The 57,097-nt window shown below is 73.5% G+C and carries 48 protein-coding genes and 1 riboswitch (1 of these 49 cut by a window edge); of the genes, 26 read left to right on the top strand and 22 right to left on the bottom strand.

Going from position 1 to position 57,097, the window contains the following annotated elements; genetic code table 11:
- On the top strand, positions 1-418 hold the 3' end of the coding sequence (gene thpD, locus ABD976_RS28670) for an ectoine hydroxylase (protein WP_345368203.1). It extends 485 nt beyond the left edge of the window; 418 of the gene's 903 nt are visible here — the last part of the coding sequence; its start codon lies beyond the left edge, outside the window; the stop codon is at positions 416-418.
- Between the two features lie 160 nt (positions 419-578).
- Here thpD and ABD976_RS28665 read toward each other — a convergent pair whose 3' ends face one another.
- The 4 genes from ABD976_RS28665 to ABD976_RS28650 all read right to left on the bottom strand — a co-directional run bounded on the left by ABD976_RS28665 (position 579) and on the right by ABD976_RS28650 (position 3,993).
- The gene (locus tag ABD976_RS28665; protein ID WP_345368202.1) at positions 579-1,043 is read right to left on the bottom strand and encodes a hypothetical protein; all 465 of its coding nucleotides are present in this window, start codon (positions 1,041-1,043) and stop codon (positions 579-581) included.
- Positions 1,040-3,349, bottom strand: a complete 2,310-nt coding sequence (locus ABD976_RS28660) for a molybdopterin oxidoreductase family protein (protein ID WP_345368201.1) — start codon at positions 3,347-3,349, stop codon at positions 1,040-1,042. The genes ABD976_RS28665 and ABD976_RS28660 overlap by 4 nt, the downstream gene beginning before the upstream one ends.
- Before the next feature lie 66 nt (positions 3,350-3,415).
- Positions 3,416-3,745, bottom strand: coding sequence for a hypothetical protein (locus ABD976_RS28655; RefSeq protein ID WP_345368200.1), 330 nt, complete (start codon positions 3,743-3,745; stop codon positions 3,416-3,418).
- Complete coding sequence (locus tag ABD976_RS28650) at positions 3,742-3,993, bottom strand: HC3 family zinc finger protein (protein ID WP_345368199.1); 252 nt, start codon at positions 3,991-3,993, stop codon at positions 3,742-3,744. The genes ABD976_RS28655 and ABD976_RS28650 overlap by 4 nt, the downstream gene beginning before the upstream one ends.
- 150 nt (positions 3,994-4,143) lie before the next feature.
- Here ABD976_RS28650 and ABD976_RS28645 point away from each other — a divergent pair, with 150 nt between their 5' ends.
- Together ABD976_RS28645 and ABD976_RS28640 are read left to right on the top strand one after the other, a co-directional pair.
- Positions 4,144-4,986: a helix-turn-helix domain-containing protein gene (locus ABD976_RS28645; RefSeq protein ID WP_345368198.1), complete on the top strand. Its 843-nt coding sequence runs from the start codon at positions 4,144-4,146 to the stop codon at positions 4,984-4,986.
- A 13-nt stretch (positions 4,987-4,999) separates the two neighbouring features.
- Entirely contained in the window at positions 5,000-5,203 is a 204-nt protein-coding gene (locus ABD976_RS28640; protein WP_345368197.1) for a DUF397 domain-containing protein, read from the top strand.
- Between the two features lie 131 nt (positions 5,204-5,334).
- Here the strand turns inward: ABD976_RS28640 and ABD976_RS28635 are convergent, their stop codons facing one another.
- On the bottom strand, positions 5,335-6,840 hold the full coding sequence (locus ABD976_RS28635; protein WP_345368196.1) for an alpha/beta hydrolase: 1,506 nt from the start codon (positions 6,838-6,840) through the stop codon (positions 5,335-5,337).
- Positions 6,841-7,162: 322 nt separating this feature from the next.
- Here ABD976_RS28635 and ABD976_RS28630 point away from each other — a divergent pair, with 322 nt between their 5' ends.
- The gene (locus tag ABD976_RS28630; protein WP_345368195.1) at positions 7,163-7,609 is read left to right on the top strand and encodes a DUF1801 domain-containing protein; all 447 of its coding nucleotides are present in this window, start codon (positions 7,163-7,165) and stop codon (positions 7,607-7,609) included.
- Between the two features lie 58 nt (positions 7,610-7,667).
- Here ABD976_RS28630 and ABD976_RS28625 read toward each other — a convergent pair whose 3' ends face one another.
- Positions 7,668-8,711 (bottom strand): ADP-ribosylglycohydrolase family protein, encoded by a 1,044-nt coding sequence (locus tag ABD976_RS28625; protein WP_345368193.1) that lies wholly within the window; start codon positions 8,709-8,711, stop codon positions 7,668-7,670.
- A 307-nt stretch (positions 8,712-9,018) separates the two neighbouring features.
- Here ABD976_RS28625 and ABD976_RS28620 point away from each other — a divergent pair, with 307 nt between their 5' ends.
- Positions 9,019-11,871 carry an AfsR/SARP family transcriptional regulator gene (locus ABD976_RS28620; RefSeq protein WP_345368192.1) on the top strand — a complete coding sequence of 951 codons (2,853 nt, stop codon included), beginning with the start codon at positions 9,019-9,021 and terminating at the stop codon, positions 11,869-11,871.
- Positions 11,872-12,169: 298 nt separating this feature from the next.
- Here ABD976_RS28620 and ABD976_RS28615 read toward each other — a convergent pair whose 3' ends face one another.
- Positions 12,170-12,946 carry an SGNH/GDSL hydrolase family protein gene (locus ABD976_RS28615; RefSeq protein ID WP_345368191.1) on the bottom strand — a complete coding sequence of 259 codons (777 nt, stop codon included), beginning with the start codon at positions 12,944-12,946 and terminating at the stop codon, positions 12,170-12,172.
- 719 nt (positions 12,947-13,665) lie between these two features.
- On the opposite strand from ABD976_RS28615, the gene ABD976_RS28610 reads away from it, so the two are divergent.
- From ABD976_RS28610 to dapA, 6 genes are all read left to right on the top strand, one after another.
- Positions 13,666-15,954, top strand: coding sequence for a hypothetical protein (locus ABD976_RS28610; RefSeq protein ID WP_345368190.1), 2,289 nt, complete (start codon positions 13,666-13,668; stop codon positions 15,952-15,954).
- A gap of 71 nt (positions 15,955-16,025) precedes the next feature.
- Positions 16,026-16,751, top strand: a complete 726-nt coding sequence (locus ABD976_RS28605) for an ESX secretion-associated protein EspG (RefSeq protein WP_345368189.1) — start codon at positions 16,026-16,028, stop codon at positions 16,749-16,751.
- Positions 16,752-16,831: 80 nt separating this feature from the next.
- On the top strand, positions 16,832-17,518 hold the full coding sequence (locus ABD976_RS28600) for a DUF3159 domain-containing protein (RefSeq protein ID WP_345368188.1): 687 nt from the start codon (positions 16,832-16,834) through the stop codon (positions 17,516-17,518).
- A gap of 239 nt (positions 17,519-17,757) precedes the next feature.
- Entirely contained in the window at positions 17,758-18,993 is a 1,236-nt protein-coding gene (locus ABD976_RS28595; protein WP_345368187.1) for an MFS transporter, read from the top strand.
- Between the two features lie 29 nt (positions 18,994-19,022).
- The gene (locus ABD976_RS28590) at positions 19,023-19,865 is read left to right on the top strand and encodes a helix-turn-helix domain-containing protein (RefSeq protein ID WP_345368186.1); all 843 of its coding nucleotides are present in this window, start codon (positions 19,023-19,025) and stop codon (positions 19,863-19,865) included.
- Positions 19,866-19,902: 37 nt separating this feature from the next.
- Positions 19,903-20,745, top strand: a complete 843-nt coding sequence (gene dapA, locus ABD976_RS28585; protein ID WP_345368185.1) for a 4-hydroxy-tetrahydrodipicolinate synthase — start codon at positions 19,903-19,905, stop codon at positions 20,743-20,745.
- A 171-nt stretch (positions 20,746-20,916) separates the two neighbouring features.
- Here the strand turns inward: dapA and ABD976_RS28580 are convergent, their stop codons facing one another.
- Positions 20,917-21,849, bottom strand: coding sequence for an N-acetylglucosamine kinase (locus ABD976_RS28580; RefSeq protein WP_345368184.1), 933 nt, complete (start codon positions 21,847-21,849; stop codon positions 20,917-20,919).
- 107 nt (positions 21,850-21,956) lie between these two features.
- Here ABD976_RS28580 and ABD976_RS28575 point away from each other — a divergent pair, with 107 nt between their 5' ends.
- Both ABD976_RS28575 and ABD976_RS28570 read left to right on the top strand, forming a co-directional pair.
- Positions 21,957-22,703 (top strand): SDR family NAD(P)-dependent oxidoreductase, encoded by a 747-nt coding sequence (locus tag ABD976_RS28575; protein WP_345368183.1) that lies wholly within the window; start codon positions 21,957-21,959, stop codon positions 22,701-22,703.
- 69 nt (positions 22,704-22,772) lie between these two features.
- Positions 22,773-23,612, top strand: coding sequence for an amidohydrolase family protein (locus tag ABD976_RS28570; RefSeq protein ID WP_345368182.1), 840 nt, complete (start codon positions 22,773-22,775; stop codon positions 23,610-23,612).
- A 319-nt stretch (positions 23,613-23,931) separates the two neighbouring features.
- Here ABD976_RS28570 and ABD976_RS28565 read toward each other — a convergent pair whose 3' ends face one another.
- The 4 genes from ABD976_RS28565 to ABD976_RS28550 are packed head-to-tail and all read right to left on the bottom strand — an operon-like array spanning position 23,932 to position 27,944.
- On the bottom strand, positions 23,932-24,972 hold the full coding sequence (locus ABD976_RS28565) for an SIS domain-containing protein (RefSeq protein WP_345368181.1): 1,041 nt from the start codon (positions 24,970-24,972) through the stop codon (positions 23,932-23,934).
- A 43-nt stretch (positions 24,973-25,015) separates the two neighbouring features.
- Positions 25,016-25,831 carry a carbohydrate ABC transporter permease gene (locus ABD976_RS28560; protein WP_345368180.1) on the bottom strand — a complete coding sequence of 272 codons (816 nt, stop codon included), beginning with the start codon at positions 25,829-25,831 and terminating at the stop codon, positions 25,016-25,018.
- Positions 25,828-26,781 (bottom strand): carbohydrate ABC transporter permease, encoded by a 954-nt coding sequence (locus tag ABD976_RS28555; RefSeq protein ID WP_345368178.1) that lies wholly within the window; start codon positions 26,779-26,781, stop codon positions 25,828-25,830. The genes ABD976_RS28560 and ABD976_RS28555 overlap by 4 nt, the downstream gene beginning before the upstream one ends.
- Before the next feature lie 2 nt (positions 26,782-26,783).
- Positions 26,784-27,944: an extracellular solute-binding protein gene (locus ABD976_RS28550; protein WP_345368177.1), complete on the bottom strand. Its 1,161-nt coding sequence runs from the start codon at positions 27,942-27,944 to the stop codon at positions 26,784-26,786.
- A 446-nt stretch (positions 27,945-28,390) separates the two neighbouring features.
- Between ABD976_RS28550 and ABD976_RS28545 the strand changes: the two genes are divergently transcribed.
- The 4 genes from ABD976_RS28545 to ABD976_RS28530 all read left to right on the top strand — a co-directional run bounded on the left by ABD976_RS28545 (position 28,391) and on the right by ABD976_RS28530 (position 33,585).
- Positions 28,391-29,146, top strand: coding sequence for a GntR family transcriptional regulator (locus tag ABD976_RS28545; protein WP_345368176.1), 756 nt, complete (start codon positions 28,391-28,393; stop codon positions 29,144-29,146).
- A 321-nt stretch (positions 29,147-29,467) separates the two neighbouring features.
- Positions 29,468-30,631, top strand: coding sequence for a GDSL-type esterase/lipase family protein (locus ABD976_RS28540; RefSeq protein ID WP_345368175.1), 1,164 nt, complete (start codon positions 29,468-29,470; stop codon positions 30,629-30,631).
- A 275-nt stretch (positions 30,632-30,906) separates the two neighbouring features.
- Complete coding sequence (locus tag ABD976_RS28535) at positions 30,907-32,085, top strand: hypothetical protein (protein WP_345368174.1); 1,179 nt, start codon at positions 30,907-30,909, stop codon at positions 32,083-32,085.
- Positions 32,086-32,442: 357 nt separating this feature from the next.
- On the top strand, positions 32,443-33,585 hold the full coding sequence (locus tag ABD976_RS28530; protein WP_345368173.1) for a S1 family peptidase: 1,143 nt from the start codon (positions 32,443-32,445) through the stop codon (positions 33,583-33,585).
- A 157-nt stretch (positions 33,586-33,742) separates the two neighbouring features.
- Here ABD976_RS28530 and thiE read toward each other — a convergent pair whose 3' ends face one another.
- Positions 33,743-34,411 (bottom strand): thiamine phosphate synthase, encoded by a 669-nt coding sequence (thiE, locus tag ABD976_RS28525; RefSeq protein WP_345368172.1) that lies wholly within the window; start codon positions 34,409-34,411, stop codon positions 33,743-33,745.
- A gap of 87 nt (positions 34,412-34,498) precedes the next feature.
- Positions 34,499-34,600, top strand: a riboswitch (TPP riboswitch).
- Here thiE and thiO point away from each other — a divergent pair.
- From thiO to thiG, 3 genes are all read left to right on the top strand, one after another.
- Complete coding sequence (thiO, locus tag ABD976_RS28520; RefSeq protein ID WP_345368171.1) at positions 34,591-35,715, top strand: glycine oxidase ThiO; 1,125 nt, start codon at positions 34,591-34,593, stop codon at positions 35,713-35,715. (Overlaps the previous riboswitch by 10 nt.)
- Positions 35,703-35,903: a sulfur carrier protein ThiS gene (gene thiS / locus ABD976_RS28515; RefSeq protein WP_345368170.1), complete on the top strand. Its 201-nt coding sequence runs from the start codon at positions 35,703-35,705 to the stop codon at positions 35,901-35,903. The genes thiO and thiS overlap by 13 nt, the downstream gene beginning before the upstream one ends.
- 1 nt (position 35,904) lies before the next feature.
- Entirely contained in the window at positions 35,905-36,663 is a 759-nt protein-coding gene (gene thiG, locus ABD976_RS28510; RefSeq protein WP_345368169.1) for a thiazole synthase, read from the top strand.
- A gap of 361 nt (positions 36,664-37,024) precedes the next feature.
- On the opposite strand, the gene ABD976_RS28505 is transcribed toward thiG, so the two are convergent.
- The 4 genes from ABD976_RS28505 to ABD976_RS28490 all read right to left on the bottom strand — a co-directional run bounded on the left by ABD976_RS28505 (position 37,025) and on the right by ABD976_RS28490 (position 42,660).
- The gene (locus tag ABD976_RS28505) at positions 37,025-39,010 is read right to left on the bottom strand and encodes an FUSC family protein (protein ID WP_345368168.1); all 1,986 of its coding nucleotides are present in this window, start codon (positions 39,008-39,010) and stop codon (positions 37,025-37,027) included.
- A 196-nt stretch (positions 39,011-39,206) separates the two neighbouring features.
- Positions 39,207-40,055, bottom strand: a complete 849-nt coding sequence (gene thiD / locus ABD976_RS28500; RefSeq protein ID WP_345368167.1) for a bifunctional hydroxymethylpyrimidine kinase/phosphomethylpyrimidine kinase — start codon at positions 40,053-40,055, stop codon at positions 39,207-39,209.
- A 79-nt stretch (positions 40,056-40,134) separates the two neighbouring features.
- The gene (gene thiC, locus ABD976_RS28495; protein ID WP_369774967.1) at positions 40,135-41,658 is read right to left on the bottom strand and encodes a phosphomethylpyrimidine synthase ThiC; all 1,524 of its coding nucleotides are present in this window, start codon (positions 41,656-41,658) and stop codon (positions 40,135-40,137) included.
- A 423-nt stretch (positions 41,659-42,081) separates the two neighbouring features.
- Positions 42,082-42,660 (bottom strand): peptide deformylase, encoded by a 579-nt coding sequence (locus ABD976_RS28490; protein WP_345368165.1) that lies wholly within the window; start codon positions 42,658-42,660, stop codon positions 42,082-42,084.
- A gap of 339 nt (positions 42,661-42,999) precedes the next feature.
- On the opposite strand from ABD976_RS28490, the gene ABD976_RS28485 reads away from it, so the two are divergent.
- Both ABD976_RS28485 and ABD976_RS28480 read left to right on the top strand, forming a co-directional pair.
- Positions 43,000-43,275 carry a DUF3263 domain-containing protein gene (locus ABD976_RS28485; RefSeq protein WP_345368223.1) on the top strand — a complete coding sequence of 92 codons (276 nt, stop codon included), beginning with the start codon at positions 43,000-43,002 and terminating at the stop codon, positions 43,273-43,275.
- Entirely contained in the window at positions 43,275-43,895 is a 621-nt protein-coding gene (locus ABD976_RS28480; RefSeq protein ID WP_345368164.1) for a LytR C-terminal domain-containing protein, read from the top strand. Before ABD976_RS28485 ends, ABD976_RS28480 begins: the two co-directional genes overlap by 1 nt.
- A 510-nt stretch (positions 43,896-44,405) precedes the next feature.
- On the opposite strand, the gene ABD976_RS28475 is transcribed toward ABD976_RS28480, so the two are convergent.
- From ABD976_RS28475 to moeA, 5 genes are all read right to left on the bottom strand, one after another.
- Positions 44,406-46,613 (bottom strand): AAA family ATPase, encoded by a 2,208-nt coding sequence (locus ABD976_RS28475; protein ID WP_345368163.1) that lies wholly within the window; start codon positions 46,611-46,613, stop codon positions 44,406-44,408.
- Between the two features lie 32 nt (positions 46,614-46,645).
- Positions 46,646-47,584, bottom strand: coding sequence for a CDP-diacylglycerol--serine O-phosphatidyltransferase (gene pssA, locus ABD976_RS28470; RefSeq protein WP_345368162.1), 939 nt, complete (start codon positions 47,582-47,584; stop codon positions 46,646-46,648).
- Positions 47,581-48,300, bottom strand: coding sequence for a phosphatidylserine decarboxylase (locus ABD976_RS28465; RefSeq protein ID WP_345368161.1), 720 nt, complete (start codon positions 48,298-48,300; stop codon positions 47,581-47,583). The genes pssA and ABD976_RS28465 overlap by 4 nt, the downstream gene beginning before the upstream one ends.
- Positions 48,301-49,043: 743 nt before the next feature.
- On the bottom strand, positions 49,044-51,011 hold the full coding sequence (locus ABD976_RS28460; RefSeq protein WP_345368160.1) for a M48 family metallopeptidase: 1,968 nt from the start codon (positions 51,009-51,011) through the stop codon (positions 49,044-49,046).
- Between the two features lie 62 nt (positions 51,012-51,073).
- Positions 51,074-52,318 (bottom strand): molybdopterin molybdotransferase MoeA, encoded by a 1,245-nt coding sequence (moeA, locus tag ABD976_RS28455; RefSeq protein WP_345368159.1) that lies wholly within the window; start codon positions 52,316-52,318, stop codon positions 51,074-51,076.
- Positions 52,319-52,407: 89 nt separating this feature from the next.
- Between moeA and ABD976_RS28450 the strand changes: the two genes are divergently transcribed.
- The 4 genes from ABD976_RS28450 to groL all read left to right on the top strand — a co-directional run bounded on the left by ABD976_RS28450 (position 52,408) and on the right by groL (position 56,787).
- The gene (locus ABD976_RS28450) at positions 52,408-53,091 is read left to right on the top strand and encodes a TIGR00266 family protein (RefSeq protein WP_345368158.1); all 684 of its coding nucleotides are present in this window, start codon (positions 52,408-52,410) and stop codon (positions 53,089-53,091) included.
- Positions 53,092-53,287: 196 nt separating this feature from the next.
- Positions 53,288-53,491 carry a cold-shock protein gene (locus tag ABD976_RS28445; protein WP_345368157.1) on the top strand — a complete coding sequence of 68 codons (204 nt, stop codon included), beginning with the start codon at positions 53,288-53,290 and terminating at the stop codon, positions 53,489-53,491.
- Between the two features lie 125 nt (positions 53,492-53,616).
- Positions 53,617-54,933, top strand: a complete 1,317-nt coding sequence (locus ABD976_RS28440; RefSeq protein ID WP_345368156.1) for a serine/threonine protein kinase — start codon at positions 53,617-53,619, stop codon at positions 54,931-54,933.
- A 222-nt stretch (positions 54,934-55,155) separates the two neighbouring features.
- Positions 55,156-56,787: a chaperonin GroEL gene (gene groL / locus ABD976_RS28435; protein ID WP_345368155.1), complete on the top strand. Its 1,632-nt coding sequence runs from the start codon at positions 55,156-55,158 to the stop codon at positions 56,785-56,787.
- Positions 56,788-57,097: the final 310 nt, after the last annotated feature.

Below are 57,097 nucleotides of genomic sequence, written 5' to 3'. Positions count from 1 at the left end.
GCCGGGCCCGCGCGCGGTGAGCCTGTCGGTCGCGCTGACCGACAACTACCCGTTCAACGGCGGCCTGATGCTGATGCCGGGCGCGCACCGGACGTTCGTCTCCTGCATCGGTGAGACGCCCGACGACAACTACAAGTCGTCGCTGAAGGAGCAGAAGATCGGCGTCCCGACCGAGGACGACATCACCAAGCTCGCCTACGAGCACGGGATCGAGCAGTTCACCGGGCCCGCCGGTTCGGCGCTGTGGTTCGACTCGAACTCGATGCACGGTTCGGGCAACAACATCACGCCGTACCCGCGGTCGAACATCTTCATCGTGTTCAACAGCGTGGACAACGCCCCGGTGGAGCCGTTCGCCGCGAGCGGCCGACGCCCGGGCTTCGTCGCGGCCCGCACGGCAGACCCGGTGCGCCGCTGACCGGACCCAGGTGAGGGGCACCCTTGTCCAAGTTACTGGGGCAAGGGTGCCCCTCACTCACGTCCCGAACGGGTGCGGGGAATGGAGTGAGGGGCACCCTGTACCACGTCACTTGGTACAGGGTGCCCCTCACTCAGTTCAGCTGGTGGGAAGGGGCGGGTCAGTCGCGGGCGAGGACCTGGGGCGCGGCCTGCTTGAGGCGGGTCGTGATCCACCGGGCCTGGGTGCGGGTCTCGGCGTGCGCGGCCGACACCAGCCCGAGCAACTCCTGGTCGCCGATCGCTTGGGCCGCCTGCCCGGCGAGCACCCAGTGCAGGCTGACGTCCTGCGCCCGCAGGTGCAGCTCGCGCAGGTCGGCCAGCAGCTCCGCACCGGGCCCGCCCCACCGGGGCGCCCCCGCGCCGGGGAGCACCCGGTCCGGGTGCGCGGGCGGTGGCTCGCCGAGCCGGGTGGCCTGGTCGCGCAGGTGCCGGGCGTGCTCGTCGCACTGCCCCGCCAGCGTCCGGCACGGGTGGTGGGTGCCCGCGTCGTCGGCGTGGCGCCCGGCGACCTCGCGCAACGCCGCGGCCAGCTCGGCCTCGGCGTCGTGCAACTGGCCGAGCAGCGCGGCGACCTGGCCCCTCACGGCTGCTCCACCTTGCTGACGCGGACGGCGGCGACCTTGTAGAGCGGCTGCTTGGACACCGGGTCCCACTCGGTGCGGGTGAGTTCGTTGGCGGCCCGCTCGTGCCCGCCGTCCTGGTCGAAGTAGCCGTAGTGGAACGGGGCGAACACCACTCCCGGCCGGTGGCCGCGCAGCCGGGCCGGTGCCTCGATGCAGCCCCGCCGCGACGCCACCCGGACCCGGTCGCCCTCGGCGATGGCGAGCCGGGCGGCGTCGTCGGGGTGCAGCTCCACCCACATCGTCGGGGCGGCGTCCTGGAGCGGGGCGACCCGGGCGGTCTTGGTGCGGGTGTGCCAGTGGTGGACGTGGCGGCCGGTGGTCAACCGGAGCGGGTAGTCCTCGTCCACCTGCTCGTGCGGCGGGTGGTGGTGCGCCGCCTTGAGCACCGCGCGCCCCGCCGGGTCGTGCGCGGCGTACTCGTCCCGTTCGTGCTGGGCGCCGGTGAGCAGGTCGTGCCCGTAGTCCTCGCACTCGTCGACGCCGGTGGGGAAGCGGTGGTCGGCGTAGAGGCGGGTGGTGCCCTCGGGCGCGTCGTCGGTGCACGGCCACTGGATGCCGCGATGCTCCCGCAACGCCCGGTAGTCCAGGGCGGACTGGTCGCAGGGCCGGCCCCGGGTGAGCTCGGTGAACTCGCGCCAGGCGTCCTCGGGACCTCCCCAGTCGATCAGCGCGGCGCCGTCCCGGTCGGTGAGCCCCATCCGGTCGGCGTAGTCCAGCAGCGCGGCGAAGTCGCTGCGCGCCTGCCCGGGGGGTTCGATCGCCTGCTCGGACAGGTGGACGGTGCGGTCGGCGTTGGTGAAGCAGCCGGTCTTCTCACCCCAGAGCGCGGCGGGCAGCACCACGTCGGCCAGTTCGGTGGTCTCGGTGGGGAAGGCGTCGGAGACCACCAGGAACAGGCCGTCCCGAGCGCAGATCGACCGGATGCGCCGCAGTTCGGGCAGGGACACCGCCGGGTTGGTCCCGGTGATCCAGAGGAACCGGATCGTGCCCTGCTCGCAGTGCCGGAAGATCTCCAGGGCGTGCGTCGGCGGGCCCCAGTGCGGGATCCGCGGCACCTCGACGTTCCAGACCTCGGCCAACCGCCGCACGTGCGCGTCGTTCTGCCAGTTGAGGTAGGCGGGCAGCGTCCCGTCCGCCCCGGTTTCGCGGGTGTTCTCGGCGGTGGGCTGGCCGTTCATCTGGAACACCGACGCGCCCGGCCGGCCGATCATGCCGCGCACCAGGTTGATGTTGTTCACCTGCACGGCCGCCGCGGTGGCCTGGTGCGATTGGTAGACGCCCTGCAGCACCGTGGACACCAGCCGCTCGCAGTCCCCGATGATCCGGGCGGCCCGCCGGATCGACTCGGCGGGCACGTCGCACAGTTCGGCGGCCCGTTCCGGCGGGTAGTCGGCGACGACCTCGGCCAGCGCGTCGAACCCGGTGGTGTGCGCGGCGAGGAAGTCGCGGTCGATCCGGTCGTGGGCGATGAGTTCGTGCAGCAGCGCGTTGAGCACCGCCACGTTGGTGCCGGGCCGCACCGCGAGGTGCACGTCGGCTTCGCGGGCGGTGGGCGTGCGGCGGGGGTCGATGACCACCAGCCCCGGCCGGTCGGGGCCGTGCAGCCGGTCGAGCATCCTGCTCCACAGCACCGTCTGGGTCTCGGCGACGTTGTGCCCGACCAGCAGCAGCGCGTCGCACTCGTCGATGTCGGTGTAGGAGCCGGGATCGCCGTCGCTGCCGAAGCTCTCCACCAGCGCCCACTCGGCGGTCGCCGTGCACAACCGGGTGTTGCCGTCGAGGTGCGGCGTGCCGATCCCGCCGCGGACGATCTTGGCCTGCGCGTAGTACTCCTCGGCGAAGAGCTGGCCGCTGGTGTAGAACCCCATCGCCAGCGGTCCGTGCTCGGCCAGCACCTGCTGGGAGCGCCGCACCACGGCGTCCATCGCGGTGTCCCAGTCGGTCGGCCGCAACTCCCCGTCGACGCGGACCAGCGGGCGGGTCAGCCGGTCCGCGGAGTGGGTGGCCTGCCAGCCGAACAGGCCCTTGGGACCGAGCCGCCCCCGGTTGACCCGGTCCTCGGCGCGCCCGCGGACGCCCACCATGCGGCCGTCGGCCACGGCGATGTCCACGCCGCACCCGTTGGAGCACAGCACGCAGGCCGACGGCACCCACCGCTGCACGTCCTCGCAGGGCACGGTGAGGTGCTCGTCGACGCGCTCGGGCCAACTGCCGCCCGGGCCGAACGGGGTGCGCGACCCCCACACGTCAGCGATTCGATCGGCCACCGCACAGCTCCTCTCCGCTCCGCCGCCGGGGTACCGACGTGGTAGTCGGTTCAAACGTGCGTGCGGTCAGAGGGCGCGGAGCCCGGCGAGGACCCGGCGCAGGAGTTCGGGATCGCGGGCCGGTTCCGGCTCGACGCGGGGGAGCAGGCGGGTGGGTTCGTCGGCCAAGGCGTCGGCGAGGTCGCCCCGGATCGTGACCCGGCGCGGCGGTCGGGGCGCCGGAGGTGCGGGGCGGCACCGGTCGAGGAGCTGGCCGACGGTGGTGGCGCCCGGTCCCGCGCGGCCGTGCCGCCCGCAGCGGGCGTGGCGGGCGAGGCACCTGCCGAGGGCGACCAGTTCGACGACGGCCAGGTCGACGGCGGCCAGGGCGGCGAGGACCCAGCCGAGGGCGGTCACCGCGCGGTCCGCGTCGCGAGCCGGTGCGCCTCGGCGTCGCAGGCCGGGCAGGTCCGCCACAACCACGCCAGGACCGAGTCGTCGGCCCGGATCTCGTTGCCGCACAACGACGTCACCACCTCGCCGTGCCGTCGCGCCGCGATGGCGCTCGCATGCCGCTCGCCCGCCCCCGGCACCCACAGGAACGGATGCGGCCGGAACGGCGGCGGAGGCGCGGGTGGAAAACCCGCGTTCTCGCAAGAACTCATGGAACCTCCTCGGTGAGATCACTTGATCTGCGAGTAAAGGTATAAGTTGCATTGCGACTTAAATAGTCGCCTGAACGGGTCAACTGCGAGAGCGCGCCCAGCGGTGAGGAGACTGACCGGGCTGCGATGAGCGGAAGGACGGTGTGGCGGATGACCAGACCAGCGCGGAGCCCGAAGGTCGTTCGGGTCCAGCTCGGACGTGAACTGCGAGCGCTGCGGGAGGTGGCGGGCCTGTCGCGCGAAGAACTCGCCGAGCGGTTCGGGTGGCACGCGAGCAAGGTCAGCCGCATCGAGCAGGGCCACGCGACCGTCGCAGCGGACGAACTCACCAACCTGCTGGCGCTGTTCGGGCCGCCCGAGGACGCGGTCGAGCGGATTCGCCGACTCGGCCAGGAAGCCCGCAAGCGCGGCACCTACGGCAAGGTGCCGGACTGGGCGCGGGGATACATCGGCATGGAAGCCGACGCCGACCGGCTGCGGATCTACGAAGCAGAGCTCGTGCACGGCCTGCTGCAAACCGAGAGCTACGCGAAAGCCGTGCTCTCCACCTCGGTCGTTGTGGCGCCTGCGGACATCGATCGTTCCGTGCAGAACCGGATGCAGCGCGCTGAGCTTCTGACGCGAGAGAACGCCTTGGAGGCGCATTTCGTACTCGGCGAGGCCGCGCTGCATCGGGAAGTCGGTGGCAGGGCGGTCCTGTTGGACCAGCTCCACCACCTCAGAAAGATCGCGGCCCTTCCGAACGTGACCTTCCAGGTGCTCACTTTCGCTGCTGGTGAGCATGCTTCGCTCGGGACCGGCTTCACGTTGCTCGACCTTTTCGACATCGGAGCGACGTACGTGTACCTCGAAGACCTGACCAGCTCGGACTTCTGGGACAAGCGCTCCCACACAGATGTGTACGAAATGGTTTTCTCGCGGTTGTGCGCTTCGGCTCTGGGAGAGCGTGAGACACTCGCCGTGCTGGACAAGGCGATTGCTCGACTGTCGTGAGTGGTGAGGAATGATGAGCCAAGGCTTGGCAGGCGCGTCGTGGCGGAAGAGCAGCCGCAGCAGTGGTGGCGCGAGCAACTGCGTCGAGGTCGGCTTCTCCGGTGAGGTCGTCGGGGTCCGCGACACCAAGGACCGCGCGGCCGGGTACTTCACCACGACGGGAGCGCAGTGGTCGCGGTTCCTCGCGGCGATCAAGACCGGCCGCTACGAGAGCTGAGCTCCCGTTCCGGCCCGCTCACCCGTTCGGGATGTAGGTGAGGGGCACCCTTGTCCAAGTTACTTGGGCAAGGGTGCCCCTCACTCAGTTCAGATCGTGGGACGGCGCCGCAGGGCTCGGCTTCGTGGGGCTCAGCCTGAGGTCGGGGCTTCGCAGGTCATGTCGTGTTCGGGCAGCGTGCCGTCGACCAGGTACTTCGTGGTGACGTTCAGCGCGCAGGGGTTGTCGCCCAGGACGTAGGCCCCGTGCCCGCTCGCGTCGACGCTGACCAGCCGGGACCGGTCGCCGAACTTCTCGTCGATCAGCTCCCCGCCGCGCAGCGGGGTGACCGGGTCGCGCTGGTTCTGCACGACCAGGACGTTGGTCGGCCCGTCGTCGTTCACCGCCACCGGAGGCTCGCTCGGCCCCTGCTGCCAGTAGGCGCAGGGCATGATGTTGGCGGCGGCGGCGCCGTAGAGCGGGTGCTTCTCGCGGTCCTCGGCGACGGCGCGCTGGTAGGTCCCGACGTCCTCGGGCCATTCGACGTCGTTGCAGGTCACCGCGAGGAAGACTGACCAGGCGTTGTCGTTCGGCGAGGGCGCCGCGGGGGCCGGGGGGATCTCCGCGGGGGCCGTTGCGCCGTCGAGCAGCGACTGCCAGGTCTGCGCCATCTGCCCGTAGGAGTTCTCGTTGTAGAGCGAGGCGAAGGTGGCCAGCCGGAACAGCCCGCCGTTGATCCCGTCCACCGGCGTCTCGTCGAGCCGCTCGGCGAGGGTGAAGTAGGTCGCGCGCACGGCCTCCGGCGTGCGGCCGAGGCCGTAGCTGCCGTGCCGGGCGGCGGCCCACCGCGCGAAGTCCGGGAACGTCTCCTCCATGCCCCGGCCGTACCTGCGCATCCCCTCGTGGGTCAGGTGGGTGTCGCCGATGTTGCTGTCCAGCACGATCCGGTCGGCGCGCTCGGGGAACATCGAGGCGAACGCGGCACCGAGCGCGGTCCCGTAGGAGTACCCGAGGAAGCTGGCCTTCTCCTCGCCGAGCGCGGCCCGGATCTCGTCGAGGTCGCGGGCCATGTTCGCCGTCGAGAGGTGCGGCAGCCGCTCGTCGTTCGCCGCGCACTGCTCGGCGACCCCCTGGGCGATCGTCGCCTGCTCGGCGACCGCCGCCTCGTCGACCGCGTACGGCGGGATGTTGCCGAAGTACGCCTGATCGGTGGTGAATCCGCAGCTCACCGGTGTCGAATGCCCGACCCCGCGGGTGTCCATGCCGATCAGGTCGTAGCTGTCCAGGACGCTGTTCGGCATGCCTTGGGAGGCCAGGAATTCGGGCTGGTCCAGCCCGGTTCCGCCCGGACCTCCCGGGTTCAGCAGCAGCACGCCGCGCCGCTGGTCCGGGTCGGTGCTGGCCAGCCGGGAGATCGTGAGCTCGATCTTCGCGCCGCCGGGATCGCCGTAGTCGAGCGGCACCGGCACGGTGGCGCATTGCAACCGCGCGGGGAGGGCGGGGTCGTCAACGCCCTCGGGGCACGCGCCCCACCGCACCTGCGCCGCGGGTTCCCCGCCCGGCTCGGCGGCCACGGCGGGCACCCCGACCGCGGTCCCGGTGAGGCCGAGCACGGCCAGCACGGCCGCACTCCGGCCGGCACCCCATCGTCGTTCCATCTGTCCACGCTCCCCAGTCGGTCTCGTCGCGGAGCACTCCACACCGTGCCCTCGGGGCAGGGTCAAGGCCGAAGAGCGAGCCTCTCCGCCATGACGACGAGCAGGCGCGTGAACGGGTATGGCGTGACGTCGCGGAGGCTCGGCTCCGCCGAGATGGCGTTGACGGCGAACCCGGCGTGAGCGCCATGGCTTCCGTCGAATCCGTACCCTCGATGCGGCCGGTCCCGCGGCTGCCGACCGCTGGTCGTGCCCGGCCAAGACCCCGGCTCGACGCCCTCGAGCGGCTCCTCGGCCGGCTACGAGCACAGATGACGGAGCACCGATGCCGAACAGCGCGAAGAACGCCGACGACGACAACCCCGACTCCGGGCCGAAGCTGCTCTCCGGTGGGAACCCCCAGGTCCCGAAGGGGGAGGGGCACGAGCCGGTGCGGACCTACATCGCAGCCATGCCCGGTTGGAAGCGCTCGTTGGGTGAGCGGCTCGACCGCCTGATCGTTCGCACCGTCCCCGACGTGCACAAGGCCGTGAAGTGGAACCAGCCGTTCTACGGCCACGAAGGCGAGGGCTGGTTTCTGGCCTTCCGCTGCTACACGAAGTACGTCCAGCTCCAGTTCTTCCGCGGGGCCTCGCTCGACCCTGTTCCGCCCAAGGCGTCCAAGCACGACGAGGTGCGCTACTGCGACATCCGCGAAGACGACGACCTCGACGAGGACCAGCTCGTCTCCTGGATCGAACAGGCGAGCAACCTTCCCGGCGAGAAGATGTAGAGCCGCCGGCCACACCCGTGAAATACCGGTTGCGTCCCGATCCGGCCCCTCACCCAGGTCACGCGGTGGGGTCGGTGAGGCCGAGGTAGCGGCGCTGGTTGAACTGGGCGCCGCAGCAGGAGGCGCCGAGGTCGTGCCCGATGCGCTCGACGACGTCGGCCAGTTCGAGCCGGGCCAGCCAGGAGCGCGGCAGCACCGCGGTGCCGTGCCGGGCGCCGAGCAGGCTGCCGGTGATCGCCGCCGTCGAGTCGCTGTGCCCGGAGTGGTTCGCGGCCAGCCGCAGCGCGTCGGTGAACTGCTCGGGCTTGGGCAGCGCCAGCGCGCAGTAGACCCCGATGGCCAGCGCTTCCGGCCCGATCCAGCCCTTGCCGAGCCGTTCGACGTGGCCGAGGTCGGCGCCCAGCCGGGCCAGGGTGGCCGCCTCGGCCAGCGCGATCGCCGTCTCGGTGTCCTCCCGCAACGCGCGCCCGGCGGCCTGGTCCACCGCGGCGGGCAGCCTGCGGTCCTGCACGGCGAGCAGGTGCACCAGCACCGCCATCGCCCCGGCCGAGGTCCACCCGCCGGTGCCGCCGTGGGTGAGCGCGCCGAACTGGCAGGCCAGCTGGTAGGCCATCTCGGCGGTCGGGGCGAAACCGGCCGGGGCCGCCCGGTTCACCGCGCCGCAGCCCTTGGAGGTGTTGCGCGGACGTTCCGGCGTGCCGAGGTCGGGTTCCTGGAGCGCGCGCAGGCTGGTCAGCCCGGGCGTCCGGTTGGCGTAGAGCTCCGCCTCGGCGAGCAGCCCGGTGACCCCGGGGGCCGGCTTGTGCTCCTGCTGGGTGAGCAGCCACCGGCGGTAGGCGGCGGCGGTGGACTCGACCGGTCGCCACGGCCCGCCGCTGTTGCCGGTGGTCCAGGCGTGCAGGTAGCCCTCGCCGGTGAACAGCGTGAGCTGCGTCGAGTCGCCGAGCAGCGCCTGCGGCGGCGGTTCGGTGATCCCGGTGTCGCCGTGCTCGGTGCGGATGTCGGGCAGCGCGGTGAACTCCACCGGCAGTCCGAGCGCGTCGCCGAGGGCTCCGCCGAGCAGGCACGCGACGGCGCGGTCGACCACTGACGGCTCGGGCACGGTGTCTGGAGCTCCTTCTGCGGTGGCCTCGGGCGGCTGCACGGTCGCGGGTGACTCTACTTGGCCCCTCCGGAAGCCGGGAGACGTTCGGCCGAACGCCGGTTACGTGACGCTCGCCGCGTGCGACCGGATGGTCGGGTTCGTACCGTCCGGACGTACCGCCATCAGGGTGAACCGAGCCGGGTGTGCCGTCCTCCGCCGAGTGAGCGATCACTACGGTGAGTCGGTCCCGGCGGTATGGACGCCGGGCACCGCCGTGGACGAGACTTGACGTCTCAACAATCCGCTCACGAGGTCGAAGTCGGTGATGATGGCGCGCCAGGCTCCGGGTGCGGGCTTCGAGTTCCGCCTGCTCGGGCCGCTGGAAGTGCGGCTCGACGGTGGGGCGCGCCCGCTGGGCAGCAGCAGGGTGCGGGCGCTGCTGGCGTGCCTGCTGCTGGAATCGAACCAGGTCGTGTCGATGGACCGCCTGATCGACACCCTGTGGGACCGCGAGCCGCCCGCCACCGCGCGGACCATCGTGCACGGCGACATCTCCGGGCTGCGCAAGCTGTTCGCCGCCGCCCGCGACGGCGACCCCGAGCTGATCACCCGCCCGCCGGGCTACGAGCTGCGGATCTCCGGCGAGCGCATCGACGTCCGCCGCGCCCAGGCGCTGATCGCCGACGCCCGCGAGCTCGACGCCGAGCAGCGGTCGGCGGTGCTCGCCGAGGCGCTGGAGCTGTGGCGCGGCCCGGTCCTCGCCGACCTGGAAACCACCCGCCTGCACCGGATGCACGCACCCGCGCTGGAGGAGATGCGGCTGCTCACCCTGGAGGAGCGGGTGGCCGCCGACCTCGAACTCGGCAGGCACCACCACCTGGTGCTGGAGCTGTCCGCGCTGGCCGACCGGTACCCGCTGCGGGAACGGCTCACCGGGCAGCTCATGCTCGCCCACTACCGCGCCGGGCACCGCGCCGAGGCGCAGGCCCGGTACCACGCGCTGCGCCACCGGTTGTCCGGCGAACTCGGCATCGACCCCGGGCCGGAGCTGCGGGACCTCTACGAACGGCTGCTCCGCGACGACGACGCGCTGCTCAACCCGCAGCAGCGGCAGGACGCCGCGATCGGGATGCGCCGCCCGGTGCCCGCCGAACTGCCGCCCGCGCCGGCCGGTTTCGTCGGCCGCGGTCGCGAACTCGCCGCGCTGGACCGGATGCTGGCCGAGCGGGAACGCGGTTCGGCGAACCTGCTCGCCGTGGTCACCGGCACCGCGGGCGTCGGCAAGAGCGCGCTGGCGGTGACCTGGGCGCACCGGGTCGCGGCGGAGTTCCCGGACGGCCAGCTCTACGCCTCGCTGCGCGGGTTCGAGTCCGAACGCGCGCCGCTGGCCCCCGGCGAGGCGCTGACCAGCATGTTGAAGACCCTCGGGGTGGCCGCCGACGCGATCCCGCCGGACCTCGACGACCGCACCGCGCTCTACCGCTCGCTGCTGGCCGACCGCCGGGTGCTGGTGCTGCTCGACGACGCCCGCGACTCCGAGCAGGTGCGCCCGCTGCTGCCCGGCAGCTCCGAATCGGTGGTGCTGGTGACCAGCAGGCGGCGGCTGGACGGGCTGGTGGTGCGCAGCGGCGCCCGGGTGCTGCCGGTGGAGACGCTGTCCACCGACAGCGCCATCGCGCTGCTGGACCGCTCGGGCGTGCCCGGCAAGCTCGCCACGGAACCCGGCGCGGCGGCCGAGCTGGCCCGGTTGTGCGGCGGGCTGCCGCTGGCGCTGCGGATCGCCGCCGCCCGGCTGGCCGCCACCCCGGCGCGCGAGGTGTCCGACCTGGTCGCCGAGCTCACCGACGAGGACAACCGGCTGCACGCGCTGGACATCGACGACGCCGACACCAGCGTCCGCCGCGCCTTCGACATCTCCTACCGCAGCCTGCCGCCGGTGCACGCCGACGCGTTCCGGCTGGTGGGCCTGGTCCCCGGCCTGACCTTCACGGCGCACGCGGTGGCCGCGCTGTGCGCCACCGACGTGCCCAGCGCGCACCGCAGGCTCCGCGCCCTGGCGCTGGCGCACCTGGTCACCGAGCCGGAACCGGACCGCTTCGGGATGCACGACCTGCTGCGCGTCTACTCCCGGGAGCTGTTCGCCGAGCGCGCGCCGGAAGGCCGCACCGAGCCGCTGCGCCGGTTGCTGCAGCACTACCTCGTCGTCGCCGACCACGCCCGCCGGTTCCTGCGCCCGGCCCGCGACGAGCTCGACTACACCGCCGAACGCGGCTCGGTGCCGCTGTGCGCGTCGATCACCGGCCGGGCCGAGGCGCTGGAGTGGTTCGACGCCGAGTGGCCGAACCTGGTCGCGGCGATCCGCGCCGCCGGTGTCGAGGGGCTGCACGACCTGGTCTGGCCGCTGGTGCGGTTGCAGTTCAACTACCTGATGGTGCGCTGCCCGTGGGAGGACTGGATCCGGATCTACTCCGAGGGCCTGGCCTCGGCGCGGGCGGTGTCCGACCCGGTGGGCAACCTGCTCATGATGGCCGGGCTCGGCGTGGTCTACTCCCGCTCCGGCGAGCCGGAGGTGGCGCTGGCGCACTACGCCGAGTCGCACCGGGTCGCGGTGGGCACCGGAGATCCGTCCTGGCAGGCGTTGTCGCAGGTGAACATGGGCGCGGTGCTGATCAGGCTGGAGCGCTTCGACGAGGCCCGGGTGCACTGCGAGGACGCGCTGCGGCTCTACCGCTCGATCGGCGACAGCTACTTCGAGGCCGGGGCGCTGAACAACCTCGCCCAGGTCGAGCAGGTCAGCGGCAAGCTGGACGCCGCGCTGGCGCACCTGCGCGAGGCCGAGGCGATCTACCGGGAGGTCGACGACCTCGAAACGCTGGCGATGGTGCTGAACAACTGCGGCGAGGTCAGCATCGAGCTCGGCCGCACCGAGCAGGGCGAGCGCTACCACCACGAGGCGCTGGACGTCGCGCTGCGCTGCGGTTCGGCCACCCGCCAGGCCGCCGCGCACCGCGGGCTCGGCAACGCCGCCCGGCTGCGCGGCGACCTCGCCGTGGCCCGCACCCGCTGGGAGACCGCGCTGGCCATCTTCGAGACCAGCGGACTGCCCGACGCCACCGAGGTGCGGGCCCGGCTCGACGAGCTCACCGACCCGCCGCCACCCCGGGCGCACAGCGTTTAGCGAGCGTTTAGCGCTGGCTTAGCGCCGCCTGGGAACGTGGTCATCGTGCGGGTCAACCGTGCACGATCCGCACACCTAGGGCGGCTGCTGGGGGAGTCCACAGGGGGGATCGGGTCGCCCGGCCGTCCCGGTCGGGTCATCCGGCCGGGACGGCCGCAAGGGGGAGGGGCATCCGGGATGCGTGTCCGTCCCGGGTGGACGTGTGGGGGTGAGTGCGGGCCTTCGGGTTCGGGGTGGGGATGTGAGAAGCCCCGAAGGTCCGCACTTTCGTTCTTCGCGGGTGGCGGGACCGCCGCGTTCAGAGCCGTTCCAGCTCGGGGCGCTTCGGGCCGCGGCCGTCGCCGCTGGAGCGACCGCGCAGCCGCCTGCTGATCCACGGCGCCAGGTGTTCCCGCGCCCACCGGATGTCCTGGGCGCGCTGGGCCCGCCACGGCGCCTGCGGCAGCGACGGCAGCGGATCCCGCCAGTCCTCGGCGGTCGCCACGCCGAGCGCCTCGCAGGCCCGCAGCGCGACGCGCCGGTGCCCGTCGGCGGACAGGTGCAGCCGGTCCGCGCTCCACGACCGGGAATCCCGCAGCACGCCCATCGACCACAGGTCCAGCACGTAGCAGCCGTGCTTGTCGGCGATGGCGCGCAGGTGCGCGTTGTAGGTGCCGACCTTGCCGCGCAACCGGCGCAGCACCGGGGTGTCCCGGGTGTCGAAGCCGGTGCCGATCAGCACGTCCGCGCCGGTGGCCCGCAGCCGGCCGACCGCCTCCTCGAACAGCGCCGCGAGCTCGTCGGGATCACCGCCGGGCCGGATGATGTCGTTGCCGCCCGCGGTGAACGACACCAGGCCGGGGCGCAGCGCCACGGCCTGCGGCACCTGGGATTCGACGATCTGCCGGAGCAGCTTGCCGCGCACCGCGAGGTTCGCGTAGCGCAGGCCGGGTTCGTGCTCGCCCAGGTGCTCGGCCAGCCGGTCGGCCCAGCCCCGGAAGCCGCCGTCGGGCCGCAGGTCGGCGAGCCCTTCGGTGAAGCTGTCACCCAGCGCGACCAGGCTGTCCCACCGCGTCGACTTCGCTCCCGCACCCATTGCCAGTCCTTTCCGCCCTCTCCAGTTCGGTTCGGTCCGCCGCCGTCGGAGCGCCTGCTCCGGCGCTGGGCGGCGGCGCCCGGACCACAGTGGTCCGCCGACCTCTACCTACGCCACCGTCGGTACGGGACTTCGTGATTAACGGCACGCGGATGTCTAGGAAAACGGGGCCGTCCGGCTCGCGCCGATGCGCCGCCCGGGTGATCCCGGCCGCCTCGGAGCGGGACGTCACCGAGCGTGCGCGCCGACCCGCGAGTGCCCCTCGCCCAGGAGGGCGCGCCCGGGGGTGGCCGGTTCGGGTGCCCGCCCTCGCCCGGGTTCGCGGAGGGTGGCCGGGTGATCGGCGCGGGGTGATCGCCCGCCGGGTCGCGGAGGTGCTGCCCGATCGGGGCTGGTGAGGCCGGAAGTCGTGGCACCGCACCGTCCCGCGCCCGTTCTTCCCGGGAGTGGTCCTTCGTGGAAACACCGGTACGGGTGAACCTCAACTGCTAGTGTCCTTCGGCGGTAGCAAAAGCAACGAGGGGGCTCGTGATGTCGCGATCGACGCAGGTGGCAGCACGTACCGCGGCCTCGCGGGCGCGGCGCTACCGCCCCGTCGGCGCACTCGCGATCTACTGAGTGGGGAACGACGGCATGTCCTGCTGCGTCGGTGTGAGTGCGTTCGCCCGGAACCGTCCGGAGCCGACGCGCCCCGAACGCTTCGAGTACCTGGGGGAATCGTGACGTCACCGCAGAACCCGGCGTCCGCGCCGGGGCCCGCGGGTCCACGACGGGCACCCGGACCGGGTGGCCCGCCGCCCGCCGGTCCGCCGCTGCGCGGCTCGCTCGGCGCCGAACCCGGCCCGCCGCCCGGCGGTCCGCCACCGGCCGGTCCGCCGCGCGCCCCGGCCCCGGGACCGCGCCGCTTCGACCTGCGCGGCGAGTTCGCCGCGCTGGCCGCCGAACCGCACCCCTTCGCGCTGTGGGAGCGCATCGAGCAGCTCCCGGACCGCTTCGAGCACGAGCAGCGGCGACAGGGCCCGCAGCAGCCGCGCAGGCACTCCGCCACGCCCACGCCGGGCGGTGGCGTGCCCGTGCTCTCCGGTGACCTCGGTGGCGCGGAACCGCCGCAGCCCCCCACCGGGATGTCCGGCTCGCTGGACGCCGACCCCGTGCGCCCCACCGGTTTCGGCGGTGCGCTCGACGCTCCCGGCGAGTCCGAGCTGATCACGCCGCCCGCTCCGCCCGCCGCGACCAGCGGCGGACTGCTCGCCCCCGGCGGCGCGCCCCGCGACGAGCCGCGCCACGGCGCTCCGGCGCCGCCCGGCCGACCGCCGATGCCGCCGGCCGGTCAGCGACCCGAGGTGCGCACGCCCACGTCCGATCCGGCCGCCGCGCCGCCGATGGACGCGCCGCTGAGCTTCCCGCCGCGCCCCGAGGCCCCGACGAGCGGACCGCTGCCGGTGCAGCAGGTCGACGGCGTGTTCACCGCGGACACCGCCGAGCCCGCGCCGCGCCCGCAGGACAGCCCGCCGCCGGAGCCCGCGACCGGTGAGCCCCGACCGCACGGCGGTCCGGCGGCTCCTCGTGGAGGCGGTGCGCCCGACGCGCCGCGACCGGAGGGACCGGCGAGCGGCCCGCCGCCCGCGGGCGCCCCGCGGCCGGAGACCGGTCCGCGCCCCGCGGTGCCCGGTCCACCGCACGCCGAGGGCCCCGCCGGCCCGCCGCCCCCGGAACCGCCGCGCCCCGAGGGGATGCCGCGGCGGCCCGACCTGGCCGGACCACCGCCGCCGGTGCCATCGCGACCGGAGGACGGTCCGCGCCGGGAGGGCCCGCCGAGCGGTCCGCAACCGGCGGTGGGTCCGCGTCCGGACGAGGGCGCGTCGCCGGTGCCGCCGGACGAGCCGCCGTCGGGGGCGCCGTCGCCCCAGGTGGGGCCGCCGAGCGGTCCGCAGCCCGCGATGGGTCAGCGTCCCGATGGACCGCCCCCGACTCCCGGGGACGGCGCGCGTCGGGAAGGTCCGCCGAGCGGTCCGCAGCCCCAGGTGGGCCACGGCCCGGAGGGAGGCGCCTCGCCGGTGCCGCCGGGCGCTGCGCAGCCGACTCCGGGGGACGATCCACGCCGCCAGGGCCCGCCGAGTGGTCCGCCGCCCCACGGGGGGCCGGGCCCGGAGGAGGGCGTCTCGCCGGGCGGCCCGCAGGGTCCGCGTCCCGGCGGCCCGCCGCCGCGTCCGGAGGACGGTCCGCGCCGGGAGGGTCCGTCGAGCGGTCCGCAGCCCCAGGTGGGTCCGCCGTCGCCCCAGGTGGGGCCGCCGAGCGGTCCGCAACCCGCGATGGGTTCGCGTCCCGATGGTCCGCCCCCGACTGCGGGGGACGATCCGCGCCGCCAGGGCCCGCCGAGTGGTCCGCAGCCCCAGGCGGGGGCGCCGTCGCCGCAGGTGGGGCCGCCGAGCGGTCCGCAACCGGCGATGAGTCCGCGTCCCGATGGCCCGCCGCGTCCGGAGGACGGTCCGCGTCGGGACGGTCCGCAGCCGGTGCAGTCGGGTCCGCCGTCGCCGCCCGGGGGGATGCCCGCGCCGCACGGGGCACCGCCGCGACCGGGCGGGCCCGCCGGCCCGCCACCTCCCGCGCCGCCGCGCCCCGAGGCGCAGCAGCCGCCCCAGCAGCAGCGGCCGGAGTCGGCGCCGGAACCACCGCGTCCGGCGGCGTCCCCGCCCGTGCGGGCCGCGAAGTTCGTGCCCCGCGCGGACGGCGGTTTCGGCCCGCAGGGTTCGGGCGGCGGCTGGTCCGGCGCGAGCGCGCAGGTCAGCTACGGCCGGAACATGCAGTGGTCGCCGGAGGACTTCAAGGAGGACAGCAGGCAGGACCGCGACTTCCACAACGGCGGGGGTTACCGCGCCGGTGAGGGCGGCGCCGTGCCGCAGTTCCTGGTGGAGGCCGACGAGCTGTTCGAGGAGGAGGACAGCGGCGGCCGGCTCGTCGCACCGCCCGTGCTGGGCGAGGCGCCATCGAGCTACCGGGACTTCTGAGGAACCCGCGGACCCGCCTCGTGCGGGAAGGCCCAGGCACTGACCCCCCCACGAGCCGAAATGAGCCTGTGATGGTCGAGACGATCACGCTGTCGATCCCCGCGGTCGACGTGCTCGGTGAGCGGTTGAACCTCACCGTGCGGCAGTACCCGTTCGAGATACCGCACGTCGGGGAGTCGGCCGAGGACCGCGACCGGCTGACCCACCAGGTGTGGAGCGAGCTGGAGACCAGCGGGCTGGCCCGCTCCGGGCGCCCCGAGCCGGAGGTGGAGGACGCCCTCTACCTGCTGTGCACCTCGGAGGTGGCGATCGCGGCGGCGGGCCTGCTCGACGTGCGCGCCGGGCACCGGCTGGCCGCGCGGGTGGTGGCCACCGGGGAGGTCGGCGTGGTGGGCGTGCTCGACGGGCGCGGGTTGCGGATGAGCTTCCTCGCGCCCGACGAGCTGCCCCGGGCCTGCGCCGACCTGCTGCCGGACGCGCCGAAGGGCGGCGGCGCGATGCTCCGGGCGATCGCCGACCGCAGCAACGGGCACCCCGCGGACGCCGACATCGAAGGGCTCGGCGAACTCCGGGCGCTCACCGCGCGGCCCAAGTTCCGGCTCGGGCACTTCGCGGTCACCGGCCCGGACGGCCGCGGCGCCCGGCGGCGGGCACCGGGCCTGACCTGGTTCGACAACGACCTCGGCCGGTTCGCCCTGCACGGCGAGCGGGTCGACGGGCGGGACGTGATCAACTGCGGTCCGGCGGACAAGAAGGCGATCGCGGGCCGGCTCGCCGACCTCCTCGCCCCGGCGTGACCTCCGCCCGCCACCGGCACCGGGAGGCGCTCACCACCGCTGCGTGCACGGCGCGACGAGGATAGGGCAGGCTAAGTGGTGTGACACGCGACCGCCAGACCACGACCACCGAGGACGGCTCCGAGCGCGACTCCCTGATGAACCTGCTCGGCGGTCGCACCAGCGCGATCGACGCCAGCCTGCCGCCGGTCGTGTTCGTGCTGGGCTGGTACCTCGGCGACGAGTCCATCGGGCTCGGCAGCGGGCTGGCCGTCGCCGTGAGCGCGATCATCGCGGTGTGGCGGCTGGCCCGGGGCGCCCGCCCCGGGGCGGTGCTGGTGAGCCTGCTCGCGGTGCTGCTCGGCGCGGTCATCGCGCTGCGCACCGGCGACGCGGTCGACTTCTTCCTGGTCCGGGTGGTGACCAACGCCGCGAGCGCGCTGGCCTGGGTGGTGAGCATCGTGGTGCGCTGGCCGTTCCTCGGCATCGTGCTGGGCACGGTGCTCGGCCAGGGCAGGCGCTGGCGCCGCGACCCGGACCTGTTGCGCGCCTACAACCGCGCGAGCTGGGTGTGGGTCTGCCAGTACCTGGTGCGGCTGGTGGTGTTCATCCCGCTGTGGCTGGCCGGGCTGGTGATCCCGCTGGCCATCGCGCAGGTGGTGCTCACCTGGCCGCTGGTCGCGGTCTGCGTCGCGGTGAGCTGGTGGGTGCTGCGCCGCGCGCTGCCCGACGACCACCCCGGCCTGCGCCACCCCCGCACCCCCGCCCCCCGTCCGGGACGTGAGTGAGGGGCACCCTTGCCCAAGTAACTTGGGCAAGGGTGCCCCTCACTCCATCAACTTCGGCTGAAGCCGACCGCGGTCGGGCGAACGGCGCCGCTTTCGCCACCCGCACCGGGGAGCGACCCGACCGCGGGCCTCGGCGAGGGTATGAGCGCCGGTAACAGCACTGCCGCGGGTCTGGCTGCTCCGAACGGGGGCCACGAGGCTGCGGACTGGAAGTTCCTGGAGAACGCTGGAGGAGTTCCTTGTCCGCAGAAGAGCGACGGACCGCGGTCGCGCGGGTTCCGTGGCGGCAGTACGCCGGGGTGTACCTGCTCCTGTTCCTGATCGGGACGGAGACGTTCATCGTCGCCCCGCTGCTGCCGACCATCGCCTCGTCCCTCGCGGTGCCCGAGACGGCCGCCGCGGCGACGGTGACCGCCTACCCGGTGGCGTACGCGGTCACCGCCCCCTTCCTCGGTACGGTGACCGACCGGTTCGGGCGCTACCCGATGATCGTGGTGGGCGCGGTGCTGTTCCTGCTCGGCAACGTGGTCGCCGCGGTGGCCGGGAGCCTGGCCGTGCTGATGGCGGGCCGGGTGCTGGGCGCGCTGGGCGCGGCGGCGGCGGGACCGGCCATCTGGGCGCACCTCGCCGAGACGGCCCCGGAAGCGGCGCGCGGCCGGTCGATCTCGGTCGGCAACGCGCTGTTCGCCGCCGGGCAGGTCTTCGGCGTGCCCGCCGGGGCGTTCCTCGCCGGGGCGAGCGACTGGCGGTCGTCGTTCTGGGTGCTCGCGGGGCTGTCCGCGCTGGTGCTCCCGCTGTGCTTCGCCACCACGCGGGTGCTCTCGCGCGAGTCCCGGCACGAACCCCAGCCGCTGCGCCTGCTCGGTGCCTTCGCGGTGTGGAAGGACGGCGTGCTCCGGCACACCCTCGCCGTCGTCGTGCTGCTGCACGCCGCCAACCTCGGCACCTACACGTACCTCGGTGTCATCCTGCACCAGCGCTTCGGGCTCTCGGTCGACGCGCTGGGCTTCCTCGGTCTGTTCGTCGGGATCGGCAGCGCGGTGGGCTCCCTCGTCGCGGGCCGGATCGGCGACCGGGCGCGGGCGGCGGGCAGCGGCGGCGCGCGGTGGGTCCCGGTGTGGTGCCTGCTGCTCGGCCTCGGCGTGGTCACCGCGGTGCTCGGTTCCCCCGCGGTGGTGAGCTACGGCGCGGCCCTGGTCTGGTTCCTGGCCAGCGGCGCGTTCGTCACCGCGGTGCAGACCCTGCTGCTCGACGAGCGCCCGGAGCTGGGCGCCACGTCCAGTTCGTGGAACACCGCGCTGCTCTACGGGGGGACCGCCGTCGGCGTCGGGCTGATCGGCCTGTTCCCGCAGGTGCAGTCGGGGGCCGCGGTCGTGGGCGGTGGGCTGGCCCTGGCCGCCGCGCTGCTCGCCCTGCCGCTGGCCGCCCGGCGGCGTCCGGAAGGCGCGCCCGAACCCGCCCGCCGTGCGCCATGATGGGGACGGCGGCGAACGGAGGTGCGCCAGTGCGGGACCGCGCCACGTCGGGCGACGCGAAGCAGTTGGGCGAGTTCCTCCGCGCCCACCGGGAACGCCGCAGCCCGGCGGAAGTGGGGCTGCCCGACCACGGGCGGCGGCGCACGCCGGGACTGCGCCGGGAGGAGGTCGCCGCGCTCTCCGGCATCGGCCTGGCCTGGTACACCTGGCTGGAGCAGGGCCGGGTGATCCCGTCGCGGCAGGTCCTGGAGGCGGTGGCCGCGACCCTCGGCCTGCGGGGGGCCGCGCTCCGCCACGTGCTCGTGCTCGGCGGGCTGGGCGAGCGCACCTCCCCCGACCCGGAGGCCGACGCCGGGTTCGCGCGGTCGGCGCGCTGCCTGCTGGACGCCTGGGAGCGGAGCCCGGCCGTGCTGCTGGACCCGAGGTTCGACGTGGTGGCCTGGAACGCCGCGTACCGGGCGGTGTGGTCCGACCCGGAGCGGATCGCGGTGCAGCGGCGGAACTTCATGTGGTGCGTCGTCGGCGATCCGGTGTTCCGCGACCGCATCGCGGAGTGGGAGGACTTCGCCCGCGCGGTGCTCGGCCAGTTCCAGGCGCAGACCTCCCGCAACGGCGGCGACCCCCGGGTCCAGGAGGTCCACCGGTCGCTCCGCGCGGACTTCCCCGAGTTCGAAGCGTGGTGGGACTGCCGAGGCGTCGGCGACCTCGCCGTGCGGAAGGTGTCCGCGCGGATCCCGGGGCGCGGGGAGCTGGAGCTGGTGTGCTCGGCGCTGCGCCCCGTCGAGGCGCCGGATCACCTGGTGGTCGTGCAGGCCCCGGTCCGGGCGGCCGACCGGGCCTTGGTCGCCGACCTCGTCGCGGAGGTGGGCTGACATGACAACGGGTGCGGCCGGGGCGCAGAATGCGGCCATGTCTCTCGGCGCCGTGCTCACCGCGATCATCACCCCGTTCGACGACGACCTGCGGGTCGACGAGGACGCCTTCGTGTCGCTGTTCCACCACCTGATCGCCACTGGCTCGGACGGTGTCGTGGTGTGCGGGACCACCGGCGAGGCGCCGACGCTGACCGCCGAGGAGCACCTGCGGCTGATCGAGCTGGCCTGCGCCGAGCGCCCCGAGGGCGCCACCGTGATCGCCTCCACCGGCTCCAACGACACCCGGCACGCCTGCGAGATGACCGAGCGGGCCACCGAGCACGGCGCCGACGGAGTGCTCTCGGTGACCCCGTACTACAACAAGCCGAACCGGCGCGGCCTGGTCCGGCACTTCGGCGAGATCGCCGCGGCCACCGACAAGCCCGTGGTGCTCTACAACATCCCCGGCCGCACCAGCCTCGACCTGCCGCCGGACCTGCTCGCCGAGCTCGCCCAGATCGAGCGCGTGGACTACGTCAAGCAGGCCGACAACAGCGCGCTGGGGCCGATCGACGGGCTCGGCGTCTACGCGGGCAACGACGACGCCTTCCTGCCGACCCTGGAGTTCGGCGGCTGCGGCGGCATCCTGGTGGCCAGTCACCTCGTCGGCCCCCGGCTGCGGCGGATGGTCGACGAGCCCGAGCGGCGCGCCGAGATCGACGACGAGCTCAAGCCGCTCTACCGCGCGCTGGGCACCACCACGAACCCGATCCCGGTCAAGGCCGCGCTGAACCTGACCGGACGCCGCGTCGGCGGCCTCCGGCTGCCCCTGGTGGAGGCCGACGAGGCCGAACTCGCGGTGATCGCCGAGGCCGTCGACGCCCTCCACCTCCGCTGATCACCCGTCGAGTTGACCAGGTGAGGGGCACCCTTGCCCAAGTAACTCGGACAAGGGTGCCCCTCACTCACGTCACGTTCGGGTGAGGCGAGTTGGGTGAGGGGCACCTTCATCCGACTAAGCCGGATGAAGGTGCCCCCACCCGGCAGCACTTCCGGGTGAGGTGGTGGGTCAGGGCAGGAGGCGGGCGTGGAGGGCGGCGGGGTCGTCGACCAGCTCGCGCGCCGCGAGCCACGCCGCTCCGGCCGCTCCGGGTCCGGCGGCGCGCGGATCGGTCCGGCCGCGCTCGGCGAGTTCGGCGCGCACCGCGGCGTCCAGCGGTCCGCCGTCGAGCAGGCCGCCGGCCAGCACCACCGGTCCGTCCCCGCCCGCGTCGGCGACCGCCGCGGCCAGCAGCGTCGCGGCGCGCCGCAGGATCTCGGCGGCCACCGGGTCGTCCTCGGCGGCGGCGGTGACCAGCGGCGCGAGTTCGGCGAGGCGGATCGGCGGGCCCGCATTGGCGGCGGTGATCAGGGCGCGCCGCCGGTCGGTCGGCTCCGGCGCCCAGCGGTCCAGCACCGCGCGGCCGAGCGGGCCCGGGGCCTCGGCGCGGTCCAGGGCGCGCAGCGCGGCGCGGACCGCCTCGCGGCCCAGCCAGAACGCCGATCCCTCGTCGCCGAGCAGCCAGCCGTGCCCACCGGCCGTTCCGGTCACCCGGTGCTGCTCGACGCGCGCGGCGATCGACCCGGTCCCCGCGACGAGCACCGTCCCGGACGCGGCGGGAGTCCCGGCGGCGAACGCGACGTCGCAGTCGCCGACCACCTCCACGGGCCCGCCCAGGCCGAGCCGCCGCCACCCCTCGTCGAAGCGGTCGGCGACCGCCGGGTCGGCGAACCGGCTCACCCCCGCCAGGCCGACCGCGGTGCGCCGCACCTCGGCCGGGTCCAGCCCGCCCAACGCGCTCCGCGCGGCGGTGAGCACCTGCTCGACGGCCTCGTCCACCGGGTGCGACTGCGGGTTGCCGCCCGCGGCGGAACCGGTGCCGAGCACCCGGCCGTCGAGGTCGGCGACCAGCGCCCGGCTGGAGGTACCGCCGACGTCCAAGCCCAGCACGAGGCAACGCATCCGCCCTTTCTAGCGCGCGACCGCGATCCGGCACCCACCGGCCTCTGGATTCCTGCGCGGTGAACGGTTATACATCCGGGGCAACGATCGATCAGTCGGGGAGAGCGATGGGCGACTTCGACGGCGCCACCGCGGCGGTCACTGGCGGCGCTTCGGGCATCGGCCTGGCCGCGGCGCGCCTGCTGCGCGACCGGGGCGCGCGGGTGGCGGTGCTGGACGTGGCCGAATCCACCGAGGACGGACTGCTCGGGGTGCCCTGCGACGTCACCGACGACGGGTCGGTGCGCGCCGCGGTGGACACCGTGCGGCGGGAGTTCGGCGGCCTGGACGTGCTGGTGAACAACGCGGGCATCGGCGCGCAGGGCGACGTCACCGCCAACGACGACGCCGAGTGGCACCGGGTGCTGGACCTCAACGTCGTCGGCATCGCCCGCGTCAGCCGCGCCGTGATGGACCTGCTGCGCCGTTCGGAGCGCGCCGCGATCGTCAACACCTGCTCGATCGCCGGGCTCGCCGGGCTGCCGCAGCGCGCCCTGTACTCGGCGAGCAAGGGCGCGGTGCACGCGCTGACCCTGGCGATGGCCGCGGACCACGTGCGCGAGGGCGTCCGGGTCAACTGCGTCGCGCCCGGCACCGTGGACACCCCGTGGGTCGGGCGGCTGCTCGACTCCGCGCCGGATCCGGTCGCCGAACGCGCCGCCCTCGAAGCCCGTCAGCCGTCCGGACGTCTCGTCTCGGCCGATGAGGTGGCGCAGGCCATCGCCTACCTGGCGGGCTCCGGCGCGGGTGGCGTCACCGGTACCGTGCTGACCGTCGACGGCGGGATGTTCGGGCTGCGCGTCCGGCCGAGCTGACCGGGCGGCGGAGCAGCAGATCAGTCCGTTGTGGACGGTCCGCGCCCGGTGGCGCCTCGGAGGAGACGAATGACGGTCGACGCCCACCACCACCTGTGGGACCTCGATGTCCGCGAACAACCCTGGATGACGGCGGCGATGGAACCCATCCGCCGCGACTTCCGCGCGCCCGAGCTGGGCGCCGCGCTCAAGTCCGCCGCGGTGGACGCCACCGTGCTGGTGCAGACCGTCGCCGACCCCGACGAGACGCCGGAGATGCTGGTGCTCGCCGACTCCGTCGACCGCGTCACCGGAGTCGTCGGCTGGGTCGACCTCACCGCGCGGGACGTGCGCGAACGCATCGGCCGGTTGCAGGCCCACCCCTCGGCGCGGTGGCTCAAGGGCCTGCGCCACCCCGTCGAGGCCGAACCCGACCCGGACTGGCTGGTGCGGCCCGACGTGCTCGCCGGGCTGGCCGCCGTCGAGGACACCGGCCTGGTCTACGACCTGCTGGTCCGGCCGCGGCAACTGCCCGCCGCGATCAAGGCCGTCGGGCAGTACCCGCAGCTCACCTTCGTGCTCGACCACTGCGGCAAGCCCCCGATCGCCGACGAGGAGCTGGAACCCTGGGCCACCCGCGTGCGCGCGCTCGCCGCCCACCAGAACGTGATGTGCAAGCTGTCCGGCCTGGTCACCGAGGACGACTGGGCCCGCCAACCCGACCCGGACCGGCTCCGCCGCTACGTCGACGTCGTCCTCGACGCCTTCGGCCCGGGGCGCGTCATGTTCGGCTCGGACTGGCCGCTGTGCCTGCTCGCCACCGACTACGCGCAGGTCGTGGGCCTGGCGAAGAACCTCACCGGCCACCTCAGCGCTGCGGAGCGGGCAGCGGTGTTCGACAGCACGGCACGGCGCACGTACGAACTGTGACCGCGCCGACGCCGGTTGGGCCGGTCGGAGTAACCTGGGCAGGCCCGTCCCGCCAAGCCCCCTCGGCGGGACGGGTCTCGACTTCCGGGCCCGTTCGCCCGCCCGACATCCCACCACGTGACCGAGTGAGGGGCACCCTGTACCTCATGACGTGGTACAGGGTGCCTCTCACCCAGCTCGCTCTCACCCGTTCGTGACGTGAGTGAGGGGCACCCTTGTCCCAGTTACTTGGGCAAGGGGGCCCCTCACTCCGGTTCCGGGCGGGTGTGCCGGTCCGAAGCCGTGTGCCGGTTCGGACGGGTGTGGTGGGGCGGGGTGGTCAGCGGGTCTTGGTGACCTTGTTGAGGCCTCGGGGTTGGTCGGGGTCCAGGCCTCGGGTGCGGGCCAGGCCGAGGGCCAGGCGCTGGATCGGCAGGATCTCCAGGACGGGGGCGAGCTCCTCCGGGCACGGCGGCAGCGGGATGCGGTGGCGCGCGGTGCAGTTCCCGGCGGCGGAGCCGATGGCGCAGATGTCGGCGCCGCGTTCGGCCACCGCGTCGAGCACCTCGCGCATCGAGTCGCCGCCCCTGCCGCCGCCGCACAGCGCGAGGACCGCGGTGTCGGCGTCCACCGCGGCGACCGGGCCGTGCAGCAGGTCGGCGCCGCTGTAGGCGCGGGCCGCGAGGTAGCTGGTCTCGGCCAGCTTCAGCGACGCCTCCAGCGCGGTGGCCAGCGAGTAGCCCCGGCCGGTGGTGACCATCCGCTCGGCGAACCGGTAGCGCCGCACGGCTTCCTCGACGGCGTCGGCGGAATCGTCGAGGGTGGCGCGGGCGAGCTCGGGGAGGCCCGCCGCGGTCGACCCGTCCCCGCCGCGGACGGCGTCGACGAGCAGGTGCAGCGCCAGCAGCGTGGTGCTGTAGGTCTTGGTCGCGGCGACCGCCCGCTCCTGGCCGGCGCGGACGTCGACGGACAGTTCGGCGGCGGCGTTGATCGGGGAGTCGGCGGTGTTGGTGACCGCGACGGTGAGGGCGCCCCGCTTGCGCCCGGATTCGGTGACGGCGAGCAGGTCGGGGGAGCCGCCGCTCTGGCTGATGGTCAGCAGCAGCACGCCGTCGAGGTCCGGTTCGGCGCCGTAGAGGGTGGTGGTCGAGGGGGAGACCAGGCCGACGGGCAGGTTCAGCAGCACCTCGATGAGGTACTTGGCGTAGAGCGCGGCGTGGTCGCTGGAGCCGCGCGCGGCGAGCAGCGCGAAGCGGGGTCGGTGCTCGGCGATCCGCTCGCCGACGCGCTGGATCGCGGCGCGCTCGGCGAGCAGTCCGGCGAACAGGTCGGGTTGCTCGTCGATCTCGGCGGCCATGTGCCGGCCCGCGGCCTCGGTCATCGTCCCTCCCGGTCTCTTGGTCTAGACCAATGCTAGCCGATGCTCACCCCTTCACCGCACCGGCCGTGATACCCGAGACCATGTTGCGCTGAACCACCAGGAAGAACACCAGCACCGGCAGCGTGAACAGCGTCGAAGCCGCCATCGTGGCGCCCCAGTCGGTGCCGAAGGCGTTCTGGAACGTCTGGAGGAACACCGGCAGCGTCCGGTTGTCCTCGTCGCGCATGAACACCAGCGCGTAGAGGAACTCGTTCCACGCGGTGATGAACGCGAACACCGAGGTCGCCACCAGGCCCGGACCGAGCAGCGGCAGCGTCACCCGGCGGAACGCCGCCGCCCGGCCGCAGCCGTCCACCATCGCCGCCTCCTCCAGGTCCACCGGGATGCCGTCGATGAACCCGCGCAGCGACCAGATGGTGAACGGCAGCGTGCAGATCCAGTACACCAGCACCAGCGAGGGCAGCCGGTCGAGCAGGTTCAGGTCCCGCATGAACAGGAACATCGGGATCATCAGCGCCTCGAACGGCACCATCTGCGCGACCAGCACCAGCAGCAGGAACCCCTTGCGCCCGCGGAACCGGAACCGGCTCATCGCCAGCGCGGCCAGCGTCCCGGCGACCAGCGAGCAGGCCACCGCGGTCAGCGTCACCAGCAGGCTGTTGCCCAGGTAGCGCAGGAAGTCCGAGCCGGTCAGCGCGGTGACGTAGTTCTGCGCGGTGATCGAGGTCGGCACCAGGTCGTAGGAGGTGGACAGCACCTCCCCGCGCGGTTTCAGCGAACTCGACAGCATCCAGTACGTCGGGAACGCGAACAGCAGCGCGATCGCCAGCGCCAGCGCGGACAACGCCGTCTTCCTCACAGCTCACCCTCCTGGGACCGCAGCAGCAACCGCACGTACTGCGCGCACACCAGCACCAGCACGATCACCATCAGCACCGACACCGCCGCGGCCACGCCGAACCGGCTGCTGGCGATGCCCTCCAGGTACTGCAGCACCGACAGCGTCGTGCTGCCGCCGCTCGGGCCGCCCTCGCGGAACGCCCACACCTGCGAGAACACCTTGAAATCCCACAGGATCGACAGGAACGTCACGATCATCAGCACCGGCTTGAGGTGCGGCCAGGTGATCGAGCGGAACGTCTGCCAGCCGTCCGCGCCGTCGATCCCGGCCGACTCGTAGAGGTCGCCGGGCACGCTGAGCAGCGCCGCGTAGAGCGTCATCGCCACGAACGGCACCGCCTGCCAGACGATGAGGATGCCGACCACGGTCAGCGTGCTGGTCCCGGTGGCGAACCAGGAGTGCCCCTCGAAGTCCAGGCCGAGCAGCACCAGGGTCTTGTTCAGGATCCCGAACTGCTGGTCGAAGATCCACTGGAACACCGTGGTCGCGGCGAGCTGCGGCATCGCCCAGGCCAGCAGCAGGCTGATCTGGAGCAGCACCCGCGGGACCGGCGGGACGTGCCGCATCAGCAGCGCCAGCAGCAGCGCGATCGCGATGCTGCCGACCACCACGCAGGCGGTGAACACCACGGTGCGCAGCGCGATCGTCCAGAACCCGGGGTCGGAGAGCACGGTCGCGTAGTTGTCGAACCCGGCCCAGACGACCTCGCCGCGCACCAGCTCGCCGAGGGTCAGCTCCCGGAAGCTGGTGATGATCACGTTCACGGCGGGCCAGCCGAGCAGGCCGACCAGGGCCAGCACGGCAGGTGCCAGCAGCAGGTAGGGCAGGGCCTCGACCCAGCGGGAGCGCCGGGCCCCGGGCGCGGCGGGGGGCGCGCCCGGGACCGTGCGTTCGTCGGTCAGAGCCATGATCAGGGAGCCGCCAGCAGGTCGGTGATCGCCCGGTTGGCGTCGGTGGTCGCGATGACCACGGACTTCTGCCCGGTGAGGATCGCGGTCATCATGTCCTTCAGCGGGTTCTGCCCGGACTCCACCGCGGCCCACTGCGGGATCGGCGGGGTCACCGCACCGGCCTTGGACGCGGTCGCCATCGCGGCGCTCACCGGGTCGGTCGCCAGCGCGCTGGTGTCCTGCATGGCGCCGGGCACCACGCCCGACTCGGCGAGCATGGTCTGGTACTTCGGCTCGGTGAGCAGCCGCAGCCAGTCCTTCGCGGCCTCGGCGTCGGCGCTGCCCGCCGGGATGGCGAGGGTGGAGCCGCCGAGGAACACCGGCGCGGTCCCGGCCGGGTCCTTCGAGGGGATCGGGAACGCGGAGCTGATCGCCGCGATGTCCGGGTTGACCTCGGCGGCGGTCTGCACCTCCCAGGGCAGGGCGATCATCATCGCCACGTCGCCCTGGGCGTAGATCTCGGCCTGCTGCGGTTCGGCCTCGTCGGTGTCGGCGGGTGCGGAGGTCCGGGAGTGCTGCACGAGCTGCTGGTAGAACTGCACGCCCTCGCGGGACTCGGGCGTGTCCAGCGCCCCGCGCCAGCGCCCGTCCTGCTCGACCGCGACCTCACCGCCGGAGTCCCAGATGAACGACAGCAGCGCGTACCAGGACTGGCCCGGCAGGTACAGCGACTGGAAGTCGGGGTCGTCGCCGTGGGTCTGCTCCAACCTGGTGATCACGTCCAGCAGCTCCTGCCGGGAGCGGGGCGGCTCGGTGATGCCCGCCTGCTGGAACAGCTCGGTGTTGTAGACCACGACCCGGTTGGCGGCGTAGAACGGCACGCCGTAAGTGCGGTCCTCCCAGGCGCCCGACTCGGCCAGCGCAGGCAGCCACTGGTCGCCGTGCATCGAGGCCTTGTCCTCGGTGAGGTCCAGGAGCGTGCCCTCGGCGGAGAACTGCGGGTTCTGGGTGTTGCCGAGCTCGATGACGTCCGGCGGGTCGTTGCTGGTCAGCGCGGTGGTGAGGCGGTCCTGGATGCCGTTCCACTGCTGGATCTGGTACTCGACGGTCATGCCGGGGTGCGACTTCTCGAACTCCGCGTTGAGCTCGTCGACGAGCGCGTCCGGCGCGGATCCGTCCATCAGCCAGACGGTGAGGGTGTTGTCGCTGCCGCCGCCGGCACCGCCGCACCCGGCCGCCGCGAGGCTTAGCACCGCCCCGGCGGCGAGCGCTCGCCAGGTCCGGGCGGGACTTCGGCGTCGGTGGCGGGACCGCGCCGGGGCGCCGTCGGTGGTCGGCGACGGTCGCCGCGTCGTGGAAGCACGTCTGCTGGAGCAGGTTCGCACCGGGAACCCCTTCCCTCCGCTCCGCCGTGGAGCACTTTGGTGTAGACCAATGCGATGAAGAGTGTGGCCCGGGACACCTGATGTCAAGACCTTTCGGGTGACGCGAGTCGGGCACCGGTGCGGCCGAGCGGTGGGAACCTGGTGGGTCCGGCGTTCGCCCGCACCGGTTTCGGGCATCCTGAACACCTGGGCGATCACCGGTGCGCCGGTCCGCCCGACGGTTCGCGGCAGGAGGAGGAACGATGCTCGACACCCCGGCGACCGGTGGCGCGGACACCCCGGTGCGCGCGCAACGCGAACCGAAGTACTGGGGGCTCAAGCAGCACCTGCTCGACATGCTGCGGTCGCTGCCCCCGGGCTCGCCCATCCCGACCGAGCGCTCGCTGGCCGCCGAGTTCGACGTCTCCCGCACCACCGTGCGCCAAGCCCTCGCCGAGCTGACCGTCGAGGGCAGGCTGCTGCGGGTGCAGGGCAAGGGCACCTTCGCCGCCAAGCCCAAGGTCGCCCAGCGGCTCCAGCTCACCGGCTACACCGAGGACATGCGGGCCCAGGGCAGGCAGCCCGCCTCCCGGCTGCTGGAGGTCGTCGAGGAAGCGGCCGACCGCGAACTCGCCCTCCTGCTGGGCACCAAGCCCGGCGCCGCCGTGCTGCGGCTGCGCCGGTTGCGGCTGGCCGACGGCGAACCGATGGCGATCGAGACCACCCACCTCGCCCTCAGCCGGTTCCGCGGCCTCACCGCCCGCCTCGAATCCGGCGGCTCGCTGTACCAGGTGCTCCGCGACCACTACGGGCTCGAACTCGGGCACGCCGAGGAGACCATCGAGACCGCGCTCGCCAGCCCCGAGGAGGCCGAACTGCTCGGCTCCGAGGTCGGGCTGCCGATGCTGCTGCTGTCCCGGCACTCCTTCGACACCGAGGCGAACCCGGTGGAGTGGGTGCGGTCCATCTACCGAGGGGACAGGTACAAATTCGTAGCCACGCTGAATCCGCCTGCGTAGGAGGTGTTGTGGTCGGGTTGCGTGGCGGTGCGGGTGGCGGAACCTCAGCGGCCTTCTCGCTCCGGGCGCTCATGTACCAACCACGTACACAGCGTCAGGGCGTCCTCGCGAGAAGACCGCTGAGAACCCGCGGCGGTGCAAGCTGCTTAGGTGGGGTGAAGCGAAAGCGGCTTTCGCCGCTTACCTGACGGTGGTGCCGATCGGTGCGTGCGTGGCCTGACCGGGGTCGGGTTCGACGCGCGTGCTGCTTCGCCGCTGGGTGGTCGTGCGGGGTGGAAATCGGGTGGTGGGGTGGTGGGGTCGGTTGACAGGGTGGGTGGTGTGAACGACTCCTGGACCACCACGCCCGTCACCGCCGAACTGCTGCGCGGTGCGCTCGAACTGGAACGGACCGAGCACGGGGTGCTGCCGCACCGGCTGCCCGCCTGGGCCCGCGCGCAGTGCCCCGGCGGGCAGCTCGACCTCCCGGCGGCCCAGCCCTCCGGGGTGCGGCTGGCGCTGCGCACCCGGGCCACGGCCATCGAGCTGGACACCTTGCGCACCGTGGTCGTCTACGAGGGCGCCCCGCGTCGTCCGGAGGGCGTGTACGACCTGCTCGTGGACGGCGAACTCGTCGACCAGTCCCACGTGACCGGCGGCAACGAGCTGGTCCTGGACATGGCCAGGGGTACCGCCGCCGAGACCCGGCCCGGCCCGGTCGGCACCGTCCGGTTCACCGGCCTGCCCGACCGCGACAAGGACGTGGAGATCTGGTTGCCGCAGCACGAGATCACCGAGGTCGTCGGGCTGCGCACCGACGCCCCGGTGGAGCCCGCGCGCGCGGACCGCCGGGTGTGGCTGCACCACGGCAGCTCGATCAGCCACGGCTCCAACGCGGCGAGCCCCAGCACGACCTGGCCCGGCCGGGCCGCCACCCTCGGCGGGGTCGACCTGGTCAACCTGGGCTTCGGCGGGAACGCGATGCTCGACCCGTTCACCGCCCGCGCCATGCGGGACACCCCCGCCGACCTGATCAGCGTCAAGATCGGGATCAACCTGGTCGGCGGCGACCTGATGCGGCTGCGCGCCTTCACCCCGGCGGTGCACGGGTTCCTGGACACGATCCGGGAGGGGCATCCCACCGCGCCGCTGCTGGTCGTCTCGCCGACCCTGTGCCCGATCCACGAGGACACCCCCGGGCCCGGCGCCTTCGACCTCGACGCCCTGAGCGCCGGCGAGCTGCGGTTCCGGGCCACCGGTGATCCCGCGGAGGTCGCCGCCGGGAAGCTCACCCTGAACGTGATCCGCGACGAGCTCGCCCGGATCGTCCGGCAGCGGGCGGCCGACGACCCGAACCTGCACCACCTCGACGGCCGGGAGCTCTACGGCGAAGCCGACCACGCCGAGCTGCCGCTGCCCGACGCGCTCCACCCGGACGCCGCCGCGCACCGCCGCATCGGGGAGCGCTTCGCCGAGCTCGCCTTCGCCGGACCGTTCGCCGGCTGAGCGGTCGCCGCTTGAGGCGTCGTTGATCGACGAGGGCGCGGCGCGTCGATCTCCGGGGTGCCTCGCCGGGCTGGTCACGCCCGGCGAGGCGGCTCGCGGCGGGCGCCCGCGCGCCGTCGCACCGGTGCCCGCCGAAAGCTGGCTTTAAGCCTCTCACCAGGCGTTACAGGTCGTGGGGATGCTCACGATGGCCCCGTTCCGGGGAGAAATCGCGCCTTCCGGCCCGTTGGTACGGGTGGGAGAGAGGGGCGAGATGCGTGGGAGCCAGCGCGAACATGCCTGAGGACAACAGCGGTCGGCCGTCGGGTGATCGACGGCCCGCGGATGCGGCGCGGACCCGGATGCAACCCGTGGTGCCGCGGGTCGACCACGGCCAGGACGAGCGGACCCGGGCCGATCGCGACCGGGGCGCCCCCGACGACCTGCGCGATCGGGACCAGCGCGACCGGGACCAGCGCGACCGGGACCAGCGCGACCGGGACCAGCGGGACCGGGACGAGGACGGCGGCAAGGACGAGAAGGACGAGAAGGACGAGAAGAAGTCCTCGATCAACACCGCCCAGGTCGCGGGCGGTGCGCTGGCCTCGGTCACCGCCGCCTTCCTCGGCTCGCAGCTCGGGGTCGCGGGCACCGTCGTCGGCGCCGCCCTGACCAGCGTGGTGATCACCGTCGGCGGCACGCTCTACCAGCGGTCGCTGGAGAACGCCAGGGACAAGGCCAAGACGGCGGCGGCCAAGGCCGCGGTGGCGCGCGGCAAGCGCGGCACCGCGCTGCACCACGCGAAGGTCAAGGGCCAGGCGGCGGCGATCGAGCAGGCGCGCGAGGACCGGCCCGAGCCGCCCGCCGCCGCGCCGCAGTCACCGCCGGACCCCGACCGGACCAAGCGCATCGCGCTCACCCCGGGTCTCCAGTGGCCCGGCGGCGAGCGGGTCGTCGACGACGGCACCGAGCGCATCGCGGAGCCGACCCGGGTGGTCGCCCCGGTCGGCGGCGAGCAGGCCACCGAGGTCGTCGCGCCGCCGAAGCGGCGCACCAAGCAGCGCTGGACGATGGTGGCCGCCACGTCGGCGCTGGTGTTCGCGATCGGCATGATCGTGGTGACCGGGTTCGAGGGGGTGACCGGCCGCACGCTCTCCGGCGGCACCGGCACCACGATCGGCCAGGTCGTCCGGCCCGGACCGCCGCCACCACCGGAACCCGTCGAGCCGGTGGTGCCGGAGACCACCACCGAGGAGACCGGGACCGACGAGCCGGAACCGAGCGGCGAGACCAGCACCCAGGAACCCACCCGCACCGGGGAGCCGTCCGCCCCCTCGGAGGCCCCGCAGGAGCCGACGCCCACCCAGCAGCCGAGCTCGACGCCGACGCAGGAGCAGACCCCGACCCGGCCGCAGGACGAGCCGTCGGCCGGTCTCGACGGGCAGGGCGAGCTGATCCCCCGCACCGGCGAGTGACCTCCGACCACCCCGCTGCGCCGTCCGGGTGGTGTTGACCGGAGTGAGGGGCACCCTTGCCCAAGTTACTCGGGCAAGGGTGCCCCTCACTCAGTTCACGAACGGGTGCTGGCGGGGGACCTCGGGCGTGCGTGGTCGCGGTTCCCCGGTGGTGGGCGCGGGGGTGGATCGAGGGCTGGTGCGTCCGGTTGGAGCAGTGCGTTGCTGCGGAAGGTGCCGTCCGCTGCGGTGAAAACCACTGCGGCGGGCGGCATTTCGCGTGATCTGCGGCAAAAGACGGATGTGTGCGGGCTGTCCCGTCCGAATACTGATTCGCCGACGGGGGCTGAGATCCATCTCACGAAGAGGGAGCAGCAGATGAGACGCACGCTCGCGGCCCGGATCGCCGGGTCCGTGGTGCTGGCAGCGGGGACGGTCATCGCCACCACGATGCCCGCCACCGCCACCACGACTGACGCGCCGACGCCCACCACGGCCGACGCGCCCGCGGTCACCATGCTCGACGCCATGCAGCGGGACCTCGGTCTCGACCGGCAGCAGGCGCAGACCCGGATCGACCAGGAGTCCGTCGCCAACCGCGCCAACGAGGTGTTGCGCGAGGCGCTCGGCGCGGACTTCGGCGGATCGCACTTCGACGCCCAGCGGGGCAAGCTCGTCGTCGGCGTCACCGACGCCGCCCAGTTCGACGTGGTCCGCGACGCGGGCGCCGCGGCACGCCTGGTCGACCACACCGTCGCCGACCTCGGTGCCGTCGTCGACGGGCTCAACGCCGACAGCGGTCAGGCACCCGCCTCCGTCACCGGCTGGTACGCCGACACCACGGCCAACACCGTGGTGCTGACCACCAAGCCGGGCACCGCGGCCGAGGCCGAGCGGTTCGTCGAGGCGGCCGAGGTCGACGGCACCGCGGTCGACGTCGTCGAATCCGAGGAGGCGCCCCGGGCGCTGGCCGACGTGATCGGCGGCAACGCCTACTACACCGGCGGTGGCGGCCGGTGCTCGATCGGCTTCTCGGTGCAGGGCGGCTTCGTCACCGCCGGGCACTGCGGTTCGGTCGGCACCTCGACCTCCCAGCCGAGCGGCACCGTGGCCGGGTCCTCGTTCCCCGGCAACGACTACGGCTTCGTCCGCACCAGCGCCGGGGAGACCCCGCGTCCGCTGGTGAACAACTACCGCGGTGGCACCGTCGGCGTCTCCGGTTCGACCGAGTCGGCCGTGGGCTCGTCGATCTGCCGCTCCGGTTCCACCACCGGCTGGCACTGCGGCACGGTCGAGGCCAAGAACCAGACCGTGCGCTACTCGCAGGGCGCCGTCTACGGCCTGACCCGCACCAACGTCTGCGCCGAGCCGGGCGACTCCGGCGGCTCCTGGCTGACCGGCAGCCAGGCCCAGGGCGTCACCTCCGGTGGCTCCGGCAACTGCACCTGGGGCGGCACCACCTACTTCCAGCCCGTCAACGAGATCCTCAACGCCTACGGCCTGCGACTGCTCACCCAGTGATCGCACCGGGCGGGCCCGGCATCCGTCCGGGCCCGCCACCCGGGTGAACTTTTTCCGAGTGAGGGGCACCCTGTACCGCGTCACCGGGTACAGGGTGCCCCTCACTCATCTCCGGATCGGGTGATACCCGCGGTGTTGGGCCGGGCGAGTCGTGCGCTCAGGGCAGGCGGGAGCGGAGGTGCTGGGCCGCCGCGCGGGGGTCCTCGGCCTCGGTGATCGCGCGCACCACCACGACCCGCTTCGCCCCGGCGATCACCACGTCGTCGACGGTGGACGCGTCGATGCCGCCGATGGCGAACCACGGGCGCCCGTGACCGCGGTGCCCCGCGGTGTGGCGGACCAGGTCGAGGCCCGCGGCGGGGCGTCCGGGCTTGGTCGGCGTGGTCCACACCGGCCCGGTGCAGAAGTAGTCCACGCCGGCCTCGGTGGCGGCGGAATCGGCCTGCACCACGTCGTGCGTGGACCGGCCGATCGCCACGTGCTCGCCGAGCACCCGGCGGGCCAGCTCCACCGGGATGTCGTCCTGCCCGAGGTGCAGCACGTCGGCGTCGGCGGCCAGCGCCACGTCGGCCCGGTCGTTGACCGCCAGCAGCGCGCCGTGCCTGCGGCAGGCGTCGGCCAGCACCTCCAGCGCGGCGAGCTCCTGCCGGGCCTCCAGCGGCGCGCCGTCGGTCTTGTCGCGGAGCTGGATGATGTCGACTCCGCCGTCCAGCGCGGCGTCGGCGAACTCGGCGAGATCACCGCGTTCGGTGCGGGCATCGGTGCACAGGTACAACGCGGCTTCGTCGAGGCGGGCGCGAATGCCGTGGCCGTCCAATCCGGGCATGCGCCCGAGGGTAGCCCCTGGCGGTCCCGGTCCGGACCGCCTCGACCGCCGCGGCTCACACCATCCGGTGAACCCGGTACGGTGGTGGGTGGTGAGCACGGGAGCCCGACCGGGCTGAGAGGGGGCAGCGCCCCGACCGTCGAACCTGATCCGGGTCATGCCGGCGCAGGGAGCGTGGAGTGGCTGAGCAGCGCAGCGAGCGGATCGCCGTCGTGGGCGGCGGCGTCATCGGGCTGTCCGTCGCGTGGCGGCTGGCCGCCGACGGCCACCGCATCCGGTTGATCGATCCCGCACCGGCCTCGGGCGCGTCGCACGTGGCGGGCGGGATGCTCGCCCCGCTGGCCGAGGCGTGGCCCGGCGAGGAAGGCCTGCTCGACCTCGGTTCGGCCTCGCTGGCCCGCTGGCCCGACTTCGCCGACGACCTCGCCGCCGCCGCCCGGCTGCCCTCCGGGCTCCGCCGCGAAGGCACCCTGGTGGTGGGCGTGGACAGCGCCGACCGCGCCGAGCTCGGCGCCCTCGCCGACTACCTCGCGGGCCTCGGCCGGGGCGTGACCGCGCTGTCCGGTCGCGAGGCCCGGCGCCTGGAACCCGCCCTCGGCCCCTCGGTGCGCGCCGCGCTGGAGGTGCCCGGCGACCTCGCCGTGGACAACCGCGCGACCCTGCGCGCGCTGCACGCCGCCGCCTCCGCCGCCGGGGTCGAGTTCCTCGCCGCGCGGGCCGAGGAGGTGCGCGCCGGTCAGGTGGTGCTCGCCGAGTCCACCGTGGACTGCGACGCGGTGGTGCTGGCCGCGGGCGCGCACTCCGCCGAGCTGCACCCGCTGCTGCGCGGTCGGCTCCGCCCCGTCAAGGGCGAGATCCTGCGGCTGCGGGCCCGGCCCGGTGCGCTGCCGCCGCCGCGCCGCACCGTGCGCGGACCGGTGCGGGGCAGGCAGACCTACCTGGTGCCGCGCGACGACGGACTGGTGCTCGGCGCCACCCAGCAGGAGGTCGGCTTCGACACCCGGGTCACCGTCGGGGGCGTCCGCGACCTCATCGCCGACGCCGAACGCCTGGTCCCGGCACTGGCCGAGTACGAGCTCGCCGAGGCCGTCGCCGGACTGCGCCCCGGCACCGAGGACAACGTGCCGATGATCGGCGAGCTCGAACCGGGGCTGGTCGTGGCCACCGGGCACCACCGGGGCGGCTTCCTGCTCGCCCCGATCACCGCCGACGCGGTGGTCGCGCTGCTGCGCGGCGCGGACCCACCGCCGCAGGCACGAGCCGCCGACCTGCGTCGACCGGGAGGTATCCCATGCACGTCGTGATCAACGGGCAGCAGCGCGCGATCGCCGAGGGCGGCACCCTCGCCGACGCGCTCGCGGACTACGGGGTGGCCGACAAGGGCGTCGCCGTCGCCCTCGACGGGGCGGTGGTGCCGCGCGCCACCTGGCCGGCGACCGAGCTGCGCCCCGGCGCCGTGATCGAAGTCCTCACCGCTGTGCAAGGAGGCTGACATGGACGATCCGCTGGTGATCGCCGGGCGCGAGTTCGGCTCGCGGCTGATCACGGGGACCGGAGGGGCGACCAACCTGTCGGTGCTGGAGCGCGCGCTGCTCGCCTCCGGCACCGAGCTGACCACCGTCGCGATGCGCCGTGCCGACGCCGCGGGCGGCCCCGGGGTGCTGGACCTGCTCGGCAGGCTCGGCATCGAACCGCTGCCGAACACGGCGGGCTGCCGCACCGCGGCCGAGGCGGTGCTCACCGCCCGGCTCGCCCGCGAAGCCCTCGGCACGAGCTGGGTCAAGCTGGAGGTCGTCGCCGACGAGGACACCTTGCTGCCGGACCCGGTGGAGCTCCTGGACGGCGCCGAGCAGCTCGTCGACGACGGCTTCACCGTCCTGGCCTACACCAACGACGACCCGGTGCTGGCCCGCAAGCTGGAGGACACCGGCTGCGCGGCCGTCATGCCGCTGGGTTCGCCGATCGGCACCGGCCTGGGCATCCGCAACCCGCACAACATCGAGATGATCGTGGCCCGCGCCGGGGTGCCGATCGTCCTCGACGCGGGCATCGGCACCGCCTCCGACGCCGCCCTGGCGATGGAGCTCGGCTGCGACGCGGTGCTGCTGGCCACCGCCGTCACCCGCGCCCAGGACCCGGAGCGGATGGCCGCCGCGATGCGCGCCGCGGTCGACGCGGGCCGCCTGGCCCGGGGCGCGGGCCGCATCCCGCAGCGCTTCTGGGCCCAGGCCTCCAGCCCCGACCCGGACTGACGGCCCCACCACCCGGCCCGGCCCCCGCCACGCCCGGCCGCCACGCCCGGGTGATCGACGCCAGGTGAGGGGCACCCTCACTCAGTTCCCATCCGGGTGAGCCGCTTCGCGGTGGGTCGGAACCGGCGCTCACGTTCGGGTGAAGCCGAGGTAGGTGAGGGGCACCCTTGTCCGAGTTACTTGGGCAAGGGTGCCCCTCACTCAGTTCCCATTCGGGTGAGCGGCTTCGTGGTGGGTCGGAACTGGCGCTCACGTTCGGGTGGAGTCGACGTAGGTGAGGGGCACCCTGTACCCAGTGACTTGGTACAGGGCGCCCCTCACTCATGTCACGGACGGGTGAGAGCTCGCCGCTTCGGGGCGGTCAGCGGATGTGGAGGCGTTCGGTGCGGACGAAGGAGATCGTGTAGCTCTTCCACGGGTTGTCGTAGCCCAGGGTGCGGTCGATGGCCGCGCGGGCGTGGAGGGCGTTCTCGATCAGCGAGCTGGCCAGCAGCTCGGTCGCCGGGGCGCTGCCCGCCGGGACGTCCGGGACGGTCGCGGTGGCCTTGCCCGCCAGCATGTCGTCCACCGCGCGCAGCGCGGGCACCGCCACCGCCCGCTCCTCCTCGGGGCGGAAGGCGAGGGTGGCGACGTCCTGGCGCAGCGCGTCGAGGGCGATGGCCGCCGAGCGGGTGGCGCGGTCGTCGTCGGTCTCCTCGCCGGTGCCGTCCAGCAGTGCGGGCATCCCGAGCAGGTCCTGGGTGCGGCGCAGCGCGAGCACGTGCGCCGACTGCAACGCCGCGCGCAGGTCCACGCCGCGCCCGGCGGCGCGCACGCTGCGCAGCAGCTCCGACACCGACCACACCGTTGAGCGCACCGATCCGCGCACGTCCGGCAGGATGCTGCTGGGCAGCACCAGGTACGACACGTACCCGACGATCAGCGCGACCGCCGCGCCCACGGCGGTGTTGGCCGCGAAGCTGATCGCCACGTTCACCAGGTCGCGGTCCAGCTTCATCGCTTGGTCCACGACGGTCACCACGATCAGGCAGCCGAGCAGCGCCGTGGAATCGGTGCGCAGCCGCTCCATGTTCATCAGCATCCCGCCGATGACCAGCGGCACCAGCAGGAACGCCCCCGGCACGGTGGTGATCACCAGCGCCAGCAGCACCACGCCGAGCACCGCGCCGCCGGTGCGCTCCAGCGCGCCGGTCATGCTGTCCCGCGCCGCCGGTTGCAGCACCACGTACAGCGCGAGCAGCAGGCTCGACGCCGACGGGTCGTCGATCAGCAGCACGACCACCATGCCGACCGACACCGCGAGGGTGCAGCGCAAGGCGTGCCGGAACAGCGAGGAGCGCAGCGACAGGTGCGCCCGGACCGCGCCGAGCACCCGTTCCTTCCGGGCTCCCGGGGCGGGCGGGGTCGCGGCGGTGTCGTCGCGCCGCACCACCGCCGCGCGGATCCGGTCCAGGCCCTCGTTGACGCCCTGGAGCGCGGCGGGCACGTCCTGCCTGCCGCCGCGGGCGAGCACCGCCTGCGCCGGATCGCGGCGGGCCTGCGGCGGCAGCCCGGTGCAGGCGCGGGAGCGGACCGCGGTGGCCAGTTCGGCGGCGACCGCGTCGGCCTCGGCCACGATCGCGCGCAACCGCTCCGCCTCGGTCCGGTCGCTCTGCTGGGCCTGGGCGAGCAGCGTCTCCCGCGCCGCGCGGAACCGGGACGCCCCGGCCAGCACCTGACCGAGCCAGGTGCTCGACCCGTCGGCCCGCCACGCCGAGGCGGCCAGCTCGACGACGCCCGGCCCCGGTTCCAGCAGCGTCCGCGCCACCGCCACCCGGGTGGCCCGGGTCGGGTCGCTGAGCCCGACGAGGACCCGCAGGACCAGGGCGAACGCGGCGCCGCCCCCGGCCGCGGCGAACAGCATCCAGGCGGGCTGGTCGCCGCCGATGCCGGTGGTCGTGGCGACGATGGTCGCGGCGGCGAAGGTCTGCCCGCCGATCCGGTAGTACTCGCCGAGCGCGGGCAGCATCCCGGTGCCGAAGACGACGGCCGCCACCAGCAGCCCGGCCAGCACCGGGATGCCCGAGGCCAGCGGGCCGATCGCCATCACCAGCACCAGCGCGGGGGTGAACCAGGCGAACCGGTGCAGGTCGGAGCGCAGCGACTGGCCGCCGGAGGCGACCAGGGCGAACACGGCGGTGAGCCCGGCCAGCAGCGCCGGGGTGTGCAGGTCGAACAGCCAGCCGATCGCCGTGCCCGCGACCACGGCCACGAGGACGAGCACCGCGAACTGGCGCTGCCTCGGATCGGGCGCACCGGCCTCGGTCGCCATCCGCTGGCGGACCTTGGTCATCACCGATGTAGCCACGCTGTCGCCAACCCCTGTCGTCGTCGGGCGCGCAGCTCTCCCAGAATCGTGCGTTGGCGTGAGCATCGCTCGGAGGGCATACGCGCTTCTCATCCTCCCTGTCGCCGCGCCACGCCCGCCCGGTTACAGGTCAGCGAGGAAAATCACTCGGACAGCCGGTGATGTCGCCGCAGCGCGGGGTCGGATCGAGCCCGGATCAGATCGAACGCGGGCTGATCCGCCAGAACGTCGACACCGGACCGATCCCGGCGCCCAGCGGGTAGGCGTGCTCCACGCTGCGGGTGACGAACCGCTTGCCCATCCGCACCGCCTCCGGCATCGCGGCGCCCTTGGCCAGCGCGGCGGTGATGGCGGAGGCGAACACGTCACCCGCGCCGTGGGTGTGCGCGGTGGCGTAGCGCGGGGCGGACAGCGGGACCGCCTCGGTGCCGTCGAAGAGCAGGTCCACGCACTCGGGGTCGTCCGGCAGGTGGCCGCTCTTGATCAGCACCCAGCGCGGGCCGAAGTCGTGGACGGCCTTCGCCGCGTCCAGCAGGTCCGAGCGGGTGCGGGCGTCGATGCCGGTCAGCAACCGCACCTCGTCGAGGTTCGGGGTGACCAGGGTGGCGCGCGGGAAGGCCTCGTGGCGCAGCGCGTCGAGCGCGTCGGCGCGCAGCAGCGGCTCACCGCTGCGGGACGCCGCGACCGGATCGACGACGAACGGGGTCGGTCCGCCGCCGCCGATGCCGTGCCGGTCGCACGCCTCCAGCACCGCTTCGATGGTCGCGGCCGAGGCCAGCACGCCGGTCTTCGCCGCGCCCACGCCGATGTCGCCGGCCACCGCGTCGATCTGCGCCGCGACGGTCTCCGGCGGGATCTCCACCAGGCCGCTCACGCCCACCGTGTTCTGCACGGTGACCGCCGTGACGGCCGTCATGCCGTGCACCCCGCAGGAGAAGAAGGCGCGCAGGTCGGCGTGCATGCCCGCGCTGCCGCCCGAGTCCGATCCGGCGATGGTGAGCGCGGTCGGCGGGGCGGGGTCGTCGGCGGGTTCGGTCGGGTGCATCGGGTCCATGTTAGTGCCCGGCGTGGATCGAGGTGGGCGCCCGCCGACGCCGGGAACGACGTCGGCGGGCGCGGGGACCTCAGTCGACGAGCGGCAGCTCGGCGCGCCGGATGTCCTGGCTGATCCGCATCGAGCAGAACTTCGGCCCGCACATCGAGCAGAACTGCGCCGACTTGGCGGGTTCGGCGGGCAGCGTCTCGTCGTGGAAGGCGCACGCCGTGTCCGGGTCCAGCGCCAGCGCGAACTGGTCGCGCCAGCGGAACTCGAACCGCGCCCGGGACAGCGCGTCGTCCCGCTGCTGCGCCCTCGGGTGCCCCTTGGCCAGGTCTGCGGCGTGCGCGGCGATCTTGTAGGTGATCACGCCCGTCTTGACGTCGTCGCGGTCGGGCAGGCCCAGGTGCTCCTTCGGCGTCACGTAGCAGAGCATCGCGGTGCCCGCCTGGGCGATCACCGCCGCGCCGATCCCCGAGGTGATGTGGTCGTAGCCGGGGGCGATGTCGGTGGTCAGCGGGCCGAGCGTGTAGAACGGCGCCTCACCGCACAGCTCCTCCTCGCGGCGCACGTTCTCCGCCACCAGGTGCAGCGGCACGTGCCCGGGGCCCTCGATCATCACCTGCACCTCGTGGTCCCGGGCGAGGGCGCTGAGCTCGCCGAGGGTCTCCAGCTCGGCGAACTGGGCCCGGTCGTTGGCGTCGGCGACCGAGCCGGGGCGCAGCCCGTCGCCCAGCGAGAACGTGACGTCGTAGCCGCGCAGGATCTCGCACAGCTCGCCGAAGTGCTCGTACAGGAAGCTCTCCCGCCGGTGCGCCTGGCACCACGCCGCCATGATCGCCCCGCCGCGCGAGACGATCCCGGTGACCCGGCGCGCGGTCAGCGGCACGTACCGGCGCAGCACCCCGGCGTGCACCGTCATGTAGTCCACGCCCTGCTCGCACTGCTCGATCACGACGTCGCGGTACAGCTCCCAGGTCAGCTTCTCCGGATCGCCGTCGACCCGTTCCAACGCCTGGTAGATCGGCACCGTGCCCACCGGCACCGGCGAGTTGCGCAGCACCCGCTCCCGCGTCTCGTGGATGCGCTTGCCGGTGGACAGGTCCATCACGGTGTCGGCGCCCCAGCGGGTCGCCCACACCATCTTCTCGACCTCCTCCTCGACCGAGGAGGTCACCGCGGAGTTGCCGATGTTGGCGTTGACCTTCACCAGGAACTTCTTGCCGATCACCATCGGCTCGGACTCCGGGTGGCGGCGGTTCACCGGGATCACCGCCCGGCCCCGCGCCACCTCGTCGCGCACCAGCTCGGGCGGGACGCCTTCGCGGAGCGCGGCGAATTCCATCTCCCGGGTGATCACCCCGGCCCGCGCCCAGCCCAACTGGGTGCGGTGCTCCCCGCGGTCCCAGGCTTCCCGGGTGCGGGGCAGTCCGGCGTGGACGTCGATGGTCGCGGTCTCGTCGGTGTAAGGCCCCGACGTGTCGTACACGTCGAGGTGCTCGTCGTTGGACAGGTGGATCCGCCGCTGCGGCACCCGCAGGTCGGCGTGTTCGAGGTGGATCTTGTGGGATCCCGTGATGGGTCCGGTGGTCACAGTGCGCGAGTCGGCCACGGCCGTCACTCCCTACGCCGGCATTATCCGGTCAGGTTCAGCGGTCGGCGGCGCCGTTGAGCCACCCTCTCAGCCCGCCAAGGTGCGAGCTCCCGCGAGGTTTGCGTGCCAGAGCGTAGCGCCCGTACCGGGCGGTGCCTAGGGGGTCGGCGGTCCCGTGGCCCGTTCGGACGCACCCGGCCCTCACTCAGGGGTTCTCTCAGAATGCGGCGGAGCCGCATGCGGTGAGGCGCAACCGGCACCGCCGCCCGAGCTCGGACGGTGCCGCTCAGCGGTCTTCTCGCGAGGACAGCCGTGACGCCGTGTACGTCGTGGGTACCTCGCCGAACGGCTCCCGCAGCGAGAAGCCCGCTGAGGTTCCGCCACGCAGACCATTAGCGAAAGCGGTCCTCAGGTGTCCAACGGGAGTGCGGTGGGCCGGGGTCAGTCCTCGTCGGCGAAGGGGTCGCCGTGGGTGGCCGGGTCCCAGGACAGGCCGGGCACGCCCCAGCCGTTGCGCTTGACGGTCTTCTTCGCGGCGCGCGCGTGGCGGCCGACGAGCCGTTCCACGTAGAGGTGGCCGTCGAGGTGGTCGGTCTCGTGCTGGAGGCAGCGGGCGAAGAAACCGGTGCCCTCCACGGTGATCGGCGATCCGTCCACATCGGAGCCGGTGACCTCGGCCCAGGCGGCGCGGCCGGTCGGGAAGGACTCGCCGGGGACCGACAGGCAGCCCTCCCAGTCCGCGTCCGGGTCCGGCATGGTCTCCGGGACCTCCGAGGTCCGCAGCTGCGGGTTGACCACCACGCCGCGGTGCCGGACCCCCTCGTCGTCCGGGCAGTCGTAGACGAACAGCCGCAGGTCCACGCCGATCTGGTTGGCCGCGAGCCCGGCCCCGTTGGCCGCCGCCAACGTCTCGAACATGTCCTCGACCAGAGCGCGCAGCTCGTCGTCGAAGTCCTCCACCGGACGGGTGGCGTTGTGCAGCACCGGGTCGCCGATGACGCGGATCGGATGAACGGCCATGCCCGGGACCTTATCGTCGCCCACGACCTGCTCGCGCGCGGCCGATGCGCGGACGAAGTCGATCAGTCCGTGGTGTAATCGGGGGGTGCCGAATCACAGCTCTGTGATTCGGTCGAAGCGGGGAACCCCCGATCGCGAGAGCGCTGATCGCGAGGAGACAGCCCAAGGCGAGGAGCACCGATGGACGCCGCCCAGATGCTGACCGCGCACGAGATCGCCCGCCAGTGCGAGCAGCTCGCCCACCTCCAACAGGCCCAACCGGCGGGACGTCGGCTGCGCCTCGCCGAGCCGATCACCCAGCCGATCGAGCGGATCGTCGAGGAACCCGCGGAGGAGCCGCTGCGCGCCCCGCGCCGCGACGGCGAGCTCGACGACCGGGAACGCGGTGTCCTGGCCTTCGAGCGGCAGTGGTGGAAGCACTCCGGCAGCAAGGAACGCGCCATCCGCGAGCTGTTCGACATGTCGGCGTCGCGCTACTACCAGCTCCTCAACGCGCTCCTCGACGATCCGGCCGCCTCCGAGGCGGATCCCATGCTGATCAAACGACTGCGCAAGGCGCGGGCGAGCAGGCAGCGGGCTCGGGCCGCGCACCGACTGGGAATCGAGTTGCACTGATGACATCCGCCGAACCCCCCACGGGTCCGTCCAGGAACGCGATCGCCGGTTACGGGCTGATCGGTGCGGGCGCGGTCGCCGCCGTCATCGGCGTCGTCACGCTGGCTTCCGGCGGGCAGGCGGAGAATTCGGCCCAACCGCCGCGCCCGGCGGCGGCCACCTCCTCGCCCGAGGCCGACCCGCCCGCACCGCCCCCGCCCGAGGACCCCGCCGCCGAGGACCCGCCCGCCGACGAGCCGCCCACGTCGTCGGCGGCCCAGCAGCCGCCCGCGCCGCCGCAGCGCCCGCCGGAGACCATCGCGCCGCCGCCGCAGTCGCAGCCGCGAATCCTGGTGCGGGTCTACAACAACAGCACCATCGAGGGCCTCGCCCAGCGCGCCGCCGACGACCTGCTCACCGCCGGGTACGAGGTCCCCGACGTCGGCAACTACGCGCGCGGCATCGTGCCCACCACCACGGTCTACTACCGGGAGGGCACTGGCGAGAAGGCGCAGGCCGAGGAGATCGCCCGGGCGCTCGGCGCCCGCGTGGCGCCGCGCTTCGACGGCATCCAGGACGCCACACCGGGGTTGATCGCGATCATCACGAATGACTACCAAGGCGGCATCACCGGCAAGTGATCGTCTGGCGGGTGGTCGTCCGGACCGTGGTCCGTTTGGCGCGCGGTGCGGGTGGCGGAACCTCACAGCCTTCTCGCTCCGGGAGCCGCTCCTCATGTACCACCCCGTACACAGCGTCGCGGCTGTCCTCGCGAGAAGGCCGCTGAGAACCCGCGGCGGTGCCGGTTGCGAGGTGGTGCAGTGCGGAAGCGGCTGCGCCGCTTGCCTGACGGGGGTGCCGATCAGCGCGTGCGCGGCGGGGAAGCGGCTTCGCCGCTTGCCTGACGGGGGTTGCGGGTGGCGCAGCACGTCGGCTGCGCCGCTCGCCTGACGGGGATGCCGGTTGCTCGTCCGTGTCGGGGGCGCCGGAACGGGATGTAGGTGAGGGGCACCCTTGTCCCAGTTACTTGGGCAAGGGTGCCCCTCACTCACGTCCCGAACGGGTGAGGGGCACCCTGTACCCCGTCACGTGGTACAGGGTGCCCCTCACTCACTTCCCGGATGGGTGAGGGTTCGGTGCTGGGTGGTGGGTCAGCGCTGTTCGGCGGCGAAGGCTTCGAGGGAGGCTAGCTGGGCGGCGTCCAGGGACGGCCGCACCGCGCGTCGGGCTGCCGCCAGGTGCGCGGCCGAGACCTCGGCGGCGGCCAGCGATTCGCGCATCGCGGTCAGCGCGGCCTCGCGGACCAGGGCCGCGCAGTCGGCCGCCGAGTAGCCGTCCAGGTCGGCGGCCAGCGCGGGCAGGTCGACGTCGTCGGCCAGCGGGGTGTTCTTCGCCGCCGACCGCAGGATCTCCGCGCGGGCCTCGGCGTCCGGTGGCGGCACGTGCACCAGCCGCTCCAGCCGCCCCGGCCGCAGCAGCGCCGGGTCCAGCAGCTCGGGGCGGTTGGTGGCGCCCAGCACCACGACCTCCCGCATCGGTTCGACGCCGTCGAGCTCGGTGAGCAGCGCCGCGACCACCCGGTCGGCCACGCCGGAGTCCGAGGACTGGCCCCGGCGCGGCGCCAGCGCGTCCACCTCGTCGAGGAACACCAACGAGGGCGCGGCGTTCGCGGCGCGCAGGAACAGCTCCCGCACCGCGCGTTCCGACTCGCCGACGAACTTGTCCATCAGCTCGGCGCCCTTGACCACGAACACGTTGAGCCGCCCGGTCCCCGCCAGCGCCCGCACCAGGAACGTCTTGCCGCAGCCCGGCGGGCCGTAGAGCAGCACCCCGCGCGGGGGATCGACGCCGAGCCGGGTGAACGAGTCCGGGTACTGCAGCGGCCACAGCACGGCCTCGGTCAGCGACTGCTTCACCTCGACCATGTCCCCGACGTCGTCCAGCGACAGCCCGCCGGTGCGCAGGCTGTCCGACGCCGACATCGACAGCGGGCGGACCGAGGACACCGCGTCCGCGAGGTCCTGCTGGCGCACCTGCGGCTCGGTGCCGTCCTGGTGCCGCAGCGCCGCGCTCACCGCGGCCTCCCGGCACAGCGCGACGAGGTCCGCCGCGACGAAACCCGGTGCCCGGCCGGCGATGTCGGCCAGGTCGACGTCGGCGGCCAGCGGGGTACCGCGCAGCAGGACGCGCAGCAGCTCGGTGCGCGCGGCGTCGTCGGGCAGTCCGAGCGTCAGCTCCCGGTCGACCAGCCCCGGCTCGCGCAGCCGGGGATCCACCGCGTACGGCTCGGCGCTGGTCACCACCACCGCGAGCCCGGAGGTGCCGAGCGCGCCCCGCAGCGCGTCCAGCGCGACGGTCGCCAGCGGCGGCGGTTCGGACGCGGGCAGCAGGTCCTCGACGTCGGTGAGCAGCAGCACGCAGGTCCGGCCGTCGCGGGTCGCCGCGGTGGCCTTCTCGACCGCCTCGCGCACCCGCGACGCGGCGGCGCGGGCTTCCAGCGCGGCGACGCTCGGCGCGGACAGCTCGACCAGCTCGGCGCCGACCGCGGCGGTCACCGCCCGCGCCAGCGTCGTCTTGCCGACCCCGGGCGGGCCGCTGACCAGCACGCCGAGCTCCGCCGACGCCCCGAGGCGGTGCAGCAGCTCGGGCTGCTCGAAGGACAGCCGCAGCCACTCGGCGAGCCGCCGCGCCGGTTCCCGGGCGCCGACCAGGTCGGCGACGGCGACCGGAGCGGCCGGTTCCGCCGGAGCCGGGGACTCGACGGCCGGGGCGGCCTCGGCTGCGGCGGTGCCGGGTTCGGCGCCCTCCCGCCACTCCACGACGGTGGACGGGCGCATCGCCACCGGGCCGCCCGGGTCGGTGCCCGCGATGGTGATCAGCTCGTTGGTCCAGGTCAGGCCGATCGCGTTGGCGAGCTTGCGGCGCACCTCACCGGCGTTGGCGGCGGTGGCCGGGGCGAGGTCCTGGGGCAGCAGCGAGACGGTGTCGCCGGTGCCGAAGACCTTGCCGGTCAGCGCGAGGCGCACCGTCTCGGGCGCGACCGTGGCGCGGGCCATCCGGGAACCGGCGATCGACACCCGCTTCGCCGCGGCCACCTCGACCGGGGCGACGCCGACCTCGGCGCCCTCGGCCAGCCCGAGGTTCATCAGCGCCACGTCGTCGACCAGCACCACGCCGGTCGGATCGCCGGCCGCGGCGGTGGCCGCGAGCGCGGTGGTGACCCGCGCCCCGGTCAGCCGCACCGCGTCCCACGGGCGCAGCCCCAGCGCGTCGAGCACCTCCGGGTGCAGGCGGACCACCCCGCGCCGGGTGTCCTTGGCGGATGCGGACAGGCGTGCGGTCAAGGTGATGGCGGGCACGGCCCCGAGCCTAGGACCTGCCGCGCGGCGGGTCAGCGCGGAGCCTGCTCGTCCCGGTTCCGCCGCAGCTCCAGCCGTCGCCAGCTCCGCCGCGGGCCGTCCGGCTGGCCGCGGCGGGGGAGCCGGACCCGGCGGGCGGCACCGGCCACCCGGCGCCGCAGCGGCGGGCGCAGGCCGAGCCGCCGCTGGCTGCGCCGCCGCATCGCGCGCCGTTCGCGCGGGGGTGCGCTCCACGCCTCCGGGTGGTTGGCGAGCCAGTGGTGCCGGTACACCGCGTACGGGATGTGCAGCAGGTACACCAGCAGCACGATGACCAGCGAGATCACCGGGAACACCGCGATGCCCCCGGCCGCCACCACGACCAGCACCAGCAGCGGGGCCACGAGCTGCGGCGGCACCTTGGCGGTCTTCAGCGACAACGTCGGCACCCGGCTCACCGCCAGCCCGCCGACCAGCGCCATCCACAGCATGATCACCGCGGGTTCGGACCACCAGCCCTCGCGGCCGAGGTGCGCGGTGATCATCAGCGGGACCAGCACCAGCAGACCGGCGGCCGGGGCGGGGACCCCGACGAAGAACTCCTTGGCGTAAGGCGGCTGCTCGGTGTTGTCGAGCAGCGTGTTGAACCGCGCCAGCCGCAGCACCATGCAGACCGCGTAGATCAGCGCGACGACCCAGCCGACCCGGTTGTCCTGGAGCTGCCAGGCGTAGAGGGTCAGCGCCGGGGCGACGCCGAAGGACATCGCGTCGGACAGCGAGTCCAGCTCGGCGCCCATCCGGGTGGTGGCGTCGAGCAGCCGGGCGAGGCGCCCGTCCAGCCCGTCGAGCAGCGCCGCCGCCGCGACGGCCGCGACGGCCGCGGCGAGCTCGTCGTTGAGCGCGAACTGGATGGCCGACAGCCCCGCGCACATCGCCAGCACCGTGATGGCGTTGGGCAGCAGCCGGACGCCCGGGGTGGTCCGCACGCTCATGACGTTCGCTTCCCCCGCGGCAGCTCGGCGAGGACGGTCTCGCCGCCGACGGTGCGCTGGCCGGGCTCGACCCGCACCCGGCTGCCCACCGGGACGTAGAGGTCCACCCGCGAGCCGAACCGGATCAGCCCGTAGGTGCTGCCGACGTCGACCTGGTCGCCCTCCTCGACGGAGCACACGATGCGGCGCGCGACGAGCCCGGCGATCTGCACCACGGCGACCTCGGTGCCGTCGACGGCGCGGATCACCAGGGAGTTGCGCTCGTTGTCCTCGCTGGCCTTGTCCAGGTCGGCGGAGAGGAACTTGCCCGGGCGGTAGGCGATCCGGTCGATCCGGCCGGCCAGCGGGATGCGCTGCACGTGGACGTCGAAGACGGTGAGGAACGCGCTGATCCGGATCATCGGGGCGGTGCCGAGGTCCAGCTCGGCGGGCGGCACGACCTCCTCGACGTGCGCCACGGTGCCGTCGGCGGGCGCCACCGCGAGCCCTTCACCGCTCGGCGCGGTGCGCCGCGGCTCGCGGAAGAACCACGCGACCCAGGCGGTCAGCACGCCGCCCAGCACCCCGGCCGGACGCCACAGCTTGCGCAGCAGCAGCGTCGCGATCGCTGCTCCGGCGACGAACGGGCGGCCGGCGGGGTGCATCGGCGGGACGGTGTCGCGCGCGAGGCCGGCGAGGTGCGCCGCCATCTTCTTCGGTTCTGTCTCGGTGCTCATCGAGGTACTGCGCCCCTGAGTCGGTGGTCTGGTCCGGCCGACCGCGACCTGCCGCCCGGGGACGGGGGTCGGCGGTGGGGCCGTCGTCGGTACAGCATCTCGGACGCGGCGCGGTGCACGACGACAGGGTGCGGAGTTGATCAAGTACAGAGCGATGACCTGCGCAGATCCGGCCCCGCGAGCACCTCCGGCGGTGCTGCCGCGTCACCCGTCCAGGTGTACCCGACGACCCCTTCGGGGGCCACCACCGCCCCCGTCCGCGCCCTCGCCGGACACGCCCGACCACCTCGAACGCCGAGCCGCCAACCACCCGTTCGAGTCGTGAGTGAGGGGCACCCTTGCCCGAGTAACTGGGGCAAGGGTGCCCCTCACCTGGAACGAAGAGTGCTGGGTCGGGTGGTGGGTGGGCGTGTTGGGCGGCTGCCGGGGTGGGCATGAGTCAGGGGCGGCACCGGCGCCCCCGACGCGCCCGTGCCGCCCCTGACATCCCGGCCGAGAGGCGTCTCCCCGTTGACGCCACCCGGCCTCCCCCGAACGGGTCCGTGCGCCCCCCGACGGCGCACGGCCCCTTGTGGTTCAGTCGCCGCGCCCGATGCGCGGTGCCTACGTGGGGGGAAGGTTGTTGATCGACGTTTCGTTACCTGGTCCCAGTGTAATTGAGTTCACAGCGAGACCGTAGACGCTATCGGAGGACGTTATAACTACTCTCCGCATCGAAACGTCCGTCAAATGGGGTTCACCCGTCACTCGTTCGCTCCTGACGTCGTGTCCTCCACGATCATGCGAGCGCCCATCAGCTCGCCGATCCCGCCGTACGGATCGCCGTGCTCCATCGCGTCGCCGGTGCTGCTGAGCTCCACCTCGGCGACCCCCTCCTCGTCGGCGACGATCTCCGCGGGCAGGGCGGACACCGCGTACTCGTCGAGGTACATCTCCAGCCGCAGCGTCCAGCCCGCGCGCAGCTGCACCAGGCGTGCGGTGGCCACGTCGCGGGTGTCCACCCAGTGCGCCCCGGGCTGATCGCGCAGCTCCGCCACCGGGGTCGCGGCGAGCTCGTCGAGCTGCTCGTACTCGGCCTTGCGCAACCGGGCCAGCGCCCCGGAGAGCAACCGCTTGGTACTGCTGGCCTGCGATGGCAGCAGCACCAGACCACGGTCCGTGACCAGCAGCTCGTAACCGGTGCCGGACACCTGCACCGGGCTGATGATGCCGGACAGCGCCGGTTCCGGTTCCGCCTCGGGCGGGCGCAGGTGGTTCAGCGGCACCCCGAGGTCGACCAGGGTGCGGTGCAGCCCGGGGATCAGCCTCGGGTCGGCCACCGCCGGGCGCACCAGCCGGTCCGGGTCCAGCGGTTGCCCGCCGGCGGCGAGCCGGACCAGCGGCGGGCCGCCCCAGTCGAGCTCGTGGTGCGCCCGCCGGGCGCAGACCAGCGCGTCCACCACCGCGCCGCCGAGCAGCTCGACGAGCATGTCCTCGGCGGCCTGGTCGAGCCGCTCCGGGTCCAGCCCGGGGTTCAGCGCCGGGTTGATCAGGTCGCGGGCCTGGCCGCGGTGGATGGCGGCCAGCACGCCGCCGATGGCCGGGTCGATCTGCAACCCGCTCTGCTCGATCGCGGAGCTGAGCTGCGCGGCCTGCTGCGCCGCCTGCGCCGCCCCGGCGAGGCGGACCAGCTCCGGCCACGGCAGCCGGGCGCCGAGGCCCTCGACCACCAGTTCGTCCTCCAGCGCCGGGACGCTCGTGCGCGGCTCGCGCAGCGCGCCGAAGGCGGGCCGGTCGTCGAGCTCCCGGTCGGCGGACTTGAGCTGCTTCATCGCCGCGATCCGGTCCCTGGTCGGCGGGCCGCCGTCGGTGCGGTCGGTGCCCTCGGCGATGGCCTGCTTGGCGCGCTCGGCCAGCGCGGGCTTGCGCGCCGGGTGGTCCATGAACGCCCGGAAGCCCAGTATCACGTCCGGGGTGTGCCCGACGGTGGTCGCCATGCTGAGGAACTCCTCGGCGTAGTCCCGCCAGCCGAGCTCGATGGCCACCCGCTTGCGCAGCGCGGTGATCGCGGCGCGCTTGCCCGCCACCCGCACCGCGAGCCGGTCGGCGCCCGGTTCGAGCTGGAAGGACACCGGCGCGGCCACGGCGGTGTAGGCCCGGGCGTAGCCGCCGAACAGCCACTTGACCGGGCCGCTGGTGAGCGAGGCGACGGTGCGCTCGACGGTCCGCGCGCAGCGCCGGGCGGTCACCGCCGTCCCGCTGCCGCCGAGCATCCCGATCTCGCGGGCCAGCAGCGCGCGCAGCTCGCTGATGGTGAGCGCGGCCAGCAGCGGCATCCCGATCTCCAGGTACCGGCCGCGGGTCCGCAACCCGAGCAGCGCGGTGTCCTCGACGATCGCGATGCCCGGTTCCGAGGTCACCCGGATCTCGTCCGGCGGCTCGGCGCCCGCGGCGTCGGCGATGGACGAGACGAGCTTCCAGAGCTGCGGCTGCTCGTCCCGGCGCAGCGCGACGCCGCGCGGGTCGACGCGGGTGGACAGCACGGCGCGCAGGCCGATGGCGAACACCGCCCCCACGACGAGCGCGGCCAGCGCCGCTTCCAGGCCGCTACCTCGGTCGTAGCGGAACGTGTAGAGGGCGATCGCGAGCAGGCCGAGGACCAGCGCGATGGGTACGGCGAAGAAGCCGAGGTGCAACGCCAGCGCCACGGCGGCGCGCCAGGGGCCACGCACGGTGCAGAACTCCGGTCAGGTGGGGGTCGAGGGTGCAGTCTTCGCGAGAGGTCGGTGCTCCGTCAATCCAGCAGCCAGATGTCCACAGTAGAACCAGCTGGGAGATCGGTCACCTCTTCGGGGATCTCCAGCAGGCAGTCGGCCTCGGCCAGGGCCGAGAGCAGGTGCGAGCCGGGCCCGCCGTGCAGCGCCACCGCGCCGCTGACCGGGTCGAACCGCCCGCGCCGGTACTGCCGCTTGCCCGCCGGGGTGCGCAGTGGCTCGGTCAGCTCGGCGCGGCGCACCGGGCGGTGCGCGTCGCGGTGCCCGGCGGCCGACCGCAGCACCGGCCGGACGAACACCTCGAAAGAGACCATCGCGCTGACCGGGTTGCCGGGCAGCGCCACCACCGCCGGGCCGCCGCGGTAGCGCCCGCTGCCCTGCGGCATGCCGGGCTGCATCGCGACCTTGGTGAACTCCACGCCCTGCCCGGCCAAGGCGTCCTTGACCACCTCGTAGGCGCCGGCGCTGACCCCGCCGGTGGTGAGGATGAGGTCGGTGCCGGCGAGCTCCGGTTCCAGCGCGGCGTGGAACTGGTCCACGTCGTCCGGGACGAACCGCAGCAGCCGGGCGGTGGCTCCCGCGTCCCGCACCGCCGCGGCCAGCATCAGCCCGTTGGACTCGTAGATCTGCCCGGGGTGCAGCGGCTCGCCCGGCTCGACCAGCTCGGAGCCGGTGGACAGCACCAGCACCCGCGCAGGCCGGTGCACCGGCAGCTCCGCGGCGCCGACGGCGGCGGCCACCCCGAGCCGGGCGGGGGTCAGCGCGGTCCCGGCGGTGAGCACGGTCGCCTCCGCCCCCACGTCCTCGCCCGCGCGGCGCACGTGCGCGCCCGGCTGCGCGGCCAGGCCGATCCGCACCTCGCGGACCCCGCCGTCGGTGCGCTCCACCGGGACGACCGCGTCGGCCCCCGGCGGGAGCTGCGCGCCGGTCATGATCCGGTGCGCGGTGCCCGGTTGCAGCGGCGGCACGTCCACCCGCCCGGCGGGGATGTCCTCGCCCACCGGCAGCGCCACCGGCGCGTCGGCGTCCGCCTCGACCAGGTCCACCGAGCGCACCGCGTAGCCGTCCATCGCGGAGTTGTCGAAGGGCGGCAGCGGGATCGGCGAGCGCAGGTCCTCGGCCAGGGCCAGGCCGAGGCAGTCGGCCAGCGGCACCGACCGCACCGGCGTGGGGGCCACCAGCGCGGCGACCGCGTCCCGGTGCTGGGTCACGGGGATCAGGTCGGGGGTTCCAGTTCCGTGCGACACGCACCGATCATCGGTCATGGCCCCGCCCGCTGTCCGCACCGGCTTCCGCAACGAGCGCGGTCGCCCCCGTGGCAGACTGCGATTCCGCCCGACCGAGGAGGTGCCCGTTGCAGGTCCGTACCCGCCACACGCCGTCGTACGGGGTGGCCCGCTTGCTGCTGGCACCGGGCGAGCCGGTGCGGGTGGAGGCCGGGGCGATGCTGGCCACGAGCTACGGCGTGGTGGCGGAGCAGCGCTCCTCGGGCGGCGCGCTGAAGTCGCTGGCCCGCTCGGCGCTCGGCGGCGAGTCCGCGCGCGCCACCTCCTACACCGCGCCGCAGCAGGGCGGTTGGGTGGACGTGGCGCCGAACCTGCCGGGCGACCTCAACGTGATCGAGCTCGACGGCCGGACCGGCTGGTGCGTCACCAAGTCCTGCTTGCTGGCCTCGGCGAGCACGGTGCGGGCGGAGCCGCAGTGGGCCGGCTTCCGGAACCTCTTCGGCGGCGAGGGCGGTTTCCTCACCCACGTGACCGGGCAGGGCCCGGTGGTGGTGTGCTGCTACGGCGCGCTGGACGTGGTGACGCTGCAACCGGGCGAGTACGTGACGATCGACCCCGGGCACGTGGTGGCCTACGCCGACGCGGTGCAATCCCGGCTGCGCCAGGCGAACCAGGGCGCCGCCCAATCGATCAAGAGCGGCGAAGGGCTCGTCTTCGATTTCGCCGGACCGGGACGAGTGCTGACGCAGACGCGCAATCCGCGTTCCTTGATCGGTTGGTTGCAGAGCAACGGCGTCGGATCCCGATCCTGATCGGAGCATTGCGGAATTCCCCCGCCCTTCCCGTGGTGATTACTCGACGTGGCCGCGTCCGACACCCGTTCGGCCTAGTATTTAGCGGAAAAGTCGCATTGAAGAACGGGCGACGAGGGTCTTCTTCTGGGGTAGCGTGACCGTTGCTCCAGCGGCGCCACGGGCGTCGTGCATCACCTTTCAAGAGGAGGACGCCGTGGCGGTCGGCACGGTCAAATGGTTCAACTCGGAGAAGGGCTACGGATTCATCGCGACGGATGACGGGCCCGATGTGTTCGTGCACTACTCCGCGATCAACATGTCCGGTTTTCGCACCCTTTCCGAAGGGGAGCGGGTCGAATTCGAGGTGAAGGCCGGGCGGGACGGTCGCACCCAGGCAGACGGCGTCCGGAAGGTCTGACAGCCCCGCGGAATCGTTCGTCGTCCGGTGGCCCGGTTCCGGTGGGAATCGGGCCACCGGTCCGTCGGGGTCGATCCGCCGGAACCCGAGGACGCGCGCCGTTCCGGGGCGTTAGGCTGCCGGACGTGTCGGAAGACCTCACCGGGCGCCGCCTCGGCCACTACAAGATCGACTCCGTCCTCGGCCGCGGTGGGATGAGCGTGATGTACCGCGCCACCGACGTCCGGCTGGGCCGCAAGGTCGCGCTCAAGGTCATGGGTGAGCACATCACCGGTGACGCCGAGTTCCGCGAGCGGTTCGTGGACGAGGCCCGCAACACCTCGGCGATCGACCACTCCAACATCGTCCCGCTCTACGACTTCGGCGAAGTCGACGGGATGCTCTACATCGCGATGCGGCTGGTCGACGGATCCGACCTGGCCAGCCTGATCAAGGACGGGCCGATCTCGCCGAAGCGCGCGCTGGAGCTGCTCGGCCAGGTCGCCGAGGCGCTGGACATGCTGCACGAGCGCAACCTCGTGCACCTCGACCTCAAGCCGGCCAACGTGCTGGTGACCTCCCGCGAATCGGCCAACGAGCACGTCTACCTCGCCGACTTCGGGCTGACCCGGCGCGGCGCCACCGGGCACCGCACCTCCTCCGGCGACTTCCTCGGCTCGCCGACCTTCGCCGCCCCGGAGCACCTGCGCGGCGAGGCCGTCGACGGCCGCACCGACCTCTACGCGCTGGCCTGCATGCTGTTCGCCTGCCTGACCGGGCGCCCGCCGTTCCAGGGCCAGGTGCAGGAGGTGATCCAGGGCCACCTCGGCGCCGAGCCGCCGCCGGTGACCTCCCTGGTGGTGCTGCCGCCCGGGATCGACGAGGTGATGCGCCGCGGGATGGCGAAGAAGGCCGACCAGCGCTTCGACGACTGCAAGGAGCTCATCGCGGTGGCGCGCGCCGCGCTGTCGCCGGTGGCCGGGGAAGGCCCGCCGCGCCCGCGCCCGGCCGGATCCCCGCCCGCCGGGCCCCAGCCGCCCCAGCCCGCCGGACCGCAGCCTCCCGGACCGCCGCCCGCGGCCCCGCAGCCCGGACGGCCGCCGTTCCCGCAGCAGCAGTTCCCGCCGTCGCAGCCGGTGCCCGCGCAGCAGCCGCCCGGCTACGGCCCGCCGCCGTACCAGCAGCCGCCGCACCCGCCGGTGGCGCCGCCGCAGGAACCGGTCCGGCTGCGCCCGCCGATGCCCGCGGGCACGTCGTCGTTCGCCACCCGGTCCAGCGGCGGCTCGACGGCGCGCTGGCTGGTGCCGCTGCTGATCGTGGCCGCGCTGGTGGCGATCATCGTGCTGTTCGTCGTGATGGCCACCGCGTCCGGCGACACCGGCTCGGGGTCGACCTACGTCCCCGAGACCTCCAGCTACAACGAGAACGAGATCCCCACCACGGTTCCCACGGTCGGGGGCTGACCCGGCGTTCGCTTGCACTCGACCCGGGAGAGTGCTAGACACGGTATTGGCACTCAGCGAGGTTGAGTGCCAGGTCGGGACGGTGAGGCCGTGCTCGGCGGTGCCACAGGCGGCGCCGTCGCCGCGGTCGTCCGTCGCGGGCACCGAGCCTGGCCGAGCACGAGTCCTGCCGTGGGGTGTGACACCGCCGCGGCGTCCAGACAGGTGGAGGACCACACCGCAATGGCCAAGATGATCGCGTTCGACGAGGACGCCCGCCGCGGTCTTGAGCGCGGCATGAACACCCTCGCCGACGCCGTCAAGGTGACGCTCGGCCCGAAGGGCCGCAACGTCGTGCTCGAGAAGAAGTGGGGCGCGCCGACCATCACCAACGACGGTGTCTCCATCGCCAAGGAGATCGAGCTCGAGGACGCCTACGAGAAGATCGGCGCCGAGCTCGTCAAGGAGGTCGCGAAGAAGACCGACGACGTCGCGGGTGACGGCACCACGACCGCCACCGTGCTCGCCCAGGCCCTGGTTCGCGAGGGTCTGCGCAACGTCGCGGCCGGTGCCAGCCCGATCGCGCTCAAGCGCGGCATCGAGAAGGCCACCGAGGCGATCGCCGAGCAGCTGCTCAAGAGCGCCAAGGAGATCGAGACCAAGGACCAGATCGCCGCCACCGCCGCGATCTCGGCCGGTGACCGCCAGATCGGCGAGCTCATCGCGGAAGCGATGGACAAGGTCGGCAAGGAAGGCGTCATCACCGTCGAGGAGAGCAACACCTTCGGGCTGGAGCTGGAGCTCACCGAGGGCATGCGCTTCGACAAGGGCTACATCTCGCCCTACTTCGTCACCGACTCGGAGCGGATGGAGGCGTCCCTGGACGACCCGTACATCCTGCTGCTGAGCTCGAAGATCTCCAACATCAAGGACCTGCTCCCGCTGCTGGAGAAGGTCATGCAGTCCAACAAGCCGCTGCTGATCATCTGCGAGGACGTCGAGGGCGAGGCCCTGGCGACCCTGGTGGTCAACAAGATCCGCGGCACCTTCAAGTCGGTCGCCGTCAAGGCCCCCGGCTTCGGCGACCGCCGCAAGGCGATGCTGCAGGACATGGCCATCCTCACCGGCGGCCAGGTCATCAGCGAGGAGGTCGGCCTCAAGCTGGAGAACGCCGACCTGAACCTGCTGGGCAAGGCCCGCAAGGTCGTCGTGACCAAGGACGAGACCACCATCGTCGAGGGCTCGGGCGACGACGAGCAGATCTCCGGCCGGGTGAACGAGATCCGCGCCGAGATCGACCGCTCGGACTCCGACTACGACCGCGAGAAGCTGCAGGAGCGGCTGGCCAAGCTGGCCGGCGGCGTGGCCGTCATCAAGGCCGGTGCGGCGACCGAGGTCGAGCTCAAGGAGCGCAAGCACCGCATCGAGGACGCGGTCCGCAACGCCAAGGCCGCCGTCGAGGAGGGCGTCCTGGCCGGTGGTGGCGTCGCGCTGCTGCAGGCCGCGCAGGCCGCCTTCGACGGGCTGAAGCTGGAGGGTGACGAGGCCACCGGCGCCAACAGCGTCAAGCTGGCCGTCGAGGCCCCGCTGAAGCAGATCGCGGTCAACGCCGGCCTCGAGGGCGGGGTCGTCGCCGAGAAGGTCAAGAACCTCCAGGCGGGCACCGGCCTCAACGCCGCGACCGGCGACTACGAGGACCTGATCGCCGCGGGCATCATCGACCCGGCCAAGGTCACCCGTTCGGCGCTGCAGAACGCCGCCTCCATCGCCGCGCTGTTCCTGACCACGGAGGCCGTGGTCGCGGACAAGCCGGAGAAGGAGAAGGCCGGTGCCGGCGCCGACCCGACCGGTGGCATGGGCGGCATGGACTTCTGATCCGCCCCAGCCGCTGAAGAACCGCTCCCGCCCCGGCGGGGGCGGTTCTTCGCATTCCAGGGCCGCCACGCCCCCCGAGCCGCCCGTTCGAGCGAGGTTTTCCAGGTGAGGGGCACCCTTGTCCCAGTTACTTGGGCAAGGGTGCCCCTCACTCAGCTCCCGAACGGGTGAGAGCGCCTGGGGTGGGGGAGGGCCGGTGCGTTCCGTGCGCGTCGTGCCCGGGTGCGTCTCTCCTGGTGAGGGGCACCTTCACCCGGCTTGGTCGGCTGAAGGTGCCCCGCACTCGGTTCCCGGCCTGGTGGGGGTGCCC

Origin of the sequence: Saccharopolyspora cebuensis, from assembly GCF_039542665.1 — a bacterium.
Classification (GTDB): Bacteria; Actinomycetota; Actinomycetes; order Mycobacteriales; family Pseudonocardiaceae; genus Saccharopolyspora; species Saccharopolyspora cebuensis.
Note: the sequence above shows the minus strand (reverse complement) of the source record. Positions and strands in the feature narration are given on the sequence as shown.

Excerpts from the sequence above, each read along its gene's own strand:
- ABD976_RS28640 (WP_345368197.1), top strand. The coding sequence starts at position 5,000 with ATGAGCCAAGGCTTGGCAGGCGCGTCGTGGCGGAAGAGCAGCCGCAGC.
- groL (WP_345368155.1), top strand. The coding sequence starts at position 55,156 with ATGGCCAAGATGATCGCGTTCGACGAGGACGCCCGCCGCGGTCTTGAG.
- ABD976_RS28535 (WP_345368174.1), top strand. The coding sequence starts at position 30,907 with ATGCCTGAGGACAACAGCGGTCGGCCGTCGGGTGATCGACGGCCCGCG.
- ABD976_RS28580 (WP_345368184.1), bottom strand. The coding sequence starts at position 21,849 with ATGCGTTGCCTCGTGCTGGGCTTGGACGTCGGCGGTACCTCCAGCCGG.
- ABD976_RS28570 (WP_345368182.1), top strand. The coding sequence starts at position 22,773 with ATGACGGTCGACGCCCACCACCACCTGTGGGACCTCGATGTCCGCGAA.
- pssA (WP_345368162.1), bottom strand. The coding sequence starts at position 47,584 with ATGAGCGTGCGGACCACCCCGGGCGTCCGGCTGCTGCCCAACGCCATC.
- ABD976_RS28650 (WP_345368199.1), bottom strand. The coding sequence starts at position 3,993 with ATGAGTTCTTGCGAGAACGCGGGTTTTCCACCCGCGCCTCCGCCGCCG.
- ABD976_RS28490 (WP_345368165.1), bottom strand. The coding sequence starts at position 42,660 with ATGGCCGTTCATCCGATCCGCGTCATCGGCGACCCGGTGCTGCACAAC.
- ABD976_RS28635 (WP_345368196.1), bottom strand. The coding sequence starts at position 6,840 with ATGGAACGACGATGGGGTGCCGGCCGGAGTGCGGCCGTGCTGGCCGTG.
- ABD976_RS28550 (WP_345368177.1), bottom strand. The coding sequence starts at position 27,944 with ATGGACGGATCCGCGCCGGACGCGCTCGTCGACGAGCTCAACGCGGAG.
- thiG (WP_345368169.1), top strand. The coding sequence starts at position 35,905 with ATGGACGATCCGCTGGTGATCGCCGGGCGCGAGTTCGGCTCGCGGCTG.
- ABD976_RS28630 (WP_345368195.1), top strand. The coding sequence starts at position 7,163 with ATGCCGAACAGCGCGAAGAACGCCGACGACGACAACCCCGACTCCGGG.
- thiS (WP_345368170.1), top strand. The coding sequence starts at position 35,703 with ATGCACGTCGTGATCAACGGGCAGCAGCGCGCGATCGCCGAGGGCGGC.
- moeA (WP_345368159.1), bottom strand. The coding sequence starts at position 52,318 with ATGACCGATGATCGGTGCGTGTCGCACGGAACTGGAACCCCCGACCTG.
- ABD976_RS28565 (WP_345368181.1), bottom strand. The coding sequence starts at position 24,972 with ATGACCGAGGCCGCGGGCCGGCACATGGCCGCCGAGATCGACGAGCAA.
- ABD976_RS28645 (WP_345368198.1), top strand. The coding sequence starts at position 4,144 with ATGACCAGACCAGCGCGGAGCCCGAAGGTCGTTCGGGTCCAGCTCGGA.
- thiD (WP_345368167.1), bottom strand. The coding sequence starts at position 40,055 with ATGCACCCGACCGAACCCGCCGACGACCCCGCCCCGCCGACCGCGCTC.
- ABD976_RS28545 (WP_345368176.1), top strand. The coding sequence starts at position 28,391 with ATGCTCGACACCCCGGCGACCGGTGGCGCGGACACCCCGGTGCGCGCG.
- ABD976_RS28465 (WP_345368161.1), bottom strand. The coding sequence starts at position 48,300 with ATGAGCACCGAGACAGAACCGAAGAAGATGGCGGCGCACCTCGCCGGC.
- ABD976_RS28620 (WP_345368192.1), top strand. The coding sequence starts at position 9,019 with ATGATGGCGCGCCAGGCTCCGGGTGCGGGCTTCGAGTTCCGCCTGCTC.
- ABD976_RS28555 (WP_345368178.1), bottom strand. The coding sequence starts at position 26,781 with ATGGCTCTGACCGACGAACGCACGGTCCCGGGCGCGCCCCCCGCCGCG.
- ABD976_RS28530 (WP_345368173.1), top strand. The coding sequence starts at position 32,443 with ATGAGACGCACGCTCGCGGCCCGGATCGCCGGGTCCGTGGTGCTGGCA.
- ABD976_RS28605 (WP_345368189.1), top strand. The coding sequence starts at position 16,026 with ATGGTCGAGACGATCACGCTGTCGATCCCCGCGGTCGACGTGCTCGGT.
- ABD976_RS28575 (WP_345368183.1), top strand. The coding sequence starts at position 21,957 with ATGGGCGACTTCGACGGCGCCACCGCGGCGGTCACTGGCGGCGCTTCG.
- dapA (WP_345368185.1), top strand. The coding sequence starts at position 19,903 with ATGTCTCTCGGCGCCGTGCTCACCGCGATCATCACCCCGTTCGACGAC.
- ABD976_RS28615 (WP_345368191.1), bottom strand. The coding sequence starts at position 12,946 with ATGGGTGCGGGAGCGAAGTCGACGCGGTGGGACAGCCTGGTCGCGCTG.
- ABD976_RS28480 (WP_345368164.1), top strand. The coding sequence starts at position 43,275 with ATGACATCCGCCGAACCCCCCACGGGTCCGTCCAGGAACGCGATCGCC.
- thiE (WP_345368172.1), bottom strand. The coding sequence starts at position 34,411 with ATGCCCGGATTGGACGGCCACGGCATTCGCGCCCGCCTCGACGAAGCC.